General features: G+C 63.3%; 37 protein-coding genes. 21 read left to right on the top strand and 16 right to left on the bottom strand.

What is annotated here, in order from left to right:
* Window positions 1-1,877, top strand: a 1,877-nt coding sequence (locus tag GY769_23220; protein MCP4204831.1) for a penicillin acylase family protein, incomplete at its 5' end; no start/stop codon positions are given.
* A 90-nt stretch (window positions 1,878-1,967) separates the two neighbouring features.
* Here the strand turns inward: GY769_23220 and GY769_23215 are convergent.
* Both GY769_23215 and GY769_23210 read right to left on the bottom strand, forming a co-directional pair.
* On the bottom strand, window positions 1,968-3,143 hold the full coding sequence (locus GY769_23215) for an amidohydrolase (protein MCP4204830.1): 1,176 nt from the start codon (window positions 3,141-3,143) through the stop codon (window positions 1,968-1,970).
* A gap of 105 nt (window positions 3,144-3,248) precedes the next feature.
* Window positions 3,249-3,746, bottom strand: coding sequence for a hypothetical protein (locus GY769_23210; GenBank protein MCP4204829.1), 498 nt, complete (start codon window positions 3,744-3,746; stop codon window positions 3,249-3,251).
* A 71-nt stretch (window positions 3,747-3,817) separates the two neighbouring features.
* Between GY769_23210 and GY769_23205 the strand changes: the two genes are divergently transcribed.
* The 3 genes from GY769_23205 to GY769_23195 all read left to right on the top strand — a co-directional run bounded on the left by GY769_23205 (window position 3,818) and on the right by GY769_23195 (window position 5,741).
* Window positions 3,818-4,552 (top strand): DUF434 domain-containing protein, encoded by a 735-nt coding sequence (locus tag GY769_23205; GenBank protein MCP4204828.1) that lies wholly within the window; start codon window positions 3,818-3,820, stop codon window positions 4,550-4,552.
* A gap of 69 nt (window positions 4,553-4,621) precedes the next feature.
* Window positions 4,622-4,759, top strand: a complete 138-nt coding sequence (locus tag GY769_23200) for a hypothetical protein (GenBank protein MCP4204827.1) — start codon at window positions 4,622-4,624, stop codon at window positions 4,757-4,759.
* A gap of 124 nt (window positions 4,760-4,883) precedes the next feature.
* Window positions 4,884-5,741: a PDZ domain-containing protein gene (locus tag GY769_23195; protein ID MCP4204826.1), complete on the top strand. Its 858-nt coding sequence runs from the start codon at window positions 4,884-4,886 to the stop codon at window positions 5,739-5,741.
* A 54-nt stretch (window positions 5,742-5,795) separates the two neighbouring features.
* Here the strand turns inward: GY769_23195 and GY769_23190 are convergent, their stop codons facing one another.
* From GY769_23190 to GY769_23180, 3 genes are all read right to left on the bottom strand, one after another.
* On the bottom strand, window positions 5,796-6,533 hold the full coding sequence (locus GY769_23190; protein ID MCP4204825.1) for a hypothetical protein: 738 nt from the start codon (window positions 6,531-6,533) through the stop codon (window positions 5,796-5,798).
* A gap of 97 nt (window positions 6,534-6,630) precedes the next feature.
* Complete coding sequence (locus GY769_23185; protein MCP4204824.1) at window positions 6,631-7,971, bottom strand: DUF1501 domain-containing protein; 1,341 nt, start codon at window positions 7,969-7,971, stop codon at window positions 6,631-6,633.
* A 27-nt stretch (window positions 7,972-7,998) separates the two neighbouring features.
* Window positions 7,999-9,738, bottom strand: a complete 1,740-nt coding sequence (locus GY769_23180; protein MCP4204823.1) for a DUF1800 domain-containing protein — start codon at window positions 9,736-9,738, stop codon at window positions 7,999-8,001.
* Between the two features lie 79 nt (window positions 9,739-9,817).
* Between GY769_23180 and GY769_23175 the strand changes: the two genes are divergently transcribed.
* The gene (locus GY769_23175; GenBank protein MCP4204822.1) at window positions 9,818-11,698 is read left to right on the top strand and encodes a gamma-glutamyltransferase family protein; all 1,881 of its coding nucleotides are present in this window, start codon (window positions 9,818-9,820) and stop codon (window positions 11,696-11,698) included.
* 5 nt (window positions 11,699-11,703) lie between these two features.
* A complete protein-coding gene (locus GY769_23170) occupies window positions 11,704-11,904 on the top strand; it encodes an acyl-CoA thioesterase (GenBank protein MCP4204821.1) in 201 nt (66 codons plus the stop codon).
* A gap of 160 nt (window positions 11,905-12,064) precedes the next feature.
* Here GY769_23170 and GY769_23165 read toward each other — a convergent pair whose 3' ends face one another.
* Both GY769_23165 and GY769_23160 read right to left on the bottom strand, forming a co-directional pair.
* Window positions 12,065-13,201, bottom strand: coding sequence for a hypothetical protein (locus GY769_23165; GenBank protein MCP4204820.1), 1,137 nt, complete (start codon window positions 13,199-13,201; stop codon window positions 12,065-12,067).
* Window positions 13,202-13,385: 184 nt separating this feature from the next.
* The gene (locus GY769_23160) at window positions 13,386-13,580 is read right to left on the bottom strand and encodes a hypothetical protein (GenBank protein ID MCP4204819.1); all 195 of its coding nucleotides are present in this window, start codon (window positions 13,578-13,580) and stop codon (window positions 13,386-13,388) included.
* Window positions 13,581-13,808: 228 nt separating this feature from the next.
* Between GY769_23160 and GY769_23155 the strand changes: the two genes are divergently transcribed.
* Window positions 13,809-14,762, top strand: coding sequence for an NAD(P)/FAD-dependent oxidoreductase (locus GY769_23155; GenBank protein ID MCP4204818.1), 954 nt, complete (start codon window positions 13,809-13,811; stop codon window positions 14,760-14,762).
* Between the two features lie 13 nt (window positions 14,763-14,775).
* Here GY769_23155 and GY769_23150 read toward each other — a convergent pair whose 3' ends face one another.
* Genes GY769_23150 through GY769_23135 form a run of 4 tightly spaced genes read right to left on the bottom strand, consistent with a single transcriptional unit; the run spans window position 14,776 to window position 20,465 of the window.
* Window positions 14,776-16,023 (bottom strand): hypothetical protein, encoded by a 1,248-nt coding sequence (locus GY769_23150; protein MCP4204817.1) that lies wholly within the window; start codon window positions 16,021-16,023, stop codon window positions 14,776-14,778.
* Entirely contained in the window at window positions 16,016-18,259 is a 2,244-nt protein-coding gene (locus tag GY769_23145; protein MCP4204816.1) for a hypothetical protein, read from the bottom strand. Before GY769_23145 ends, GY769_23150 begins: the two co-directional genes overlap by 8 nt.
* Window positions 18,260-18,297: 38 nt before the next feature.
* A complete protein-coding gene (locus GY769_23140) occupies window positions 18,298-18,882 on the bottom strand; it encodes an indolepyruvate oxidoreductase subunit beta (GenBank protein MCP4204815.1) in 585 nt (194 codons plus the stop codon).
* Complete coding sequence (locus tag GY769_23135; GenBank protein MCP4204814.1) at window positions 18,879-20,465, bottom strand: indolepyruvate ferredoxin oxidoreductase; 1,587 nt, start codon at window positions 20,463-20,465, stop codon at window positions 18,879-18,881. The genes GY769_23140 and GY769_23135 overlap by 4 nt, the downstream gene beginning before the upstream one ends.
* A 221-nt stretch (window positions 20,466-20,686) precedes the next feature.
* Here GY769_23135 and GY769_23130 point away from each other — a divergent pair, with 221 nt between their 5' ends.
* The 8 genes from GY769_23130 (at window position 20,687) to GY769_23095 (ending at window position 30,917) form a co-directional block, all read left to right on the top strand.
* Window positions 20,687-21,145, top strand: a complete 459-nt coding sequence (locus tag GY769_23130) for a CBS domain-containing protein (protein ID MCP4204813.1) — start codon at window positions 20,687-20,689, stop codon at window positions 21,143-21,145.
* 28 nt (window positions 21,146-21,173) lie between these two features.
* A complete protein-coding gene (locus GY769_23125; protein ID MCP4204812.1) occupies window positions 21,174-22,172 on the top strand; it encodes a hypothetical protein in 999 nt (332 codons plus the stop codon).
* Window positions 22,173-22,349: 177 nt separating this feature from the next.
* Entirely contained in the window at window positions 22,350-23,246 is an 897-nt protein-coding gene (locus GY769_23120; GenBank protein MCP4204811.1) for a hypothetical protein, read from the top strand.
* A gap of 157 nt (window positions 23,247-23,403) precedes the next feature.
* Entirely contained in the window at window positions 23,404-26,700 is a 3,297-nt protein-coding gene (locus GY769_23115) for a glycosyl hydrolase (GenBank protein ID MCP4204810.1), read from the top strand.
* Between the two features lie 15 nt (window positions 26,701-26,715).
* Window positions 26,716-28,518 carry a DUF885 domain-containing protein gene (locus GY769_23110; protein MCP4204809.1) on the top strand — a complete coding sequence of 601 codons (1,803 nt, stop codon included), beginning with the start codon at window positions 26,716-26,718 and terminating at the stop codon, window positions 28,516-28,518.
* A 581-nt stretch (window positions 28,519-29,099) separates the two neighbouring features.
* On the top strand, window positions 29,100-29,477 hold the full coding sequence (locus GY769_23105) for a winged helix-turn-helix transcriptional regulator (protein ID MCP4204808.1): 378 nt from the start codon (window positions 29,100-29,102) through the stop codon (window positions 29,475-29,477).
* Window positions 29,474-30,355: an arsenite methyltransferase gene (gene arsM, locus GY769_23100; protein MCP4204807.1), complete on the top strand. Its 882-nt coding sequence runs from the start codon at window positions 29,474-29,476 to the stop codon at window positions 30,353-30,355. The genes GY769_23105 and arsM overlap by 4 nt, the downstream gene beginning before the upstream one ends.
* A gap of 121 nt (window positions 30,356-30,476) precedes the next feature.
* Window positions 30,477-30,917, top strand: coding sequence for a hypothetical protein (locus GY769_23095; GenBank protein MCP4204806.1), 441 nt, complete (start codon window positions 30,477-30,479; stop codon window positions 30,915-30,917).
* 326 nt (window positions 30,918-31,243) lie between these two features.
* Here GY769_23095 and GY769_23090 read toward each other — a convergent pair whose 3' ends face one another.
* From GY769_23090 to GY769_23080, 3 genes are read right to left on the bottom strand one after another with little or no spacing between them, the layout of a single operon-like run.
* Window positions 31,244-31,444, bottom strand: coding sequence for a hypothetical protein (locus tag GY769_23090; protein MCP4204805.1), 201 nt, complete (start codon window positions 31,442-31,444; stop codon window positions 31,244-31,246).
* Window positions 31,441-32,373: a hypothetical protein gene (locus tag GY769_23085; GenBank protein MCP4204804.1), complete on the bottom strand. Its 933-nt coding sequence runs from the start codon at window positions 32,371-32,373 to the stop codon at window positions 31,441-31,443. The genes GY769_23090 and GY769_23085 overlap by 4 nt, the downstream gene beginning before the upstream one ends.
* Before the next feature lie 46 nt (window positions 32,374-32,419).
* On the bottom strand, window positions 32,420-33,967 hold the full coding sequence (locus GY769_23080) for a carboxylesterase/lipase family protein (protein MCP4204803.1): 1,548 nt from the start codon (window positions 33,965-33,967) through the stop codon (window positions 32,420-32,422).
* Between the two features lie 75 nt (window positions 33,968-34,042).
* On the opposite strand from GY769_23080, the gene GY769_23075 reads away from it, so the two are divergent.
* Window positions 34,043-34,936, top strand: coding sequence for a response regulator (locus tag GY769_23075; protein MCP4204802.1), 894 nt, complete (start codon window positions 34,043-34,045; stop codon window positions 34,934-34,936).
* Here the strand turns inward: GY769_23075 and GY769_23070 are convergent.
* A complete protein-coding gene (locus GY769_23070; protein MCP4204801.1) occupies window positions 34,933-36,801 on the bottom strand; it encodes an NAD-dependent epimerase/dehydratase family protein in 1,869 nt (622 codons plus the stop codon). The genes GY769_23075 and GY769_23070 overlap by 4 nt on opposite strands.
* A gap of 18 nt (window positions 36,802-36,819) precedes the next feature.
* Window positions 36,820-38,358, bottom strand: a complete 1,539-nt coding sequence (locus tag GY769_23065; protein MCP4204800.1) for a hypothetical protein — start codon at window positions 38,356-38,358, stop codon at window positions 36,820-36,822.
* A gap of 111 nt (window positions 38,359-38,469) precedes the next feature.
* Between GY769_23065 and GY769_23060 the strand changes: the two genes are divergently transcribed.
* The 5 genes from GY769_23060 (at window position 38,470) to GY769_23040 (ending at window position 44,756) form a co-directional block, all read left to right on the top strand.
* Window positions 38,470-40,251: a SpoIIE family protein phosphatase gene (locus GY769_23060; GenBank protein MCP4204799.1), complete on the top strand. Its 1,782-nt coding sequence runs from the start codon at window positions 38,470-38,472 to the stop codon at window positions 40,249-40,251.
* 25 nt (window positions 40,252-40,276) lie between these two features.
* A complete protein-coding gene (locus tag GY769_23055) occupies window positions 40,277-40,999 on the top strand; it encodes a sulfotransferase family protein (GenBank protein MCP4204798.1) in 723 nt (240 codons plus the stop codon).
* Window positions 41,000-41,017: 18 nt separating this feature from the next.
* Complete coding sequence (locus GY769_23050) at window positions 41,018-41,953, top strand: aminotransferase IV (protein MCP4204797.1); 936 nt, start codon at window positions 41,018-41,020, stop codon at window positions 41,951-41,953.
* A 417-nt stretch (window positions 41,954-42,370) separates the two neighbouring features.
* Window positions 42,371-44,395, top strand: a complete 2,025-nt coding sequence (locus tag GY769_23045) for a response regulator (GenBank protein MCP4204796.1) — start codon at window positions 42,371-42,373, stop codon at window positions 44,393-44,395.
* Window positions 44,396-44,432: 37 nt separating this feature from the next.
* Window positions 44,433-44,756, top strand: coding sequence for a hypothetical protein (locus GY769_23040; protein ID MCP4204795.1), 324 nt, complete (start codon window positions 44,433-44,435; stop codon window positions 44,754-44,756).
* The last annotated feature ends 228 nt before the right edge of the window (window positions 44,757-44,984 follow it).

Below are 44,984 nucleotides of genomic sequence, written 5' to 3'. Positions count from 1 at the left end.
ATCTGGATCTCAACGACGCCTTCGGTGAATACGAGGCGGCGCGGGGCGCGATCGAGGATCTGCTGGGCTCGGAAGTACTCGATTTCCTGGATCCCTCCGGTACCGAGTGGGATGCGCCGTTGGTCGGAGGGCCTTTCCAGACGCCGCCGATTCCGGGGCCCGAGAGCTTCGATCTGCGCCGGGCTTCGACTTCGGTCGACGGGCAGCTCGAGGTCGCCGGGCGGGTTTCCGGAGCGGCCGAGTCGAGCCGGCCGGTTCGAGGCAGTAACAACTGGGCGCTGGCCGGCTCGCTCACCGGCGACGGCCGCGCGCTTCTTGCCAACGACATGCACCTGGGCCTCCAGGTACCCAACATCTGGTACCGAGTGGCCATGGTCTTCCCCGACGAGTCGGCTCCGGGGGGCGTTCGCCGGGTGGTCGGTGTGTCTCTTCCGGGCGTGCCGCTCTTGATCGCCGGCTCGAATGGGGAAGTGGCGTGGGGTTTCACCAATACCTGGGGCGACTGGGAAGACTGGGTGGTTCTCGAGCCCGACCCTGCGGATCCGAATCGGTATCTGGCGCCGGGCGGGTCGAGGCCATTCGCCCGCTTCGACGAACGAATCGAGGTGAAGGACGGCGGTGACCTGGCTCTCGAGGTGCGGGAGACCATCTGGGGCCCGGTTTTGGACAGGGACCACGCCGGCCGCGAACGCGCCTATCGCTGGATCGCCCACGACCCGCAGGCGGTGACCTTCGCTTCGCTGGCTCTGGAGAAGGCCTCGACGGTCGAAGAAGCCGTGGCGGTGGCCAACCGAATCGGCGCTCCACCGCAGAACTTCGTGGCCGCGGATGTGGACGGCCACATCGCCTGGACCGTAATGGGCCCAATTCCGGGCCGTTTCGGACACAGTGGTCGCACCCCGCGTTCGTGGAGTGACGGCAGCTCGGGATGGGCCAGCTATCTCGCGCCCGAAGAGTACCCGCGCCTGCTGGATCCCGAGGAGGGGCGGATCTGGACCGCAAACAACCGGGTGATCGACGGCCCGATGCTGGAGAAGATCGGAACCGGATTTCGTCTGGGCGCCAGGGCCGGTCAGATCCGCGACCACCTGCGCCGGCTCGAGCAGCCCGATGAGCGCGCGTTGCTCGAGGTGCAGCTGGACGACCGGGCACTGTTTCTGGAGCGATGGCGCGCGCTGCTGCTGGAAGTGCTTGCGACCGACGGAGCCGGCGCAGACCCGGAGCGGCGCGAGCTCACCCGGTTGGTGGAGACCTGGGGCGGACGGGCCTCGGTGCATTCGGCCGGCTACCGAATGGTCCGCGCCTATCGGACCTTCTTGATCGATCAGGTTTACGGCACGATTCTGGCGACCTGCAGGAAAGCCGATGAGCGTTGCGAGAGCCGGTACCTCAACCAGCTCGAGGGCGGTCTGTGGCGCCTGGTCGAGGAACGGCCGATGAACTTCCTGAGCCCGAAGTTCGAAGGCTGGGACGAGCAGTTCGAGGCCGCGGTCGAGGAGCTGCTCGAGTACTTCGGAGAAAAGGACGGCGCTCTCGCCGAGCAGACCTGGGGCAAGCGCAACGCCGCCGCGATCCGGCATCCGATGAGTCGCTCCCTGCCGGGGTTCCTGGCGAAGCGTCTCGACATGCCCCGTGAGCCGCTGCCCGGGGACTCGAACATGCCCCGAGTCCAGGGCCCGAGCTTCGGCGCCTCGGAGCGGTTCGTGGTGTCACCCGGCCGGGAAAAGGATGGTCTATTTCACATGCCCACCGGCCAGAGCGCCCACCCGTTGTCGCCGTTCTATCGCGCCGGACACAACGCCTGGGCCAACGGGGATCCGACGCCCTTTCTGCCCGGTGAGGCGGTGCATTACCTGAAGCTGGTGCCCACCCGATAGACGCGCCGGATCCGGTGCCGGCAGGTCGACCGTCTCGCGGCACCTCCCGGTTAGCGGTCGAGCTCTGTCCTCGACCGAGGTGGGGTGTCGTTAGTCCGCTGGGAAGAGCGAGGAATCCAGCCCGGGGAGGAGCTTGAGGGCGTTCTTGTAGTAGAGCTTCCTCAGAACCTCGTCCGGCAGTTGCATGCCGTACATTTTCCAGAAGGCGTGGCGGCGCCGGTAGTAGTCGAAGTACTCGTCTTCGGTTTCGAGCACTCGAAAATAGACGTGGTACTCGGAAGGCGTCCAGGCGTCCTTACCGAACAGCACCCGGTCTTGATACTCTACGAACCACTCATGGGCGGTCCGCGGTTGGCGGCCGAGCTCCCCCAGAACAGCGCCGATCTCGGTATAGACATTGGGAAGCTGGTCGAGTAGGCGTCCCAATCGGGCCAGGTCGTTGCCCATCCACCCTAAGTGGGCGGCGATGAAGGTCGTCTCCGGGTGCTTGGCGAAGACGCTTCTCTGCTCGCCCATGATCTGTTCCCATGAGGGGACTCTCTCGGGGTCGCGGTAGCGCTCCGGCCTCTGGATCAGCTCGAACAGCCGCTCGTTGTTCTTGTCCCTGGGGAGCCAGAAGGCTGCCGGCTCGCCCGAGTGAATCAGCACCGGAATGCCCAGCTCGCCGCATCTGGTCCAGATCGGATCGAGTCGCTCGTCGTCGACCGCGATCCGTTTGCCTTCGAAATCGACCGACTCAAGGCCCAGGCTCTTGTAGACCTTGAGGCCCAGAGCGCCGTTGGCGACGTCGGTCTCGAGCTGGCTCAGGGTGCGCTCGAGCCATCCGGGCTCGCCGAGGCCGCTCGGATCGAAGTTGGTGAAGACGAGAAAGCGGCCGGGAGCGGATTTGCGGCCGTTCTCTACGGAACGCTCAAGGTAGTCGCCGCCTCGCAGAGAGAAGCGCATCGAGCCGTCGGGGTTGGTTACCCGGTTGAAGCTGCGACCGGAGAGATTGACCATCACCGCCATGTTGAGCTTGTCCATCTCGGCCACGACCTCGGCAAGATCCTGGTCGGCCATTTGAAAGAGGTGGCTGTGGACGTCGACGAAGGGGTACTTGGCCCGGGTCAACTGACGGCCGGGAACGACGAGCGTCGAGGGCGGATCGTACTGGTAAAAGAGCGGCCAGTCGCCGTCGTAGTGTTCGGTGATTTCCTCGGAGCTCGCATTCGGCGCGGAGAAGATGAACAGCAGCGCCGACAAGGTGAAGAAGATGTTCGCGCGCATGGTTGAGGGATCTTATCTTCTCCATCGCCCGGGCTGCTCGACCCCCAAACCGGATGGTCAGCAGAGCCGCCTGTGCTGCGATCCGAGTTCGGATTCAGGGGGCGTCTATGAGCGGGCTTCTCGTTCGAGCTCGCGCAAGTACCGTCGTTTTCCTAGCCAAACGTTGAGCCGGTTATCGCGCGACAGGAACCGAATCACAGGAAGTCGACGGAAGCCAATCTCATGCTTGAAATCGAGGAGACGGGGGTGGTCCGGTCGGACGCGGAGTCCCCGCTGGAGTGCCCGGACCGCGTTCTTGCGGTTGTGTCGCAGCATTTCGACCCGGGCGAGGTTGAGGTGGTTGTCGGGCTCCAGGGGGTCGAGCTTGATCGCGTGCCGGCAGAGCTTCATGCCCTCCTTGAGATTGCCGTCGAACTTGGCGGCCCCGTAGCCGGCATAGGAGTAGTAGAGCGAGGGCAGGGCCTCGTCCCGCTCCTGCTTACGGGCGATCTTCCAGAGGATCTCCAAGCCTGACTGCCACTCGTCGGCCCGGCAGAGCTGAAGACCCTCGTTGATGGCAGCGCCAACGTCTATGTCTTGAGTCGTTATGTCCTGGGCTTTCACTGACCGCCGCCTACCTAGACCACAGATCTTACAGCGGCGAACGAGCGAGCAGCTGTGGAATGATGCTCTGGATGCCCGACACTCGCAGGCGGCGCGGGCCGCACCCGAAGGACTTTGCTTGTTTCGGCGCCGACAACCTGCCGACGCTCCGGCGGGCGATGGAGGAGTTGTCCTGGCTTCTGGGACGGGGCTACTCACCCAAGGCGTCGCTCAAGTTGGTCGGAGACCGCTACGCTCTCAGGGATCGGCAGCGCAAGGCGTTGCAGAGGTGCGCAGCGAGCGATGAGGAGTGCCGGCTGCGCGCCGAGAAGGTCGTGCGAGTCGATGAGCTAGCGGGCGAGACCGCCATCATCGACGGCTACAATGTCATCTTGACCCTCGAAGCCGCGCTTTCGGGAGGTGTCTTGCTGCTGGCCCGGGACGGCGTCCTCCGGGATCTGGCATCGTTGAGTGCTCACTACCGGCGTCTATCGGTGACCCGACCCGCGGTCGAGCTCCTGGTGCGAGCGCTCGTGGAGCAGAAGGTTGCCGGCGTCGAGTGCGTTCTGGATCGGCCGATCTCGAACAGTGCCCGCCTCAAGAAGCTGATCGAGGAGATTGCGAGATCACACGGCCCGAGCTGGGAGGTGCGTCTGTCGGCTCAAACTGACCGGGAGCTCAAGAGATCGCCGCATATCGTCGCAACCGCGGATAGCGCGATTCTGGATGTCTGCGACCGCTGGGTGAACCTGGCCCGCTGGTTGGTGGAAGACCGCTTGCCGAGTGCGTGGATGATCGATCTCCGACTCGCGGATCGGGCTTCGTAGCCATCCGGAGCGCCCTGGCTGAAAGGTCTGAAGTTCGGCCTGCTGCTCTCGATTGTGGGCTGCTGCTTCATGGCCGGCTGGTCCGGCGTCTTCAACCTGCCCGAGAAGATTTGGATGTGGTGGGGCCTGGAGCAGTTCATTTACTACTTGCCGGGCGGAGCGGTTTTGGGGTGGGTCGGCCAGAAGCTGGCTCCCGAAGGCGGCTGACGCGGGCGAGACCGAGTTTGCATCGAAAGTGGGAACTTTCCTCGTATCGGGTCGTTATACGAGCTGAAGCCCCGAGACCGGGGCAAGAAACCCCCGAGACGAAGCTGGAGGATTCTCAATGCGAATGAACACCTGGAGAAGGCTCGGGCTTTGCCTGGCCGTTGCGGTGGCCCTCGTCGCTCTTGCCCGGCCGGCCCTCACCGACCCTGGAATCGAAGTAGACAAGGACGCGCGGGCCGAGGTCGTCGTCGGTGACGATGCGGCCAAGAGGATCGTAATTCGCGAGATTCACTGCGAAGGCGAGGGGTGCGAGGAGCACGAGGGTGCGCACAACATGGTCTTTGTTGGCGGGGGCGGCGACATCAAGGTCATGACCGGAGACGACGGTCACGCCTGGGTCACCCATCTGCGCGGACTCGGCGAAGGCGGCGGCTACCTCGGAGTCGGACTGACGGAGCTCACGCCCGAGCTGCGCGAGCACTTCGGCGTGCCGGCTGACGCGGGAGTCATGGTTTCGAAGGTGATGGATGACAGCCTGGCGTTCAAGGCCGGGCTCGAGCCCGGAGACATCATCGTTGAGGTCGACGGTGACAGCGTTGCCAACAGCGCAGCTCTGGCCAAGATGATTCGCGGCCATGCCGAGGGTGAAGAGGTGCTGCTCGGCTTTTGGCGCAACGGATCCGCGCGATCGATCACGGTAGCGATCGACGAGCGCGACGAGGATCTCGGGTTTCGACACATCGGTCACCTTGGGCATGTGGGAGACGTGAGCCACCTGCGCAAGATCATGGTTCACTGCGACAGTGAGGACAAGAACTGTGAGCCCAACCTCGAGATCGCCGGTCTGAACGAGTTCGACTGTGGCGGTTCCGAGGAGTGCGAGGTCAGGGTCGAGTGCAAGGCCGGCGGTTGCACCTGCTCAATCAACGGCGAGGAAGCCGACTGCGACGCCATACCGGGCGTTTCCGGGGTCGGCGACTAGGCACCGGTATCTGGCAGCTCGAGAAGACCCGGTGAACGAAGAGATCGCCGGGCTCTAGCGCCAGGAGTTGAAGCTGTCGAGCTGCATCAGGCCGGTGGTGGTCGATATGGAACCGTTGATCGCTCCCCAGCGGACTGTTTCGACGAGCGCCGCGCTATTGGAGAGATTGGTCAATCCCGAGAAGGAGCCGTCGTTGACGGCGACGAGAAAAGCGCCGTTGCCGTCTCCGGCCGTCCATTCGATGTCGATCTTGTTCCAGGCCGTGGTCAGCGGTAGCTCTTGGCCCGGAATCATCTGAACCAGGCCTCCGCCGTTCTCGCGAGCCGCCAGATGGAGTGAGTTCTGGCCACTCGGGTTCTTACGCACCGTCAGGATGAACTGGGATTCTCCCGAACCGGAGTAGGCGGTGAAATGCTCGATCGAGTCGCCCGTGGCGAGAACGAGGTCATCGAGCCGGAGGTAGAACGTCGCGTTGTAGACGACCTCGGCGATCGGCGAGGGGTCGTCCACCGAGGCGAAGTCGGTGCCCAGGGCCGGCACGATCGCGGCGGTGAAGTCGACGTTGGAGGCCACGCTGAAACCGTCGCCGAGCTGGATGGTCCCGCCGGAGCGAAAGGTCGCGCCGGCGCCCATGACCTCTACGTTCTCGGCCGTGAGGGTGAAGCAGGCTTCGAAGTCCCCCTGGATCTGCCCTGGCGGAGCCGACAGCGACAGCGTGTCGGGCGACGAGCACTCGTCTCCGACTCTGACCTCGAGACCATAGGCGCCCACCGTGGCGGATTGGGGGTTCACCGTGAAGCTCCCGGGCGACCCCGGGGTAGGGCAGACCAGAGAAGAAAGGCAGACAGCCAGCGCTACCTTCAGACTCTTTGGGACCCGTGTCATCCGCCTAGCCCCAAGCCGATGTGTCCCCGGACTCGAAGCCGTCCGAGAAGATGGTCGATCCAGGTCCGCCTTTGTAATCGGGGGGCGTATCCGCGCCGGCTACCACACCGAGCGGAGAGTAGTCCGTGTAGCCGGGAAAGACGATACCCAGCTTGTTGTTGCCCAGCCGCCGGATGAGGATCTCCGAAAGGATTCTGCGGTAGTCGGTCGTTACGGCGACATCGTCGCCCTCGAAGAGCTGGCCGGGAGCGAGGCCGGGCCAGGTGCCGTGCATTCCACCGGTGGCGTTGCCGCTCAAGACCAGCATGACGTTGCCATGGCCGTGGTCGGTGCCATCGTCGGCGTTCTCTTCGAAGCGCCGCCCGAACTCGCTTTGCGCTACGACGGTTAGTCTCTGGGTGTAGTCGCTCGAGCCCGAGCCGTTGAGATCGGTGTACAGGGCATGCAGACCCTGTGACAGCTCGGTCAGAAGCGGTGGCAGATAGCCGTCCTGGTTGGCGTGTGTGTCCCAGCCGCCGAGATCGAGCGTCGCGACGTGAAGCCCGAGGTCGAGCTTGATCATCTGGGCGATCACCTGAAGGTGCTCACCGAACTCTCCCGACGGGTAAACCGCGCCGTTGGCGGGCGTGTAGTTCTCGGTCACGAACAAGTCCAGCACATCGACGGCGTCCAGCGCCTGGAGACCGGTAACGTGGAGTAGAGATGAGTCGGCCTCGTAGAGCTTGCGCAGGGCCGTCCTTTGGGCGTCTCGCCAGCGCCAGGGGCCGGTGTTGAGCGCGAAGATTCCCGGGTTCGAGAGGTTGACCGTCTGCCGATCGCCGCGCAGGGAGGTCTGTTGAAGACCGCCCATCGCCAGTGAGGGCATGATCATCGTATCCGGTAGGCTCGACGAGCTCTGCAGATGGCGGGTCAGCCAGCCGGTCGGGGTCGATCGGACCCCGGGCGTGCCGAGCTCCATGAACTCCATGGATTCGAAGTGACTGCGATTGGCCTCGTCCAGACCCGAGGCGAGAACGACCGAGAGCTTGTTGTCCTGGTAGAGCTCCTGGAGCGGTGCCGCGGCGGGGTGGAGCCCGAACTGGGGGGTCAACGAGAGAGCCGCGTTGGGCCCCGTGACGGGAACCTGGAGAGCGGGCCGGGCCGCTTCGTAGTGACCGCGGTCGGCTCCGGCGACGGGCGGCAGCAGGGTGAGTCCGTCCATACCTCCCCGCAGGAACAGGACTAGAAGCACCTCTTGGTCGGCGGGGGTTTGAGCGAAGGCCAGGGTGTTGAACCTGGAACCCGCAAGGCCGGCGATGGCGGCCGAACAGCCGACCATGAACCCTCGGCGACTGATCTCACACATGGCCGACTCCTTCGCGCAGGTCGAGCTTCATCGCCACAGAAAATCCGGGGAAAGAAAAAGGAGTCCGACCATGGTCTGCAGCCTGTCGCGTAGCTCGGGGTCGGTGTCGAGCGGCAGGTCGAAGCTCGGGTTGACGCCCTGTGCCATCAGGTCCACCACTTCCTGGCGATCGGCGGCGCTCATTGGGCGCCCGAGAACGCGATCGATCCAGAAGTCGGCGAGGTCATCGGCCGAGCGCACGCTCGGGGGTGTCTGAGCGAAGGCGTCCAGCCGGTAGGCACCGGAAGGATCTTCGACGTCGATCAGCCAATTGGTCAGCTTCCAGCTCAGCACACGAGGGCTCGAGCTCACCCAGGCTTCGCTGAAATCCGGGTATCCGTTGGGAGGGTGCCAGGCGAAAGGGTAGTGGCCGGTGTTGTAGAAAAGCCAGTCGAAGGTGCCGGTGTCGGGATCTCCCAGGATGAAAGGAAAGTCGGCTCCGGCAGCCCTCATCGCGCTGACCACGATCTCGAGCGGTCGTTTGATCTTGGCGCCCCAGGTCAGACTGAACTCGTTCGACAGAACAATGCTGCGAATGACCTGAGCGATCTGGTCGGGCGCGGCGGACTGCGCCAGGAACACTTGCGCCGCGGAATCGACCAGGTTTTCCGGCGGAAAGTCCCCGATAAACCGGCGGCAGAGCTTGCGACACACGAAGCGAGCTGTTCCCGGGTGGGTCGCCAGAATGTCCAGGACGTCTTGACCGTCTTTCTCGGCCGGCTGGCCTGCTGGTATCTGATGGCCGAGAACATTCTTGGCCGAAGCTTCGTGCCAGTCGGGCCGATAGAGATAGCCGCCATTGCCTGATTTCGGGTCCCACCACGGGTTGCCGTCGATCGACCAACCGGTGAGGCAGCGGGTCACAGCGAAGACGTCCTCGTCGACAAAGCCGAGCTGAAAACCCTGGGCATCGGTCGGGACCTGGTTTCGCGGAACCGCGCCCAAGTAGTTCTCGTCGCCGAGCGTGTGGAGCTCCATCAACTCACGGGCGTAGTTCTCGTTCGGCCCGTCAAGTGAACTGAGCCAATTGTCCAGATAGAAGAGCATCGGGGTGCTCTTGGCCACGGCTTCGAGCAGAGTGCGGAAGTTGCCGAGAGCGTTGGCGCGAACTACGTCACGGTCGTAGTGGACCCATGTCGGCGCCTCGTAGAACTCCCAGCCGTAGATCGAGAAGTGGTTGTGCCAGAAGTCGACCATGACCTCGAACAGCTGCCGTTCGCTGTATACGGCGCGAAGGAGAGTCATGAGAGTGGTTTCATCCGCGGGGCGGATGCGCTCGCTCCAGACCGGGTCGGCGACGACATGATCGGCCCAGAGCTGTGCCAGAGGTTTGTTAAGGGTGGTGTAGCCGGAGGCGGCGACGCGCGCGTCGGCGGCACTGTCGTCGAGCGCACTGGGCTGCAGCTGTTGGTCGACATAGGCCTGGAGGCGATCGGTGTCGTTGCCCGCGAGCGCATTGAATGCGGCGACATCGCCGGGGCGCGGGCCGAATCCGAGTCGGTTCATTGCGATAACGGCCACAGACGGGGCGGTCGCTGGCGGATGAGGCACGGGGGGTGGCGCGGTCAGCCCGGCGGCGCCACGGCGCCGCATGGCGGTTTGGCCGAAGATCCTGCGGACCGAGCGAGCCTTCGGTTCCTCCCCAGTCGGAGGCATTTCGTGCTCGCGGGACTTGGCCTCCATGAGAGCTTGTCGTCCCGGTCCCGGATTGTGGGCAGCGCTTGGCATCGACAGGTCGCTACTTCATACGCCTCGGCCCAGGGCACGGCTGTGAACTGGGTCACACTCGACGTATCCTTGGCGGATCATGAAGCGATCATTCGGTTGTTCAGCGCTCACCGTCGCGGTCCTCTTGACCGCGCTCCCGCTTTCCGCCCAACGCACGGTCAAACCGGTTCTTCACGGCAAGCACTGGGTGGCGATCACCGGCAAGCCGCTCGCCGCGACCGCCGGCGCGATGACCTTCGCACGCGGGGGCAACGCGGTGGATGCCGCGTGCGCCATGCTCGCGGCGACCTCGACGATGTGGGACACGCTGGGCTGGGGGGGCGAGACCCAGGCTCTGATCTACAACCCGAACACCAAAAAGGTCCTCGGCATCAACGCGCTCGGCGTCGCTCCGACCGGCGCGACGCCGGAGTTCTTCCGAGCTCGGGGCATGCGCTATCCACCCGAGTTCGGACCCCTGGCCGCGGTGACGCCGGGAACCCCAGGCGGACTTCTCTTGATGTTGGCCGAGTATGGAACCTTGAGCTTGGCGGAAGTGCTCGAGCCCGCGATTCGGATGGCCGAGGGCTACCCGATCGAAGCTGCTCAGGCCGACAACATGGAGCGGCGCCGAGAGATTCTGGCGCAGTGGCCCGATTCCAAGAAGGTGTTCCTGCCGCACTGGAACGATGACGATCCAAAGGCCCGCGCCGCGCCACATCCGGGCGAGATCTTCCGTCAGCCCGAGCTCAAGGCAACGCTCGAGAAGCTAGTCGCGGCCGAGCGCGAGGCGCTGGCCGCCGGCAAGAGCCGCAGCCAGGCGATTCAAGCGGCGTATGAGCGCTTTTACCGCGGCGACATTGCCGAGGAGTTGGTGCGCGCGACGCAAGAGCACGGCGGACTGATCACCAGGAGCGACCTTGCGAGTTGGCGAGTCTATGTCGAGGAGCCCGTCTCGACGACTTACAAGGGCATCGAGGTGTACAAGCTGACCCACTGGGTGCAGGGCCCGGTGATGCTGCAAACGCTCAACATTCTCGAGAACATGAACCTGGCGGCGTTGGGATACAACAGCTCGGCTTACATTCACGCTCTGTATCAAGCGATGAACCTAGCCTTCGCCGATCGGGATTTCTACTACGGTGATCCGTACTACCCACCGCAGGAGCCTATCGCCGGGTTGCTCTCCAAGGAGTACGCCCGAGAGCGCTTCGAGACCATCGACTGGGACAACAACAACGAGAACGTTAGGCCCGGCAACCCCTACGAGTTCCAGGAAGGCGAGCATCCGTTCCCGGAGCTGCTCGAGCAATGGACACCGATCCCCCCGGCCGCCGAAGCCGAGGGCGAGGAGGGGTTTCAGCAGTCGCTTCTGCTGACCGATGAAGAGGCTTTCCGTGCCGGCACGACCTCGATCCAGGCCGCGGACGAAGAGGGTTGGGTGGTTTCGATCACTCCCAGCGGCGCTTGGGTTCCGGCATTCATCGCGGGCTCCACCGGCATCGGCCTCTCGCAACGAATGCAGAGCTTCGTTCTCGACGAGCGCATGAATCCGTACAACTTGGTCGAGCCGGGCAAGCGCCCGCGAGCGACCCTGACCCCGGGCCTGGCGCTGAAGGGCGGCGAGCCGTATCTGTCATTCGCCGTTCAGGGCGGCGACACTCAGGATCAGAACCTTCTGCAGTTCTTCCTGAACGTGGTGGAGTTTGGCATGAACGTGCAGCAAGCGGCTGAGGCGGCCAACATCACCAGCTATCAGATGCAGTCGTCTTTCGGCGCTCACAGAGCCGAGCCCGGCAGGCTGGTGGTTCGCGACGACGTCCCGGCGTGGGTTCGAGCCGAGCTACGCAAAGTTGGCTACCGTGTGGAAACCCGGAGACGCACTTCGGGACCGATTACGGCGATCTTTTTCGACCGCGAGCACGGCACGATGTGGGGAGGAGCCAGTAACTTCGGCGAAGACTACGGCATCGCCTGGTGACCCCGATGAGCGCTGCACGCTTCGCCCAGACCTTCCACGTTCGGTGGGCCGATCTCGACCCCAACCGGCATATGCGCAACACTGCCTATCTCGACTATGCGACCGAGGTTCGCTTCGCCTACCTAGCCGAGAATGGCTTTCCGCAGGCCCGGTTCGCCGAGGACAACTTCGGGCCGGTCATCTTCCGCGAGGAGATTCGTTCATGACCGACACCGAAGCTGAGCGTATCGAGGAACTCATTGCGAGCGACGCGAGTCCGGTCGGTATCGACGCCAAAAAGACACATGTCTTGATCATCCAGAAGCTGCTGGAGATCGAGCGCCGTTTGGACCGAATCGAATCGCGACTCGAGCTCCGAACCGAAGGCTAACGCTCCATTCCTTCTACCGTTTTGTCGCGCGCCGCGCGAGTGGTGCGCTGCGGGATCTCGTCCGGGTTCTTGGTCAGCATCAACGCGCGCCGCCTTTCGATTGCGTTGAGCCATATCGGCACATAGGCCAGGAGATCCTCGATCGATTGTTCGATTCGGGTCATGACATCGAGAAGAAAGCCGCTGATTACACGGTGGCTGGCGAGCAGGTCATCGACCCGGCGAGCGCGGTCTTCGATGGTTTTCACCGGGCGCGCCATCAGCTCGTCGATCGACCGCCGCCCGAGCTCGTAGGTCTCTCTCAAGAGATAGCAGTTGTGCGGGACCTTGAAGGCGTATTCGTCCAAGGGCTCCATTTCGTCGTATCGAATGCCGGTCATCGCCAGCACTTCCTTGAGCTTTGGAGAGAGGCCTTCTATGACTTCCGTCAGGAACTCCTCGACGTTCTGCCAACTCCTCGGAGTTGGCAGCTGCGGTTGGCTCCTCAGGCGTTCGGCGACTTCCTGCAGGTCGCGCATGAGCACAAGGCCGATTTCCTGCATGTAGTCGTTGAGTTTGTCGACGGATGCGTACAGCCACTCGGCCTCTTCGATGTCCTGGGGAAAGCGCTTCGACAGGTAGTAGTCCGAATCGTGCAGACTGCGGGGATCGCACGCTACGATCTCGCCGAAAGTGTCGCGGAGGAACTCGTAGATCTTTCCGATGGAGTGGCAGAGCAACCGGCGAACCGCCATGATGTCGCTGTCGGCGATGCGATAGGGGTACTGCTCGAGGCGAGAGATCACCGTGTTGTTGAGGGCAAAGTAGGAAAGCTCGGCGTTGCGTCTTGCGGTGTCGAGCACCGGAATGATCGAGGGCTCGGCGAGCGTCGGAGCCAAACGGGTCTGGATGATCTGACAAACTCTGCGCACGCGCCGCCAGATCTGTAGCAATCGGCCGGGAGAGCAGTGAAGGATGGCGTAGTTACTCTCATCGGTCTGCTCCAGCAGTCTGAGTGAGCCCAGGTAGGCGCGGATGCGTGGGTTCTGGGATCGGACCCGCTCGAGAGACCATGCCGCCACGCTGACGCCCGGCGGTAGGGAAACCTGGTGCTCCCCTACCTGGATGTATTGCTTGGGCAGCGGTTCAGCCATGGCGCTTCGAAGTCACTCGCCGGTCTCGCGAAGACGCGGCTCGCCTTCGGTGACTAGCTCCTGTTCAACAACAGGCGGGTCGAGAACCCTATCACAGGGTGTCACCGTAACCGCCCTGTTGTCAGGGGGTTGGGACCGGAGACTGAGCAGTTCGCACTATGGCTTGGCGATCGACTTGGCGCGATCAGTCGCCGAGGTTGACCCAGGCTTTGCAGACGTCGCGGATCGCATCGGCGCGCGCCTGAGAGAGCGCTTGCTCGGAGAACAGGTCTATTTCGCTCGCTTTGACTCGGGCCAGGCGCAGCTCTTCGCGCACCGCAGCCACTAGGGCGAGCGGGTTTTCGCTGTCGGTGCGAACGCGGATCTTTGGATAACGCACGGGTTCGAGGCCTTGACGAAAGAAAAACCCGCGGATGAATATGCAAGAGCATTGCCGCTGGGGTTAAGGGTCCTCGAGGGCCAAGGTTGGCGTTTCTGCGAGCGGGATTCGCTTTCATTACCAATAGTTAGCGCTCGGGAAGGTCAGCTTGGCTCTGATTCCGGCCAATCTGGCGACCGGAAGTCGTGACTTGCGATTGCGCCTTGAGTGTCGATATGTTTCGGCGCCATGACGAGTACCTACGAAGCAGCGATCGTCGGGGGTGGTCCGGCGGGTTTGACGGCAGCTATCCACTTGGCGTGGCACCGGCGCAAGGTCATTGTGATCGATCGGCGCAGCGGACCGTTGTTCTTCACTCTCGAGAGGCTCTACAACGTGCCGGGAATGCCGGCGGTGCGAGGGATCGATCTCCAAAAGCAGCTGAGGGCACAGGCCGAGGAGCTCGGAGTCGAAGTGATGCGCGCCAATGTGGTTTCGGTGTCCGGGGAGGCCGGCGGGTTCCAGCTGCGGGGGGAAAACGGCGAGGAATGGTCGGCCGAGACCGTGCTGCTGGCGACCGGGGTGGCGAGATACCATCCCACGATCGACGGCGATTACCGGCCCTGTTTCAAGTACGCAGGCAAGGGCAACCTCTTCTATTGCCCCGACTGTGAAGCACCCGAGATTCGGGACAAGAAGACCGTAGTCATTGGTGTCGGCTCGGCCGATGGTGCCGCGGGCATGGCTCTGGGGTTGTCTCGCTACACCGACGATCTCTCGGTGCTGGTCACCGGCGATCGCTCTCTGTCGAGCGAGCGGGCAGTGCAACTGGAGGAAAAGAGCATCGCCATCGAGGTGGCCGAGATCATCGAGATGATCGGCAAAGGGCGCCGTCTCGAAGGACTTCGAATCCGAGACCAGCAGCAGAACGAGCGCAAGCTAGACGCCGAGGCGTTCTTTGTTTCGAGTCCGGCCGTCGGCAGGACCGACCTGGCGCAGCAGCTCGGCGTCGAGATGGCGGCGACACAGAACCACGCGCAGCCACGTTCGCAGCGAGGCGACACCAACGTCGAGGGAGTTTGGATCGCCGGCGACTTGAGGCCGATGACTCAACAGGTCGCCGTCGCGATGGGAACGGGCAACATCGCGGCCGTGATGATCGATCAGTATCTGCGCCGTAAAGAGGTTCTGCCCTCATCCTGAGCAGCTCGGCTCACTACCCCGCGAAGCTGAAGATCAGCGAGCTCTGCAGCCGGAAGCTGCTCCCGTCTTCAAGATCGAGGTAATCCGTCTGCCACCAGGAGCCCTCGAGGCCGAAGCGCAGCGCGGGCCGAAAGTCCCAGAGAAAGTTGGCCCAAAGAGCTCGATTTCGGCTGCGGGCACCGCCGGGTAGTGTGACGTCGTCCGGATCGTCGAGCCCGAGGCCGATCGTGGCCAGAAGGTCCGGACGAGCGCGAATCTCGAAGGCCAGCCAGCCGCCCATGGCTTCGATCTCTCGCTCCCGATCGAAGTCGATGCCGTGGCCAACGCCGCCGAAGTAGTCGTCCAGGTTCTGACCCGCCCAGGCCTCGCCCTTGAGCGTCCCTCTAGACGCCACCGGCACCAGGAAATCAAGATTCGCTGACCAGGAGTCGTAGTTCGGGGCGGGAAGACCGAGCCCCTCCTCGAGGTGCTCGCGACCCCAGTGTCCGGACAGCCCGATCTTGCCTCGCCGTCCGCCGGGGCCTCCCAGGGAACGCGAGAACGCGAGCTGCAAGGTCGGAACACCGGAGTCGACACCGGAATCGCCGGGTTCGACGGAGCCGAAGTCGTCGCCGATGGTGCGTGAAAGAGCAGCCGTGAACAGGGTTTCGTTTCCCGATTCCGACTTTAAGGTCTTGATTGCTCGAACCATGGGTCGACGATACCCAATGTTGCCGACCCACCAGGCGACGGTGTAGTTCAGAGTGGTTGGAACCAGCGGAGAGATGACGTCGCTCGTTTGTCCGGCCCGGATCGCCCATCCGTGTTCCGGCCAGCCGAAATCGAAGTAGGCATGGCGCAGCTGAGGCAGGTTCTTGTTCTCGGCGCCCCCTCCATAGAAATCGATCTCCAGCTTCGCGCTCACCGGAGGACCGTCCTCGGTCTCATGTGTGATGTCGATCCCCAGCCGTGACTGACGCGCGGTCATATTGAAGTGGGCGTGCTCTTCGACAATCGAGGGTGAGGCGACCCAGCGAGCGAAGTTACCCGGCTCGATGAGCGAGTCGTCCCAGGCCGCGTCGAGCTTGACGTATCCGTACCAGTCGGCCTTGAACTTCGGCTTGTCCGGTTCCTTGCCACTCTCGGCGTTGGGAGTGTCTTTGCCGGTGGTGCTCGCGGGCGCCGCCGGGCTGCCGTTGGCGGAATCGGTCAGAAGCAGGCCCGAGACGACGAGAACCAGGGCACGGAGCCAGGTTCGCCGGTGGTCTACGGAATCATGCATCGGGGCTCTCCTGTGGTCGCTGATTGAGTTGGAATCTTGTCCAGCGTCCGAGTACGCGCAGCGCTCGGTCCGCAGATCGGAAGGTCGGAATACCCGCCTCGTCGAGGGCGTTGGCAAGCGGATCGTAGAGCTTGCCGGCGTCGATCACCGCGACCCAGGGCTTGCTGATCTCGCCTCGCCAGATCTCGATCAGCTGCTGGGCGACCGAGTCCTGAGCGGCAAGATTCTCGCCATGGCCCTGACCAACCGGCAAGGTCTGGAGCGCACCGGTGAGCGGCACGCAGCCGATCACACCCACGTCGACCCTGTGGTCCTTCAGCACGGTACGGGCAGCCTCAGCAAATGCCCCATCGGTGAGAACCGGGGTTACATCCAAGGGATTGCGCGGTGCGACGATCGTCTCGATGCGGTGATGGCGAAAGAGGTCGGCGAGCTTGGTTCCGGTTTCCTGGGTGAACTCCGACAGCTCCAGGCCGGCCAGGTTGTCGCCGATGGCAACGCTTTCGAATCCGGCGTTGGAGAGAGCTCCCAACCGCAGCCCGTTCGTCCGCCGGCTGCCGAGCAGCGTGAAGGTCCGTACCAGATCCTCGAATTCCTCGATCGACTCCGCCGTCACCGCCCCCGCTCTTCGCGCGAGCTCGCGCGTGACGCGGTAGCTGCCGGCGACCGAGGCTGTGTGGGAAGCCGCGGCGCGGGCTCCGGCGCGAGTGCGCCCGGCGCGGTAGAGAATGACGGTTCGGCCCGAGGCCCTGATCTTCCTCGCGGCCGCTAGAAAGCGCCGGCCGTCCAGGGGCTTGAAGCCCTCGACATAGCAGGCGAAAACCGAAATCCTCGGGTCCTCGGCGAGAAAGGTCAGGTAATCGCCGATGGTCAGGTCGACCTGATTGCCGAAGGTCACGACGTAGGTCGGGTTGAACAAAGCGAGCTTCGAGGCTCGAGCCACGGCAAAGGCGCCACTTTGCGACAGCAGCGCCAAGGGGGCGGTGTCGCCGGACGGAAAGGCGAGCTTGTGACCCGGAATGAAGAGAGTATCGAAACCACCGGGAATCGATCGCACGCCAAGGCAGTTGCCGCCATTGATCACCGGACCGCCGCCCTCGGTGGCGCGCGATCGCCGGACGACGGTCTCCAGTCGTGCCGCGTGACTTTCCGAACCCTCGCGCTCACCCAGGCCGCCGGGAATCAGGATAAGACTCTCGGCTCGCCGCTCACGGACTATTTCTTCGACGAGATCCGGCAACTGAGCGGCATTGACGCTCAGAACGGCGAGGTCTACCCCCTCCGGCAGAGAGCCGAAATCGGGAAAGCAGCTGCAACCTTCGATTTCCTCGAGACCGGTTTTAACCACCCACACTCGCTCGGGCGGGAAACCGTGGCGCAGGATGTTCTGCAGGATGATGTGTCCGATGTTGAGCCTCTTCGAGACGCCGGCGACGGCGATCGAAGAGGGTTCGAGAAGGCGACCGATCTTCTCGAGCGGCCGCGGTGGTGCGACGGCGGGCGTTTTCGTCGCTGGCCGAAGCAGAGCATCCAGAGCTACGGGTCCGCGATCGGTCCAGACCAATGGGTTGACCTCGAACTCAGCGATTCGTCGCTGGTTCTCGGTTTCAGAGGTGGCGGCCGGAGCCATCCAGCGGTCGGCGAAGGCCAGGAGTCGGACCAGGAGCTCTTCGAGCGCGGCCGTCTCGACGCGGGGTGGCTGACCGCGATAGGAATCGGTCAGAAAACGGATCAGGTCGTGATCGTGAGGCAGGAGCTTGCCGTCACCGGTTCGCGTCGGCGCGGTCACGAGCACCGGAGCAAAGGCACCCTCGGCCGTTAGTCGCTCGACCTCGAGGCCGCCCAGGCCGAGCACGGCCACCGGTCCGAAGTCGTCGGTCCAGCGCACCCCAAGGAGCAGTTCGCCGCCCAGAGCCCGATCGTGCTCGATGAACTCGTGCACCGCGAAGCCGTCGACGGGAAGGTCGTCTGGAAGCCGCCGCTCTAGAGCCGCCAGGGTTTCTGCGAGCTCCTCGCGCTCTTTGGCGCAGAAGGCGACGGCGCCCGCGTCGGTTTTGTGAGCGATCGCGGGCGATACGAGCTTGACGGCCAATCGGTTGCCCGCAAATGCTTCGAGATCAATCGAATCGGCGTCGGCGACATCGGCGAGCTCGACTCGATGCGGAACCTGAAGTCCGAGCCTGCGGGCGACCGCGAAGCCCAGGCTCTCCGGCAGAACCTCGGATCGGCTCCGCATGGCGGCATCCAGGGCGAGAGACAGTTGTCTGTCGGGCTCTAGACGGTCGCGCACCGGGCCGCCTCGCGCCCCATGTGGAACGCCTTGAGGTTGGTGTCCACGATCCGCTGGCCCTTGGCCTTGAAGACTCTGCGAATCTGGGCCTCGAAGGTCTCGACGCTGATGGGTAGCAATGCTGAAACGGCACCCGCCATCACCACGTTGGCCGCCTTGGCCGTGCCCGCCTCACTGGCCAGCCGGCGCGCCTCGATGACAACGGCGCCGGGGATCGAGTGCAAGCGTTCGAGGAGATCTTCCAGATTGGGATAGTCGGGAATGTTCTCATGGGGATCGGCGGCGGTGAGGAGCCTCCCGCCGGGAGCCAGTTCGTCGGCATAACGGAGTGCCTCGAGAGGCTCGGTTGCGAGCACCAAGTCGGCATCACCTCGTGGAATCAGGGCGCCGTGAATCGGCTCGTCGCTGATGCGAAGGGTCGCGTGCACCGAGCCTCCGCGTTGCGCCATGCCATGGACCTCGGCCATCTTGACCTGAAGTCCCTCGGCGCGGGCACAGGTAGCCAGCACCAAGCCCAACGAGACCACGCCCTGGCCCCCGACTCCCGCCAGCGCGATATCTTGTTTCATGATCTTTTTGCCTCCGCCTTACGTCTGCGCACGTGCTCGATGCATTCGCGAACCGGGATCACTACCGAGAGCCCACGGTGCTCCAGCTCACGGCGCAGAACGGCGGTGAGTTCGTTCACTTTGTTGGGGCGCGCTTCGACCACGTGACAGTGGTCGGGATCGACACCCAGGCCGAGGACCAGAGGTTCGAGCCTCGAGGACGCGAGCACCGTGTGCTGGGCACCGGTCATGCCGACAGCTTCGTTGTCAAGGATCATGAGAGTCATATCGGTGTCGGCGGCAACGGCGTCCATGAGAGGCGTCACTCCCGAATGGAGAAACGTCGAGTCGCCGATGACCGCTACCACTGGAAACAGGCCGGCGTCCGCCGCACCCTTGGCCATGCCCACCGCCGCGCCCATGCATACGCAGGACTCGATGGCTTGATAGGGGGGTGCCGCTCCGAGCGTGTAGCAGCCGATGTCCGCATTGACGATCGAAAGCTCGTAGCCGCCGAGTGCTTCGCGCAGGGCGTCGTAGGAATCGCGATGCGGACAGCCCGGACACAATTGGGGTGGACGCGCCGGCAGGTCGGCAGCGATCTGTACCTGGGCTCGTGTGGGTAGCCCGAGCGAGCGCCGAACCGACTCGGGCGTGAGCTCGCCATCGAGCGGCAGCTCACCGGTTTCTTTGCCGGAGATCGGAAGCAACGTCGGCAACAAGCCACGCAGTTGGCGCTCTACCAGGGGATAGCCCTCCTCCAGAACCAGAATACGGTCGCATTTCTCCGCGAGGACGCGGACCTTGGAGACCGGGATCGGGTACACACCGAGGTGCAGCAATGACGGTGTGTAGTCGAGGTCGCTCAGGTTTTGCCGGAGGTAGCCACGCGCGATACCGGTGGTGATGATGCCCAGGCCTCGGTCGTCGTCGGAAAGCTCGAGGGGGTTGAACGGAGACTCCTCGGACAGGCTCAGCATCTCGGACTGAGTATCAAGAAGCCGGCGCCAGAGGCCTCGCGCATGAGCCGGCAGCAAGGTCCATGAGGCGGGGTCACGAGCCTTGTCCAGCGGTCTCTCCGCTTCGCCCTGATGAGCCTCCACGATCGAGCGGCTGTGAGCCAGCCGGGTTACCAGACGCACCATGACCGGGATTTCGAAGCGCTCGGAGACCTCGAAGGCCTCGCGGGTCATTTCGTAGGCCTCCTGTTGATTCGCCGGCTCAAAACAGACGATCCGGGCGAAGTCCGCGTAGAACCGGCTGTCTTGCTCGTTCTGGGAGCTGTGCATACCGGGGTCGTCGGCAATCGCCAGCACCAGACCACCATGCACGGAGACGATCGCCGAATTGATGAAGGGATCGGCCGCGACGTTCAAGCCGACATGTTTCATCACTACCAGGGAGCGCCTGCTGACCATCGAGACACCGAGGGCCTGCTCATAAGCGGTCTTTTCATTCGCGCACCAGGAGGCCACCGGATGACCGTGACGATCGGCGTAGCGAAGAAGAAACTCGAAGGCCTCGGTCGATGGCGTGCCGGGGTAGGCGTAGGCTGCGGTGAGCCCGGCGTGCACGGCCCCGAGGGCCACGGCCTCGTCTCCCATCAGCAAGTGCTCGTTGTGGGCCGGGTATTTCAGCGGTTCGGTAACCAAGAATGTATCCTCCAGGCGAGGTGTTTCAGGCTCGCCGCCTCTGTCAAAAGCCTAGCAGCGAGGCAGTCGAAAGACGCTACCTGTTTGGGTTGGAAAACCTCTGCAAATGCCCTATCTAAAAGGAGATATCCGTACTCTGCGAGTGGCTGTTAGCATCCCGCAAAGGGGAACCTATGAGCTCGGTCGAAGTCCTAGCGATGAAGAACCTGGTGATTGCTCATCCGGACGACAAGGTGTTGGAAGCGGTCGAGCGCATGACGCGCCGCAGGGTCGGCGCCATCCTGGTGGTTGAAGACGACAAGTTGGTCGGGATCTTCTCCGAGCGCGATGTCCTGCAACGAGTCGTCGCCCGCGAGCGCGATCCGAGAACAACCCGGCTCGGCGAGGTCTGCACGCGCGAGCCGTTGGCCGTGCGCCGGGATTCACACGTCAAAGAGTGTGTAAATCTCGTCAAGCGGCACGGGATTCGGCATGTGCCGCTCGTCGACGATGAGGGACGAGCCGTCGGGATCTTGTCCTCTCGCGATTTCTTGAGCTATGTCATCAATGAGCTCGAAGAGCTGATCGAGAAAGCCAGCGTCGACTTGCGTCGCGAAGAGCTCACCGACCCCTACAGTCTTATCGGCGACTAATGCCTACGATCCTCGACGCATCGACGCTTTGAGCCGCTGGTGTCGAGCACTGCTGATCGCTTTGGCGCTCGGCCTGACACCCACTGAGGGTAGCGTCGGGCCCGCGTCGGCCGAGTCTCTCAGGGTTCTCACCTACAACCTCTGGCACGGTTTCTGGCGCACGCCGGAGGGAGAGTTGTTGATTCTGCCGTCCGAATCCGCCGATGCTCGCAGCCGCCGGTCCGAGCTGCAGAAGAGAGAGCTCGGCCGCTTGGGTCCGGACGTCGTGATGGCCCAGGAGGTTCACCCACTGCCCTGGCGAGCTCGAGAGCTGGCGCAGGCCCTCGGGCACAAGCCGATTCATCAGCTGGTGAGCTGCGGTCTGCGGTTCTTCCATCTCGGGATTCCGTGGGCGATTCGCTCCGGGCTGGTGCTCACAGCGAACAAGGATCTCGCCCTCGAGCGTCTGAGCGCTCCCAAGCTGAGCGGGCAATTCGGGTTCTGCAGCGATTGGCTGGGGCTGCAGTTGGAGGAAGCCCGCCGCGCCCTGTTGGGACGGATCGTGATCGGGGACGGCCGTCGGCTGCTGCTGGTGACGACTCATCTTCATTCCTCGACCGTCGGCGGGGCTGCTCGCACCGAGCGCCGGTTGAGCGAGGTCACCGCGGTGATCGATGCGATTGACGAGGCACGGAGGAGCGATCCGCAGATCTTCGGAGTGATTCTGGGTGGTGACTTCAACGACATGAGCGACTCAGAACCGATCGAGCGCTTGCGCTCGGCGGGATTCGTTGACGCGAGCGAGAAGCTGGGGAAGGAGTTCGTGACCTACGACCCCTGGGCCAATCCGTTGGCCGCACGGATGACCGAGGCGGGAGGCGGAGATCCCTCCCAGTCGGCGCCGCGACGTATCGACTACCTCTTCGTGTCGCGGGAGTTGGAGCCGTTCATTCGTCGGGTCGAGCCCTATGGCATGAAGCCGAGTGGCTCGTCGGAAACGCGCTTCGATTCCGACCATTACGGTGTTCTTCTGGAACTGGATCTCTGATCACCACGGGTCCGGAGCCCTTTGCTACGATCGCTTCGTGCAGCGGAGGACACTGACCGTTTCGATCGCGACTGTGGCCGCCGTTCTTCTCATGACCAGCTGCGGCGAAGGCGACGCAAGCAGCGAAAGCAACTCTTCTTGAAGCGATCGTTCGGACCTCGGCCTTGGCTGAAACCAATGGCGGCCTTGCTGGTGTGGGGATGTGCACATGCACCGGCATCCCCGGAAGCCGAGACCGAAGTCGATCCGCCGCGGGCGCCCGATAGCTTCCTGGTCGAATTCGACACGCGCGCTTCGACATGGCGGGTGACCGAGGTGCAACGGGTCACCGATCGCGATGCCTACGACAACCAGCCCTATTTCGAGGCCGACGGCGGAGGATTCCTGTTCGCCTCGGCGCGCGATGGCCAGACCGATATCTTTCGCTATCGGATCGGCTCCGACGACATCGAACGGCTCACCGAGACCGCTGAGAGTGAGTACTCACCGACACCGATCACCGGCTGGCCCGGATTCTCGACGGTTCGAGTCGAGGCCGACGGGACCCAACGTCTCTGGCGATTTCCTGCCAAGGGCGCGGGGCGGCAACCCGAGGTCATCTTTCACGAGATCGCGCCCGTTGGATATCACGCCTGGATCGATCCTGACAGTGTGGCGATGTTCTTGCTCGGGGAGCCCAATGAGCTGGTCATCGGCGAATTGCTATCGCAAGAAGGCCGGACGGTTTCGACGGGCATCGGTCGGGCGCTTCACTCGGTGCCGAGTCGCAACGCCGTGAGCTTCGTCGACAAAAGCGATCCCGAACACTGGACGATCACGATACTGGACCTCGACTCCGGCGGATCGCAGAAGATCGTCGAGACCCCTTCCGGGAGCGAGGACTTCGTCTGGTGGAGCGATCACGAGATCCTGATCGGTCAGGGTTCGAAGCTCTATGTGTTCGACGTTGGGATCGGGGACGACTGGCGTGAGGTTGCCGACCTTTCCGAAGCGGGAGTCCGGGGTCTCACTCGCCTGTCGCCGTCGCCCCATGGCGACCGGCTGGCCGTAGTCGGTGAGCGAGCCGAAGACTGATTCGGGCCCAGCTCGGCTTCTTCGAGATCGCCGGCACTCTCGCGTCCCTCGGCACCGTTCTCCGGGAGGATCTTCGCCGCCTCAGGGGGTGGGGGGAGGATAACCGTGTGGTGATACCCTACTTGCCGTTTTGGCAATGCAACAGGGGAGGTTTTCCATGAAGCGCTTGGCCCTGGTTTTTGTCGTACTGGCGACGCTGGCCGCAGGCGAGGGTGTAGCCGCTAAGAAAAAGGCGGACAAAGTCGAGTCCGAACCGAAGGCCCTACTCAACGAAGATCTGCTGGCCGGGCTGCCACTGCGGGCGATCGGGCCGGCGCTCGCGTCGGGTCGCATCAGTGATATCGGCGTTCATCCGGAGCACTCGAGCACGTGGTACGTGGCTGCCGCTTCCGGGGGCGTCTGGAGAACGGAGAATGCGGGCATCACGTGGGCTCCTATCTTTGACGACCAGGGCTCCTATTCGATCGGCTGTATCACCCTCGACCCGAACGATCCAAAGGTTGTCTGGGTGGGAACCGGTGAGAACAACTCGCAGCGATCGGTGTCCTACGGCGATGGCATCTACAAGTCCGTCGACGGCGGTGTGAGCTGGAAGAATATGGGCCTGGCCGAGTCGGAGCACATCGGCCGGATCGTGATTGACCCGCGAGACTCGAACGTCGTCTACGTGGCCGCCCAGGGACCCCTCTGGCGAGCGGGTGGCGATCGCGGCCTCTACAAGACCTTGGATGGTGGCGAGAACTGGAAGAAGGTGCTCGAGATCAGCGAGCACACCGGCGTCAACGAAGTCTGGATCGATTCCCGCAATCCGGATGTTCTCTACGCCTCTTCGTATCAGCGTCGCCGGCGTGTCTGGACGTTGATCAACGGCGGCCCCGAGTCGACCATCTTCAAATCAAGCGATGCCGGCGAGACCTGGCGGAAGATCGACAAGGGTTTGCCGGAGGAGGACAAGGGCAAGATCGGACTGGCGGTATCACCAGCAGACCCAGACGTCCTCTACGCGATCGTGGAAGCGCTGGACGAGAAGGGCGGCTTCTTCCGATCGACGGACGGTGGATCCAGCTGGGAGAAGCAGTCCGACTACACGTCGAGAAGCCCGCAGTACTACAACGAGCTCATCCCCGATCCGCTGCACGTCGACCGCGTCTATTCGAACGATACCTGGCTGCATGTGACCGAAAACGGTGGCAAGTCGTTCGAGAAGGTTCCCGAGCTCGCCAAACATGTCGACAACCACGCCCTCTGGATCGATCCGGACGATACCGACCATCTGGTCGCGGGTTGTGATGGCGGTGTTTACGAGACCTGGGATCGCGGTCGAGCCTGGGAGTTCAAAGCCAACCTGCCGATCACCCAGTTCTACAAGATCGCGATCGACAACGCTTCGCCGTTTTACAACGTCTACGGTGGCACCCAGGACAACTCGACCCTGGGCGGTCCGTCCCGGAATACATCCGAGCACGGCATCACCAATCGGGACTGGTACGTGACCCGAGGTGGCGACGGCTTTGATCCTGCTGTCGATCCCGAGAACCCGGAGATAGTCTATTCGCAGGCGCAGTACGGCAACCTGATACGCCTGGACAAGAGGAGCTGGGAGCAGACCGACATCCAGCCCCAGACCGAGCCCGGTGAGGACCCGCCGCGCTGGAACTGGGACTCGGCGTTTCGGATCTCGCCGCACTCAGCGACGCGGCTCTATTTTGGGTCTCAGCGCCTCTATCGATCCGATGACCGCGGCGATTCCTGGCGCCCGGTGAGTCCCGATCTCACGCGCAACCTGGACCGCAACCAGCTCGAGGTCATGGGGCAGGTCTGGGGGGTGGACACCGTTGCCAAGAACAAGTCGACGTCGTTCTACGGCAATATCGTTTCGGTGTCCGAGTCGCCGTTGGTCGAGGACCTTCTCTACGTCGGTACCGACGACGGCTTGATTCAAGTCTCCGAAGACGGCGGTGCGAACTGGCGCAAGGTCGATTCGTTTCCGGGCGTGCCCGACATGTCCTATGTGAGCGACCTCGAGGCTTCGCTCCACGATCCCGATACGGTGTTTGCGGCTCTGGAAGACCACAAGTCGGGCGACTTCAAGCCATATTTGCTGAAGTCGACGGATCGCGGGCGCACCTGGCGCTCGATCACCGGGAATCTGCCCGAGAAGGGGCTGATCTACACGGTCGCTCAGGACCAGGAGGTAGCCGACCTGCTCTTTGCCGGAACCGAGTTCGCCGTCTACGCGAGTGTCGACGGCGGTGAAAACTGGGTAAAGATCGGCGGGCTGCCGGTCATTTCCGTGCGTGACCTCGAGATTCAGCGGCGGGAGAACGACCTAGTCGTCGGCACGTTCGGGCGAGGCTTCTTCATTCTCGACGACTACTCGCCACTGCGGCAGATGAGCGAGGAGTCGCTGGCCGCCGAGGTGATTCTCTTTCCGACGCGTCGTACCTGGATGTTCCAGAAAACCTTCGAGCTCGGCTATAACAACGTCGCCTTCCTGGGAGACTCTTTCTACTCGGCGCCGAATCCGCCTTTGGGAGCGGTCTTCACCTACTACTTGAAAGAGGGGCTCAAGTCGCCCAAGGAGGCTCGTCAAGAAGAGGAGAAGAAAAAGCGTGAAGCAGGCAAAGCGCTCGTCTATCCGAGTTGGGAGAAGCTGCGCGCCGAGGATCGCGCCGAGGATCCGGTCATCGTGCTGACGGTGCGCGACGCCGACGGATACGTGGTTCGACACCTCACCGGCCCTGCCAAGAAAGGGATTCATCGGATTGCCTGGGATCTGCGCTATCCCTCGCCGGAGCCCACGCGCCTCGAGCCGGGAGAGAAGAACGCCTTCTCCACAGACCCGATGGGGCCGATGGTCGTGCCCGGCACCTACTCGGTCTCGCTTTCGAAGTGGCAGGACAACCGGCTCGTCGAGCTCGCGGCGGGGCAGGCGTTCGAGACCGTGCCGACAGGAGCGGCGCAGCTCGCGGCGGCGGATCGCACCGAGCTGCTCGCGTTTCAAACCAAGCTGGCGCGGCTGCAGCGGGCGATCTTGGGCGCCAACCGGGTCATCGAAGAGACGGAGCAGCGGATCAAACATCTCCGGCGAGCGGCGCTCGACACTCCCAACGGGAATCCCGAATGGCTGTCCCGCCTCGAAGTGGCGGAGACTGCCGTCGATGAGTTGAAGACCGAGCTACAGGGTGATGAAACGGTCTCCAGCCGCAGCGAGCCGGCCCCACCATCGATCACAGGTCGTGTCGAAAGAGCGGCGTCGCGGAGCTGGACGTCGAGCTCGGCGCCCACCGCGACCCAGTTGCGCGCGTATGAGATCGCGGCCGAGGCGTTTGCGCCCGTGCTGACCGATCTGCGCGGGCTGGTCGAAGACGAGCTCGAGGTCCTGGAGTCGGAAATGGAAGCGGCCGGCGCGCCGTGGACGCCGGGCAGGATTCCGAGCTGGCAACCCGAGTAAAGCAGGAGCCCCCCGATGAGACAGGCGAAGACCCCTTTCGGACTTCTGGTCGCCGGCCTGGTGGCGGGCTGCGTGGTCCTGGCGGCGGCGTCGCCGGCGATGGCCCAAGTGTCGGAGGCCGCCCGCCTTCATGACCTGTTCGACCGCGAGTGGGAGTTTCGACTCGAGTCGAGCCCACTGTTCGCGACCAGCGTCGGCCGGCACGAGTGGAACCACCTCCTTCCCGACGTATCACCCGCTGCGCTCGAACGGCAGATGGACGCGACCCGGGCGTTCCTCGCCGAGCTGGAGACAATCGATCGCTCGACGCTCGCGCGAATGGATCAGGTCAACTACGACATCTTTAGACGGCAACTCGAGCTGCGAATCGCCAGCCACGCGTTTCACGAGTACCAGATCCCGATCAATGCCGATTCGGGTTTTCACAGCGGCTTCGCTCGCCTGGGCAAGAACGTGCCGCTTGCCGCGGTCGAGGACTACGACAACTACATCGCGCGGCTCAGGCGTTTCGCCAGCTACATGCAGCAGCAGATCGAGAACATGCGAGCGGGTCTGGCAAGCGGTCGAACCCTACCCAGGGTGGTCCTGCAGGGGATCGAAGGCACGATCTCGTCGCACATTGTCGACCGCGTCGAGGACAGCGTTTTCTGGGAGCCGTTCACGCGGTTCCCGAGCACCTTAGAGCAACAAGATCGCGTTCGACTCGGCGCTTCGGGCGGCAAGGCGATCCGCGAGAGCGTGGTGCCGGCGTACGCGGCGTTTCTCGAGTTCATGACCGACGAATACATTCCCGGATCAAGAGACTCGTTGGGTGCTTCCGAGCTTCCTTCCGGATCCGATTACTATCAGTACACGATCCGGAACTTCACGACGCTGGATTTGACGGCGGCCGAGATCCACGAGATCGGCAGGTCCGAAGTCGAGCGAATCCGTGCCGAGATGGATGAGATCATCGAAGCCGTCGAGTTCGGAGGCAGCTTCGAGGAGTTCCTGACTTTCCTGCGCACCGATCCGCGTTTCTATGTCGACTCGCCCGAGGCCTTGCTCAAGGAAGCCGCCTGGATCTCGAAGCGCATGGACGGCAAGCTTCCGGCGCTCTTCAAGACCCTGCCGCGCCTTTCGTACACCGTGGAGCCGGTCCCCGACTATCTAGCACCCAAGTACACGACCGGTCGCTATGTCAGCCCGCCGCTGGGCAGCGTCGAACCGGGCCGCTATTGGGTCAACACCTACGATCTCAAATCGAGGCCGCTCTACAACCTGGAGGCGCTGTCGCTTCACGAGGCGGTACCCGGACACCATTTCCAGGTGTCGCTCAACCGGGAGCTCGAGAGCCTGCCCGAGTTCCGTCGCTTTTCGTACATTTCGGCCTTTGGTGAGGGCTGGGGCCTCTACTCGGAGTGGCTTGGGCTCGAGGCCGGCTTCTACACCGATCCGTACTCGAACTTCGGACGGCTGACCTACGAGATGTGGAGAGCGTGCCGGCTGGTGGTCGACACCGGCATTCACGCCATGGGCTGGACGCGCCAGCAGGTGATGGACTTCCTGGCGTCCAACACCGCCCTGCCGCTGCACGAGGTCGAGACCGAGACGGACCGCTACATCTCCTGGCCCGGGCAGGCGCTCTCGTACAAGCTCGGCGAGCTCAGGATCAAGGAGCTGCGCAGGCGAGCCGAAGAGCGGCTCGGTAAGGGTTTCGACGTGCGCGAGTTCCACGACGCCGTGCTCCTGAGCGGCTCGGTGCCGCTGCCGGTGCTCGAGGAGAACATCGAGCGCTACATCGAGTCGAAGGCGATGACCATGGCGCCATTGGGCTAGCGTCGCCGGCACGCCCGTGCCGGCGCGCTTCGTCGCCGATTAGGCAGAGCAGACGTCCAGGGGCCGCCTCGGGCTTCTCAGTCTGCCTGGGTCCGGCCCTCGGCTGCGCGCCGCTTCGCGCAGACCACCTGAGGCCTTTGACCCACCCTCTTGAGCACTTGCGGCGAGCCCCCTGGCCGGCTGCCTGCCGATCGGCTTGTTCTCAGCGTTCTTCGTGTCGATGCGAAAAGCTGGTCTCGGCCCTGCCGGCGCGGAGCCGTTTGAGGCGGTGCGAGGATCCGGCGTGGCGAGTGGAGGGGAAGGCGAGGAGGAGCGATTTGCCCGCACCGCAGCGGGGTGAGAAAAGGGGGACCGTCTCTTGACCCGGAGTCTTTTAATGGGTGTCCCCTTTTCGCGGCTGAGAATCAGTTGGGAGGGGACACGAAGGAATCGTGTCCCCGATGCCCGAGACGACCTCTCCAAGAGCCCGCCGGATCGCACGAGCCGAAAAGCTCGAGCGGCGGCAGGGCCGAGACCGGCTGCATGCGCCGCCATCGGGTCCATCGCTTGACAGTCTGCCGGGGAACGCCTATACTTGCATTATGACGCAAACAAGCAATAGTCAGGCGGCATGCTGTTCGGACCTCGAAGACCTGTTTCCATCGGGTTTTTTCAAGGCACTCGGAGATCGCAATCGGATCGCGTTGATGGCGCGACTGGCGACCTGCTGTGACTCGAAGACGGTGTCGGAGCTCTCCGACTGCTGCCCGACCGATCTCTCGGTCGTGTCCCGGCATCTCGCGACCCTGCGCGAGGCTGGCATTGTCGAATCCCAGAAACGTGGGCGCGAGGTCTTCTACCGATTGCGCTATGACCAGGTGGCGAGCTCGCTGCGCCGAATGGCGGATGCCATCGAGGAGTGTTGTGCGGGGCCGGGCGAATGGCGACCCGCCCCGGAGGCTAACGGAGGTTCCGAATGAGCAAGAAAGATCAAATCCGCAAGAACGTCTCGCGTGCCTACGCCGAAGCGGTCACTTCCGGCGAGGGCTGTTGTGGTGGCTCGAGCAGCTGCGCGCCATCCGACAAGACCCCGAAAGGGGTAGCGGCCAAGACCGCCGGCTACACCGAGGAGGAGCTGGCTTCGCTTCCGGCAGAAGCGGCCGTCAACTCTTTTGGCTGTGGCAACCCGACCGCGTTCGCGGGCGTCAAGCAAGGCGAGGTCGTGGTCGATCTCGGCTCGGGTGCCGGCATCGACTTGCTGCTTGCGGCGCAGAAGGTGGGCTCGACAGGCAAGGTGATCGGCATCGATATGACCGACGAGATGATCGCGCGAGCCAGGCAGGCGATTGCTTCGGCTGGTGCCGACAACGTCGAGGTTCGCAAGGGCTTCATCGAGGAACTGCCGGTTGCCGACTCCTCGGTCGACCTGGTGATCTCCAACTGCGTCATCAATCTGTCGCCCGACAAACCCAGGGTTTTTCAAGAGATCTCCCGAGTGCTGCGACCGGGTGGTCGTATGTCCGTCTCCGATATCGTCGTTGAGGAGATGCCCTGGTGGCTGCGCAGGATTCCCAGTGTCTACAACTCGTGCGTCGGCGGAGCCATTAGCGAGAGGAGTTACGTCGCTGGTCTCGAAGCAGCGGGTCTCGAGGATGTCGAGGTGCTTGACCGCTTGGTTTACGACGCCAGCCAGATGACCAACCTGGTGCTCTCGGAGGTTCCGGGCCGGCTCAAGACATTCGTGCGCAGATTCGGTCTGACCGGGCTGGTACGCTTCGTCGCTCGCAGGCTAGAGGGCAAGATCTGGAGCGCGCGGTTTTCGGGGCGTAGACGCGTCGAGACGGCCTCAGCGGCGTAGGAAGCCCGATCGGAGCAACGAGGCACTCGAGCCGGTCGGGCGCACCGTTCGGCCGGCTGTTCGGCTCGCGACTGCGGTACGATCATTTCGGTTCGATAACGAGTCGTCAAAGGAGAGCTGAATGGCCGAGAAGAAGCCGCAGAGCCTTGCCAATCACCGGCGCTTCGTGCCCATGTACCACGTCGTGTTGTTCTTGATTCTGGTCGTCAATCTGGTCTGGTCCGCCTGGCATTTGTACAAACAGCCCGGCGTAGCGGCGACGATGAACCTGCTGGTCGCCTTTGGCCTCGGCATCCTCTTTCTCTACGCGCGCACCTTTCCACTGGCGGCCCAGGATCGACTGATTCGTCTCGAAGAGCGACTGCGGCTGGCCGAGATTCTGCCCGAGGACTTGAAGGGTCGAATCGGCGACCTCAAGGAGGGCCACCTGATCGGGCTGCGGTTCGCCTCTGACGAGGAGGTGCCGGATCTGGTGCGCCAGGTCCTGGACGGCAAGCTCAAGGGGCGTGAGGACATCAAGAAGGCGATCAAGAACTGGCGGCCCGACTACTATCGGGTCTGATACTTCAGAGCTGTAGAGCGCGTCGGCGCCGGCCCCATGAGGCACCACCCCCGAGCTCGTCGCCTCACTTCGCCGGCGCTCTCGGGCGATCCGCTAGGGCTCGCTCGGGGCTCGCCTTGGACGGCAGCAAAACTCCCTGCGGTCGCCCCTCCGGGGACGGGCAGCCGTGAAAGGCACCTCCGCTCGCCTTCTCTCGCCAAGCGGATCCTCGCCCAGATGCCAACGCTTCACTTGGCGAGGGCTCGGGGGCGGTGCGCTGCTTTCCGATCACTGCTGCCGAATCGCTAGTCGGCGCAGATCGCTGGACTCTCCAAGGTGCAGAGGGATCACGCGCGAGCGGCACCTGAGCGCGATCTTCTCTCGAGCAGCTGGTCGGGGTTCTGGTAGGCAATGAAGGCGATTCTGAGGGGTTCGACGGCGGCTTGGGTTTCGGACCGCCCGTCGTCGTCGGGGGTCGGTCCGCCGCAGGCCGCGACGGTGGCCAGAGCGGCGACGGCAATCAGCCGCGGAAGACTCGGGTGCCTCATTGGAGGCTCTCCACGTCGCTGCGATAGAGGGCCCGGTATCGGTTCACGATCTCGTCGGTCGACTCGAAATCGCCTTCGGCGAGCGACGCTCGAGCTTGGTCCATCAGTCCGGCGAGCCGGTCCAGCAGGGGGAGGTTTTCGGGATCTTGCACGTCCCACTTGTGGGCGCGAATCTCGAAGGCCACGGTGCCGAAGGTCGTGTCGATGAGATTGGTTTCCCGCCGTTCCTTGAGTAGCTCGTAGGGTGCGAGAAAGAAGTCGAACTCTTCGAGCTCGGAGGCCAGCGTATGCACGGTGTCCTCGTAGGCTTCGACGCCGTCGCCGACGGTCTCGAGATATGCGGTCAAGTCCGCGCGCTGGTCTGCGCTCAGCTTGAGCGAGTATCGCTCGTCGAACCAATTGACGACTTCGGCCAGGGTCGCCAGTCGGCCGTCATGAAAGTACGGTGCGGTGTGGCGAATGCCGAGGAGCGTCGGTGTGTCGAGCGCCCGATCGCGTGAATCGACCTCGGAACCGTGGACCGTACCAATGTCATGCCGCTTGCGGTCGAGAAAGTGGTCCGACGGCACATGGCAGCTGGCGCACGAACGATCGGCCATCTGCGCGAAAGGTCTGTTGAAGAGGGCCTCTCCACGGCGCGCCGAGGCTGGGGCCGAGTCGGTCAAGATGCCATCCGGCCCGAGCGCCGGGTTGGGGAGGAACTCGAACTCGAGCATGTAGGCGACCAGGGCATCGAGCAGAATCGGTTCGGGCTCGTCGCCCGAGAACTCGTTGACGATGACGTTGCGGGTGAAATCACGCAGGGAGTCGAAGCGCCCGTTGCGCCCGTAGGGAGCCGTGAAGCGCAAACCGCGCAGATCCGGTATGTCCAGGGGGTCGAAATGCCCGTTGTTGGCGTGAGCACCGAAAAAGCTATTCGAAACGTCCATGCCGCCCGGGACCGGCGAGCTGCCGTCTACGCGCACTGGGTTTGTACTACAAGTCAAGCCAGAACCGGCGTGCGTCGGCCTCGGGATCCATCAGAATCGGCTCGGAGGCTCCGGCTGCGCCGAGAATTCTCGTCGATCGGCCGGCAGCTTCGTATAGGGACCACGCTGACAGTTCGGAATCGCTCGGGACTCCGCTGCTGGCGAACGCAAGCCAGGCTTCCTGGATCACCTCCGACAGTCGATCGGCCTTCTTGCTGGCCAGATAGAGCGGTCTCAGCCAGCGCGTGCGCTGGGTGCCGAAGACCAACGGCACCTCCGCAGCGTGGCAGGCGCCCAGGGCCTGGCGGAATGCCGGGATGGGGTAATCAAAGCGATACATGTAGCAATTCGAGCCTGCTCGTGTCAGTGCCTCGGCGAGCTCGATGGCAGGCATCCGGAAGTATTCGTCGCTACGGCAAGCAACCCAGGCTTCGTAGGCGGTCCGTCGACAGCCTCGGACCCTGGTGATCTCACGGTAGATCTCGGTCGCCGCCGCGGCCGACTTGCCGCTCCGGCCGCTGCGCTCGAGCAGGCGGCCGACTCGCCGCTCGAGCTCGTCGAAGCTCATGGCGCGGAGCGCTATGGAAGCGGAGGTGAAGAGCTTCCACTCATCGCGATTGGTTCCGATGATGACCTCGAGAGGCACGACGCCGCTCTGTCCGATCATTGTCAGTGGGTGTTGTGGCAAGAGGTCACCGTCGACGGCCGGTTGCCAGGGTAGCCGTCCCATCTTGCCGCTGTCGCCCGCAAGCGCCGATCGTTGAGCGCGCAAGAGGGTCGCGACCGGCAGAGAGCGGAGACCTTCGAGATCGTCCGCGGTGAGACCCACCGTGTCGAGAAAACGCTCGGCTATATAGGCGGCTTCGTTCCGCGTCGATACGTTGGCGCAGGCGCCGCTTTCCAGAATCGCTCGCCGGAAAAGAGACGGTGCTGTCGCGACCAGAACACCGAGGCTCATGGCGCCCGCGGATTCTCCGAACACGGTGACGTTCTCGGGGTCGCCGCCGAATGCGCCGATGTTGTCTCGTATCCACTCCAGCGCTGCGATCTGATCGCGAATGCCGAGATTGGAAGGCGCATTGGCCCGCGAGCTGAGATCGGACAGGTTCAAGAATCCGAGAGCACCGAGGCGGTAGTTGAGCGAAACCACCACCACGTTGCCCTTGCTGGTTAACGACTCGGCGTCGTAGAGGAAAGTGGAGCCGGCGCCCAGAACGAAGGCGCCGCCGTGGAGCCAGACCAGAACGGGCCGCCTGTCCGCGTCGATCGCCGGCGTCGAAACGTTGAGAGTCAAAGAGTCCTCACTCATCGGTCCACGGACCAGCCGGGAGATCTGGCTGATCGGGCCCAGACGCGTTACGGCGAGCTGGGGCGCAGCCGGCCCCGGGCCCACGGCGTCACGCACTCCCGTCCAGGGCTCCGGAGGGAGCGGCGGAGCGAAGCGCAGCTCGCCGGTAGGAGGACGCGCAAACGGGATTCCTCCGAAATAGAGGCCCGAAGCTCGAGCTCGACCGCGCAGCCGCCCTCCGGGCGTATCAACGGTGACGGTCTTCATGAGCTCGGTGGGGTCAGAGGCAAGAGGTGTAGGCCCGATGGCAGTATAGACTCGCTTCGAAGGAAAGCACGACAGGTGGCCGAGATACTCGTGGTCGAGGACAGCCCGGACCAGGCGCTGCTCATTGCCGCGCTTTTGGAGAAGTCGGAGCACTCGGCGACGGTTGTCGAGAGCGGAGCGGCGGCTCTCGATCAGATCGAAGCGGCTCGCCCCGATCTCGTGGTGACCGATCTGATGATGCCCGGAATGGACGGCCTCGAGCTGGTCGAAGCGGTAAGGACCAGGTACGCGGATCTGCCGGTGCTTCTGGTCACGGCATTCGGCAGTGGGGAGATTGCGGTTGAAGCCTTGAAGAAGGGCGCCGCAAGCTACGTGCCCAAGCAGCGACTGGTGGACGATCTGCCGGGCACTGTCGAGAACGTGCTTGCGCTGGCTCGCGAGACCCGGCGGAAGACGCACCTGCTCGAGTCACTCGTCGAGTCTCGATTTCGGTTCGTTCTACCGAACGAGGAGAATCTGATCCCCGGGCTGGTCGACTTCCTTCAAGATCGCATCTGCTACCGCAACCCCGACTGCGACGAGAACCTGTTGATGCAAGTCGGAATCGCGGTGCAGGAGGCGATCCGCAACGCCATGCATCACGGCAATCTGGAAGTAAGCTCGGAGCTGCGGCAGAAATCCGTCGCCCTCTACAACGCCAAGGTCGAGGAGCGATTGGCGGACGACACCTATTCGGGTCGAAGAGTGACCGTGGCGGCGGTGTTCACGGGGCAGGATTTTCGATGCGCGGTGCGAGACGAGGGGCCGGGTTTCGATTCGGCGTCGATACCCGACCCGACCGATCCCGAGAATCTGTTGAAGACGAGCGGCCGTGGGATGTATCTGATTTCCATGTTCATGGACAGCGTCGGACACAGCGACTCGGGGACCGAGATCGTCATGACCAAGAATCTGGCCGGGTCGGACTAGGCTCCGGCCTGGTCGGCCGGCTTGAGCACGAAGGCCTCGGTGTCCAGGTTCGATTCCAGAGCCGCGCGGAAGTCGGCACCCGTGAGGGCTCCGGCGGGCTTGGCAAGCCGCTGCTCCAGTCCAACCACAAAATCCCACCAGACTTTCTCGCGCCGTGAGATCTCTTCTGAGTCCTTGAGCTGGCCGAAGTTCTGCACCCACTTGTTGTGTCGGCAAAGCATGCGGAACGAGTGTTCGGCACTTGGCCGTTCGGGTGACAGGCCGAGTACCTCGACGTCCTTGCCGACCTCGTGGATCGGCTGGCCCCATTCGCTGTAGCCGGAAAAAATGCCGCCGAGTTTCTCGAGCGCACTCGCCGTCCGGCCCTGGCCGACGCGCGTGAGTACCTTGGTCAGGAGCGGCAGCGTGACCGTGCGATGAATGGTGGGCTCGGCGAGCTTGATCTCCACGTCCAGCTCTTCGGCGACGATCGTTTTGATCTGATGAGACGTAACGCGGGTGTCTGTAGCGAGGTGTACGCGCTCGCCCACGGCCTCGGCCTTCTTGAGCGACGCGATGATCCCTTGGACCACGCGATCGACTGGGATCAGGTTGATCTGTGCCGAGGGATCGCCCGGGAAAACGCACGCCAGTCGAGCGATGGCCGCGGCTTTGGAGCGGTCGCGCCATCTTCCGCTGGTGGGCGACAGCGCCTGCCTGGCTCGCCCGAACACGTTGACCGGGGCGTTGACGACCTTGGTGTCGCCGCGGTTGTTGCCGGCGCGCGATTCGCCGATCACGATGGCGGGACAGAGCTGGCCCACGCGAAGTCCCCGGTCGAGCATGAAACGCTCGGTCTCGATCGAGGCCATCGCCTTGGTGAGCTCGTAGTAGTTGTTGTAGAAGTTCCGCGGAAAGACGATCTCGTCTTCGAGCGCCGGTTCCTTGGTCTGGCGGCCATGAATGTATGAAGTCTCGATTCCGACGTGGGCGACAAACGGACCCTCTGGAGCTGATTGCAGGCCGTGAGAGAACTCGAGGGCATTGAGCGTGCCGGTGACGTTAGCGCGGAATGACTTCTCGTAGGGGTCGTCGAAGGCGACGCTGGCGGCGCAGTGAATGACATGAGTCAAAGTGGTCCGTAGCGCGTCCAGTTCCTCGGCGGCGATGCCCAGGTCGGGCTGCTCGACGTCGCCGGCAACGAAGCGGAACTTCCCGGCCGACTCGCTTTCGGACAGCCAGAGCTCCTTGAGCAAGCGCCGGCCGCGCTCCGCCGGTGACAGGGTCTCGATGATCTCCTTGGTCTTGCGGTCGCGAATCACTTTGGGACGGATGACGACGACGACTTCGGCGATCTCGGGGTCGTGGGCGGCCTGCCAGAGAATCTCCTTGCCGACGAAACCGGTGCCGCCCGTGAGCAGGACCCGCAGGTTCAGGTGACCTTCCTTGCGGGTGGCCTCGAGCTGCTCTCGAGCCTGGTCCTTGAGTTTGGCCAGCCGTGACTCGATGTCGTCGCGCGAGAAACCGTGGCGCTTGTAGCGGAAATAGTACTCGCGATCCTTGAGGCCGAAGAGTGTGCGTGCCAGTTTTTTCGGGTCCCTATGGCCGATCATCCTGGCCAATGCGCGCGAGGTGCGGTGTCCGAGCCGGCGCATTTCCTTCATCTTCTTGCGCGCCAAATTCTCGTCACCGGTAGCCTTGATGATTCGGCTCATCATGAAGCGGGCCTGGACGTCGACCAGGTGATAGTCGCGATGGCTGTGGACCAGTAGCCGCCGGGGCTCGAAATCGTCTTCGAGGACTTCGCCGGTGGCCAGGCTGACTTTCTCGATGTACCGAGCCGGAGACATCTCGGCCGGGCGCTCCTGGGGTGTGGGGTCTGTCATCTCGTGCTCCGGAGGGTTTCAACCTAGCTCTTGTCTCGAGGTTTGTGCAAGTTCCCCGGTCTGGTGTACGAAAACGCGAAAAGTCGTGCCGCCGCCGGCGTTGCTCTCGACTTCGATCTCGTAGCCGAGTTGGCCACAAAGCGCCCGCGAGATGGCAAGACCGAGGCCCGTGCCCTGAAAGCGGCGACTCGTGCCGGACTCGGCTTGAGTGAATGCGTCGAAAACAGAATCGAGTTTATCAGTCGGGATGCCGATTCCGGTGTCGGCGACCTCGAGCCGAACCGGGTGCTTGACGCCCGCCTCGAGAAGCCTCACCGTGACACCGCCTTCGTCGGTGAACTTGATGGCGTTGCCGACGAGGTTGAAGATTATCTGCTTGAGCCGGACTACATCGGTGACGAGCTGGACCGGAGAGTCGGGCAGATCGGTCTCCAGACGGATCTTCTTAGCCACCGCTTGGCTGCGTACTTGGTCGACGGTTTCCGAAACCAGCTGGTTCGCCGTAACCGGTTGAAGATCGAGCTCGATCCTCCCCGCCTCGATCTTGGAGAGGTCGAGAATGCCATTGATCAGATGCAGGAGGTGACGGCCGTTGGCGGCGACGCGTTCGAGATAGATCCGCGCTTTGGATGAATCGCTGGGAGCCGACGGGGACAGCAGAAGGCTGGTGAAGCCGATGACCGCGTTGAGAGGCGTTCGCAGCTCGTGGCTCATGTGAGCCAGGAAGCGGCTCTTGGCCAGATTCGCGGCGCGCTCGACCTCGAGCTGCTCCCTGACTATCTCGTAACGTTCACGATAGGTGAGAATGGAAAGCACGGCGAAGCCACCGGTTTCCTGCATGCCAGGTTCGACGTCAGGCTCGGCCAGGCGGAGGTATGCCCATAACAAGGTCGCCCAGATCAGGCCGAATAGCAGCTTTCCGACCAGCTGGCCGGCCAGGATCTCAGCAACTCGGCCGGTTCCCAGAAAAGCGCCCAGCGTGAAGACGAATGCGTCGATGACAAGCACCGTTTCCAGCGCTACGACCAGGCGCATGAAGCGTGGCAGCCCCGCGAGAGACTGGCGCATGAACTCGTACACGATGACGATCAGGAAAAGGTCGAGCAGCAGCGCCAGAGTGCCGGCGGCGAACGGACGGGGATTGACCAGAAACACCGCGGTCGGAATCTCGAGTAGGTTCATGGTCGGAAGGCGGGTCATCTGCCACCCGGTGATCCAGAGCAATGCGGCGAGAGCGAAATTCACGCCGACCAGGCCGAAGATGAGCATTCGGGTCTTTGGGATGTCCTCGCGAAGATAGACAAGGAGCGCTGTGGCGACAACGCCGGTAAAGAGCACCGCCGATCCGGGCGAGACGAGCAGCGTCGGCGTGAGCCGGTAGTAGATGCTCGTGGCCAGGATGACGCTGAGCACCTGGTTCGAACCCAGGAGCACGAGTAGTGGACCCAGTCCGACGCGGCGGCGAAACCGGAAGAGGCCGAAGGTGATGGCGGCGACCAGAACCGTTTCGGCAACGAGATACAGCAGTATCGAGGTCGTGGCTGTAGGATCGCTCATGACTTCCCGGGCCGGGAGACTACGATTCTGTCAAACGGGTCAACCGCCGGCGGATCTCCCTGGGGAAGAAAAGGCCGGCTCGGGACGTTTCCGTAGAGAGAGTTGGAGAAGATGTCCGAGCCCACGATAGCCACACCCCAAACGCCCGAAGAGAACTCGCATTCGCCCGACCGGGCCTTGCGGACGTTACTGCGAGCGATTCATGCTCTTGACTCGAGTCTGGACCTGGATCAGCGTCTGGAACGGGTTGCGGAACAGGTCCGCCCGATCATCTCCTACGACACGTTTTCGGTCTTGTTGCTGGATGATATGGCGCGCGAGCTGCGATTCGCCTATGCCACGGGATTTCCCGAGGAGGTCGTCGAGCACTGGCGGTTCGGAATCGGTCAGGGGGTCGTCGGAAGCGCGGCCGAGAGCCGTCGAACGATTTGTGTTCCCGATGCACAGATCGAGTCTCGGTACATTTCGGCGGTCCAGAGTATTCGTTCCGAGGTCGCGATTCCCCTGGTGGTCAAGGATCGGGTGATCGGAGTTCTGGATGTCGGCTCAATGAGGCCGGCGTTCTTCTCGGACACCGACGTCGAGCTGCTCGAGCTTTTGGCCGACCATCTCGCCAGCGCGATCGAGAGCGTGCGAGTGCACCAGAACATGCGCGACCAGGCGAGCTCGCTTTCCTTGCTTCACGAGATCAGCCGGGAGATGACCTCGATTCTGAACCGCCGGCAGCTCCTGCGAAGAGTAGCCGGCCGGCTGAGGCAGATCATCGACTATGACTTGTTCTCCGTGATGTTTTGGGATGAAGGCAAGCAGATTCTGGAGCCGTGGTTTTCGGTCTACCGAGACGGCCGCAAGGTGGACTGGGTCGAGCCGATCAGTCTGGGTCACGGGATCTGCGGTACCGCCGCGGCTCTGCGGCAACCGGTGCGGGTAACCAACGTCGATCTCGACCCGCGCTATATCGCCTGCGTATCGGATATTCGTGTTCGCTCCGAACTGGTGGTGCCGCTTCTGTTCAAGGACCGATTGATCGGGGTCCTGGATCTGGAGAGCTCGCGCTACAACGCGTTCTCCAACCGGCATCAGCAATTGCTCTCGACCATGGCTTCGTCATTGGCGATCGCTCTCGAAAACGCGCGCCTCTACGAGAAGCTGCGCCGGGACGAACAGAGGCTCGAGAAAGACCTCTCGACGGCGCGGGAGGTTCAGAAGCAGCTCCTGCCCAAGCAAACGCCGTGGGTACGGGGGGTCCAGCTCGGTGTCGCCTATGAGCCCGCTCGGCACCTGGGCGGAGATTTCTATGACTTCCTGCCCTACGGCGACAAGTGTGTCGCGGTGGCGGTGGGCGACGTTGCCGGCAAGGCGACGTCGGCGGCGCTATTTGGCTCCCTGGCGATCGGTACGTTGCGCGAGTTCGCTGTGCAGAGCAATCTGCCACCCGGGCGCATTCTCGCGGCCATGAACGACAAGCTCGGGCGGCTCGGATTTTCCAGCCGCTTCGTGGCCATGGCTTTTGCCGTGTACGACGCCGACAGCCGGATGCTGACGCTGGCCAACTCTGGTCTGCCCTACCCGTATCTCGTCCGGGGCCGCACGGTTCGGCAGATCGAGGTGGCGGGGGTGCCCCTCGGATTGCTGCCGGACCGCTCCTACGAGGAAGTCGAGATCGAGCTCCAGCCGGGAGACTCTTTGGTCATCGCTTCCGACGGGGTCGAGGAGAGTCTGAGCACGAGCGGGAACGAATTCTCGTTCGACCGTGTTCGGGGAGCGCTGGAAAGGCTGGCAGATCGACCGCCGATCGAGCTCGCGGAGGGCCTCTTGGACTCGGTGCGCACATTCGCGCACGGCGCCGAGATCTCGGACGACCGCACCATCCTGGCTCTCCGAGTCGATTGACGCGAGCCCGCTATACGATGTCGCGATGAAGACCGTGCGAGTGTGTCTCTGGTCGGGGCCGCGGAACGTATCGACCGCCCTGATGTATTCGTTCGCTCAGCGCGAGGACACCAGGGTCGTCGACGAGCCGCTGTACGGGCACTACCTGCGGGTGAGCGGCGTCGAGCACCCCGGTTGCGAGGAAGTTCTCGAGGCGGTGGACACGGACGGCGACCGGGTCGTTCGGGAAGTCATTCTTGGACCATGTCGGCATCCGGTTCTGTTCATGAAGCAGATGGCGCATCATCTGATCGCGCTGGACCGAGGGTTCTTGAACGAGACCGTCAATATCTTGCTGATCCGACATCCGAGAGAGGTCCTGGCATCGTTGGTCAACCAGCTGCCGGATCCGAGTCTCGTGGATACGGGCATGGCGGTGCAAAGCGAGCTCCTTGATCAGCTCGAGGCCATGGGACAAGCGCCGCCGGTGCTCGACTCCCGCGAGCTGCTTCTCGATCCGGCCAAGGTGCTGAGGGAGCTGTGCGAGAGGATCGATCTCGAGTTCGATCCGGCGATGCTGTCGTGGTCGGAGGGCGCGCGGCCCGAAGATGGAGTCTGGGCCCCACACTGGTACGCGAACGTGCATCGCTCGACGGGTTTTCGTCGCTACCGCCCCAAGACCGAGCCCCTCGCAAGTCACTTGCTTCCACTGCTCGAGGAGTGTCGCCCCCACTATGATCGCCTCTATGAACGCGCGATTCGCGCTTGAGAGTCAAGGCGAGTAGCCATGCGAGAGTACAGCGCCGACGAGCTTCCTGACCCCCGCAACGCCGAGATCCTCGTGCACGTGGGCGGCGAGCTTCTGCCGCGGCGCGAAGCCAAGGTCTCGGTGTTCGACAGCTCGGTGCAAGGGGGTGATGCGGTTTGGGAGGGGCTGCGCCTCTACGATGGCAAGATCTTCCAGCTCGACGCGCATCTCGATCGGCTGGAAGCGTCGGCGCACACGATGGCGTTCGAAGGGGTGCCCCGGCGGGAGGAGATCAAGGCCGCGATCTTTCAGACGCTCGAGGCGAACGGCATGCGCGATGGCGCTCACATCCGGTTGACTTTGACTCGCGGTCCGAAAGTGAGCTCGGGGATGAGCCCGGACATGAACAGAGGGGGGTGCTGTCTCATCGTCTTGGCGGAATGGAAGGGTGCTGTGTATTCCGAAGGCGGCATCCGCCTGATCACCGCGTCGGGCCGGCGCAACTCGCCTCAGACTCTGGACTCGAAGATCCATCACAACAACCTCATCAACAACATCCTCGCGAAGATCGAAGCCAACGTCGCCGGTGTCGATGATGCGGTGATGCTGGACCTGCAGGGATTTCTTTCCGAAACCAACGCCACCAACATCTTCATCGTTCGACGGGGGGAGTTATTGACTCCTCGCGCCGACAGCTGCTTGCCCGGGATCACCCGAGGAGTCGTGCTGTCTTTGGCACAAGGCGACGGTATTCCGACGACCGAACGCAATCTCAGCCTCTCCGAGCTCTACTGCGCCGATGAGGCCTTTACCACCGGCACGGCCGGGGGATTGGTCCCGGTGGTCGAGGTGGACGGGCGGACGATCGGGCCGTATCGGCTCGATTCCGAGGCCGGACCGGGCCCGGTCACCAGGAGATTGCAGACGTTGTTCGGCGCTCTCACCAGGGTCGAGGGCGAGCCACTTCCCTTTTAGAAATCGGGGTTTAGGGGTCATTGCCCGGTGCCCGTCGTTTGACAAGCCGCCAGACTTTCTGCAACATAAGGCATCGTGTCTGCGAACGTTCTCAGGATCGTATCGCGGCGGCCCTCTAGGCTTGGGCGGCTGGTAGGGCCGGGCGGGTTGGGTCCCGCCAATTTGTGGATACGCCCAGAAAGGAGGTGGTCCAGTGGAAATTGATAAACGCGGTTTGATGGAGGTGGCGTCCTCTTAGAGGGCACTCCAAAGCGCCGTGGCGCACTGGAGGTGACCCCGAGCAAGGGGAAACCCAACGCCACCCAAACAAACCAACGAGAGCCCCGGCCGTAAAAGGCCGGGGCTCTTCCTTATGGTTCGGGAAAGCAATTGCAGGCGGGTCGAACCAGGGTTACAGTAGTATCGCTCTCAGCCGAAATGAGCAGAGACAGGATCGACTCGTCCGAGCAGCGTAAGAGCTCGCGCGGTCTCGTGGCGAATGACGACCGCGCTCTTCAACACTACGATCGGTTCTTCGAGCTCTCCTTCGATCTGCTCTGCATTGCGGGCTTTGACGGCTACTTCAAGCTGCTGAGCCCTTCCTGGGAAAAGGCGCTTGGTTACTCTCTCGAAGAGCTACGGTCGCGCCCTTTTATCGAGTTCGTGCATCCGGATGACCGGGGGGCGACCGCGCGAGAGGCGGCCAGGCTGGTCGACGGTGCGATCACGATCGCTTTCGACAATCGCTATCGCACCAAGGACGGTCGGTACCGCTGGCTCTACTGGAGCGCTGTTCCGGATATGGATCAGCAAGTGACGCTGGCGGTGGCGCGCGACATCACGGAGCGCAAGGAGTTCGAAGTGGAGCTGCGGGAAGCCAAGGAATCCGCCGAGGCCGCCAACGCGGCCAAGAGTGAATTTCTGGCGCGCATGAGCCATGAGCTTCGAACCCCTTTGAACTCGGTGATCGGCTTCTCGGATGTTCTGCTACATGGCAAGGGGGGCCAGCTGAGCCCGGTGCAGAAGGATTACCTCACGCGGGTCCGCGCCAATGGCAAACACCTGCTGGCCTTGATCAACCAGGTTTTGGATCTCGCCAAGATCGAGGCGCGCAAGGTCGAGCTCGAGATCGCGGATGTGGATCTGAGCGAGCTTGTTCTGGCCGTGGCGGTCCAGTTCGAGGCCCAGATCTCCGGTCGACCGATCGAGCTTAAGCTCGAGGTGCCCGAGAATCTGGATCCCATCCGGAGCGACACACAGAAGCTCAACCAGGTCCTGATCAACCTCATCGGTAACGCGGTCAAGTTCACCGAGGCAGGGACGGTGATCGTTCGGGTCGGGGTGGACCGAGCTCGGCCCGGGGTTCCGGTGTTTGTCGAGATCGAGGATACGGGTATTGGTATACCCGAAGAGTCGCAGGCGACGATCTTCGAGACTTTCGAGCAGGTCGACCACGGAACGTCGCGGAGCTTCGAAGGCACCGGGCTGGGGTTGGCGATCAGCCGATCTCTTTGCGAGCTCCTGGGTTATGAATTGTCGGTTCGAAGCCGGCAGAACGAGGGGACGACGTTTCGCATTGATCTGGAGCCGGGCAGCGAGCGCGAGTTGGAGCCCATGCCGGCGGCAGCCCCGGTCGTGGTACGGGCGCGGGCGGAGGAGCGGTCTCGAGCATCGAAGGGTGCGATCGAGTTCTCGGACAAGCTGGTGCTCGTGGTCGACGACGATGCCGACTCTCGCATGCTCTTGACCCACGCCCTGCATGACCTGGGGTGTCAGGTTCTGACTGCGAGTAGCAGCAGCCAGGGCATGCGCCTGGCACTCGAGCACCGTCCCGATCTCATCACCCTGGACCTGTTGATGCCGGAGGTGAACGGCTGGGATTTACTGACTCAGTTCCGGGCAGAACCGGATCTGCGGCATGCGCCCGTCGTCGTGGTGAGCAACGCGGCAAGAGAAAACGGGCAGTCGGCGGTCGGCGCTCTCGAAGTCCTCGAAAAGCCGGTGAGCCTCGAAGGCTTTCGTAAAGCGGTTATTCAGGGCTTGGCCAGCTTCCAGGGACGAGTGCTGGTCGTGGACGACAGCGAGGACGACCGTGACCTCGTCCGAGGGTACCTGGAGGAGTTCGGAGCCGTTGTGGAGACCTCGGCAAGCGGTCCGGAGGCGCTGGCACGCCTCGACGACTTTTCACCGGACATGGTGGTCGTCGACCTCGTGATGCACGGCATGAACGGCGCCGAGTTCATCGCCAGGCTGCGAGAAACGCCCGGCTACGCGGACCTGCCCGTGATCCTGGTCACGGCGAAAGATCTCGACGGCTCCGAGCTGGAGGCGCTGAGCCGCGAGACCGCGGCGGTGATTCAGAAGGGAGCGGGACTGAGCCGGACGCTGAGGCTCCTGTGCGGCCGGCTGTGGGGCGGTCCGCAGGGAGAGGCGCCCGTCGATACCGGCATGGCATCAGAGTAAGCTCGGCCGGCTGGCCGTCCCCGCTTGGACGAAGATCGTGATCATTGCGGCGGTGAGCCTGGTCGCGTGGGTGCCGACCGCGCTCTGGGGGCCGCAGAACCCTCCGACAACGCTCGTGTCGTTCGCGCGCAGGGTGAGGCCGCCCGGGCCCGGCTGGAGCCGGTATCTGGAAACCCCGGCGGAGTCACTTGCTCCCTCGGTGGTGCGGTTCGCGACCGGGCTTGCGGTCGTGTTCGGCGGGCTGTTCGGGATCGGCGCGGTCGTTCTTGGCCGCACCACGACCGGATGGGCCTGGATCGCCGTTGCCGTCGTGCTGGCCATCGCCAGTGTGGTTCGAGCCGGCTCGAGTGGGCTTCGTTGAGAAGAATCGCCTGCTAGAGTCGACGAGACGCTGGTTTTGATCACAACGAGAAAGATGGGGGGTCGAGAGCAGAATGTGGTGCCCAACATGTCGTGGCGAGTTCGTCGACGAGGTCACAACGTGCCCGGATTGCGGAACCCCTTTGGTTTCGGAGCTTCCCGAAGAGAAGGAAGTGGACGAGCCTTTCGTCAAGGTCTTCCGAAGCGCCGATGCGTCGCTGCTGCCGGT

The organism is bacterium, assembly GCA_024224155.1.
Lineage (GTDB): Bacteria > Acidobacteriota > Thermoanaerobaculia > Multivoradales > JAHEKO01 > CALZIK01.
This window is presented reverse-complemented; position numbering and strand designations above follow the sequence as displayed.

What these genes read in the sequence shown, in the direction of transcription:
- GY769_23215 (MCP4204830.1), bottom strand. Translation starts at nt 3,143, where the DNA reads ATGCGCGCGAACATCTTCTTCACCTTGTCGGCGCTGCTGTTCATCTTC.
- GY769_23205 (MCP4204828.1), top strand. Translation starts at nt 3,818, where the DNA reads ATGCCCGACACTCGCAGGCGGCGCGGGCCGCACCCGAAGGACTTTGCT.
- GY769_23200 (MCP4204827.1), top strand. Translation starts at nt 4,622, where the DNA reads ATGGCCGGCTGGTCCGGCGTCTTCAACCTGCCCGAGAAGATTTGGATG.
- GY769_23195 (MCP4204826.1), top strand. Translation starts at nt 4,884, where the DNA reads ATGAACACCTGGAGAAGGCTCGGGCTTTGCCTGGCCGTTGCGGTGGCC.
- GY769_23185 (MCP4204824.1), bottom strand. Translation starts at nt 7,971, where the DNA reads ATGTGTGAGATCAGTCGCCGAGGGTTCATGGTCGGCTGTTCGGCCGCC.
- GY769_23180 (MCP4204823.1), bottom strand. Translation starts at nt 9,738, where the DNA reads ATGCCAAGCGCTGCCCACAATCCGGGACCGGGACGACAAGCTCTCATG.
- GY769_23175 (MCP4204822.1), top strand. Translation starts at nt 9,818, where the DNA reads ATGAAGCGATCATTCGGTTGTTCAGCGCTCACCGTCGCGGTCCTCTTG.
- GY769_23170 (MCP4204821.1), top strand. Translation starts at nt 11,704, where the DNA reads ATGAGCGCTGCACGCTTCGCCCAGACCTTCCACGTTCGGTGGGCCGAT.
- GY769_23165 (MCP4204820.1), bottom strand. Translation starts at nt 13,201, where the DNA reads ATGGCTGAACCGCTGCCCAAGCAATACATCCAGGTAGGGGAGCACCAG.
- GY769_23155 (MCP4204818.1), top strand. Translation starts at nt 13,809, where the DNA reads ATGACGAGTACCTACGAAGCAGCGATCGTCGGGGGTGGTCCGGCGGGT.
- GY769_23150 (MCP4204817.1), bottom strand. Translation starts at nt 16,023, where the DNA reads ATGCATGATTCCGTAGACCACCGGCGAACCTGGCTCCGTGCCCTGGTT.
- GY769_23145 (MCP4204816.1), bottom strand. Translation starts at nt 18,259, where the DNA reads ATGCGGAGCCGATCCGAGGTTCTGCCGGAGAGCCTGGGCTTCGCGGTC.
- GY769_23140 (MCP4204815.1), bottom strand. Translation starts at nt 18,882, where the DNA reads ATGAAACAAGATATCGCGCTGGCGGGAGTCGGGGGCCAGGGCGTGGTC.
- GY769_23135 (MCP4204814.1), bottom strand. Translation starts at nt 20,465, where the DNA reads ATGGGAGACGAGGCCGTGGCCCTCGGGGCCGTGCACGCCGGGCTCACC.
- GY769_23130 (MCP4204813.1), top strand. Translation starts at nt 20,687, where the DNA reads ATGAGCTCGGTCGAAGTCCTAGCGATGAAGAACCTGGTGATTGCTCAT.
- GY769_23120 (MCP4204811.1), top strand. Translation starts at nt 22,350, where the DNA reads ATGGCGGCCTTGCTGGTGTGGGGATGTGCACATGCACCGGCATCCCCG.
- GY769_23115 (MCP4204810.1), top strand. Translation starts at nt 23,404, where the DNA reads ATGAAGCGCTTGGCCCTGGTTTTTGTCGTACTGGCGACGCTGGCCGCA.
- GY769_23110 (MCP4204809.1), top strand. Translation starts at nt 26,716, where the DNA reads ATGAGACAGGCGAAGACCCCTTTCGGACTTCTGGTCGCCGGCCTGGTG.
- GY769_23105 (MCP4204808.1), top strand. Translation starts at nt 29,100, where the DNA reads ATGACGCAAACAAGCAATAGTCAGGCGGCATGCTGTTCGGACCTCGAA.
- arsM (MCP4204807.1), top strand. Translation starts at nt 29,474, where the DNA reads ATGAGCAAGAAAGATCAAATCCGCAAGAACGTCTCGCGTGCCTACGCC.
- GY769_23095 (MCP4204806.1), top strand. Translation starts at nt 30,477, where the DNA reads ATGGCCGAGAAGAAGCCGCAGAGCCTTGCCAATCACCGGCGCTTCGTG.
- GY769_23090 (MCP4204805.1), bottom strand. Translation starts at nt 31,444, where the DNA reads ATGAGGCACCCGAGTCTTCCGCGGCTGATTGCCGTCGCCGCTCTGGCC.
- GY769_23085 (MCP4204804.1), bottom strand. Translation starts at nt 32,373, where the DNA reads ATGGACGTTTCGAATAGCTTTTTCGGTGCTCACGCCAACAACGGGCAT.
- GY769_23080 (MCP4204803.1), bottom strand. Translation starts at nt 33,967, where the DNA reads ATGAAGACCGTCACCGTTGATACGCCCGGAGGGCGGCTGCGCGGTCGA.
- GY769_23070 (MCP4204801.1), bottom strand. Translation starts at nt 36,801, where the DNA reads ATGACAGACCCCACACCCCAGGAGCGCCCGGCCGAGATGTCTCCGGCT.
- GY769_23065 (MCP4204800.1), bottom strand. Translation starts at nt 38,358, where the DNA reads ATGAGCGATCCTACAGCCACGACCTCGATACTGCTGTATCTCGTTGCC.
- GY769_23060 (MCP4204799.1), top strand. Translation starts at nt 38,470, where the DNA reads ATGTCCGAGCCCACGATAGCCACACCCCAAACGCCCGAAGAGAACTCG.
- GY769_23055 (MCP4204798.1), top strand. Translation starts at nt 40,277, where the DNA reads ATGAAGACCGTGCGAGTGTGTCTCTGGTCGGGGCCGCGGAACGTATCG.
- GY769_23050 (MCP4204797.1), top strand. Translation starts at nt 41,018, where the DNA reads ATGCGAGAGTACAGCGCCGACGAGCTTCCTGACCCCCGCAACGCCGAG.
- GY769_23045 (MCP4204796.1), top strand. Translation starts at nt 42,371, where the DNA reads ATGAGCAGAGACAGGATCGACTCGTCCGAGCAGCGTAAGAGCTCGCGC.